At 71.4% G+C, this 54,802-nt stretch carries 52 protein-coding genes, 2 tRNA genes and 3 pseudogenes (2 of these 57 cut by a window edge); 18 read left to right on the forward strand and 39 right to left on the reverse strand.

All coding sequences use genetic code 11. The annotated features are described in order from the left end of the window. Nucleotides 1-743 carry the 5' end (the start) of a GH92 family glycosyl hydrolase gene (locus ACFPLC_RS01445; protein ID WP_378198279.1) on the reverse strand. The gene continues 1,588 nt to the left of window position 1, outside the view, so the window shows 743 of its 2,331 coding nt (coding positions 1-743); its start codon is at nucleotides 741-743; its stop codon lies off the left edge, out of view. Between the two features lie 232 nt (nucleotides 744-975). Continuing rightward, nucleotides 976-2,424, reverse strand: a complete 1,449-nt coding sequence (locus ACFPLC_RS01450; RefSeq protein WP_378198277.1) for an amidohydrolase — start codon at nucleotides 2,422-2,424, stop codon at nucleotides 976-978. Nucleotides 2,425-2,760: 336 nt separating this feature from the next. Between ACFPLC_RS01450 and ACFPLC_RS01455 the strand changes: the two genes are divergently transcribed. Continuing rightward, on the forward strand, nucleotides 2,761-3,165 hold the full coding sequence (locus ACFPLC_RS01455) for a hypothetical protein (RefSeq protein ID WP_378198275.1): 405 nt from the start codon (nucleotides 2,761-2,763) through the stop codon (nucleotides 3,163-3,165). A 93-nt stretch (nucleotides 3,166-3,258) separates the two neighbouring features. Here the strand turns inward: ACFPLC_RS01455 and ACFPLC_RS01460 are convergent, their stop codons facing one another. The 3 genes from ACFPLC_RS01460 to ACFPLC_RS01470 are packed head-to-tail and all read right to left on the reverse strand — an operon-like array spanning nucleotide 3,259 to nucleotide 6,337. Then, nucleotides 3,259-4,815, reverse strand: coding sequence for an ABC transporter permease (locus ACFPLC_RS01460; protein ID WP_378198273.1), 1,557 nt, complete (start codon nucleotides 4,813-4,815; stop codon nucleotides 3,259-3,261). Next, nucleotides 4,812-5,720, reverse strand: coding sequence for an ABC transporter ATP-binding protein (locus ACFPLC_RS01465; protein WP_378198271.1), 909 nt, complete (start codon nucleotides 5,718-5,720; stop codon nucleotides 4,812-4,814). The genes ACFPLC_RS01460 and ACFPLC_RS01465 overlap by 4 nt, the downstream gene beginning before the upstream one ends. Nucleotides 5,721-5,722: 2 nt before the next feature. After that, on the reverse strand, nucleotides 5,723-6,337 hold the full coding sequence (locus ACFPLC_RS01470; RefSeq protein ID WP_378198269.1) for a TetR family transcriptional regulator: 615 nt from the start codon (nucleotides 6,335-6,337) through the stop codon (nucleotides 5,723-5,725). A 229-nt stretch (nucleotides 6,338-6,566) separates the two neighbouring features. Here ACFPLC_RS01470 and ACFPLC_RS01475 point away from each other — a divergent pair, with 229 nt between their 5' ends. Further along, a complete protein-coding gene (locus ACFPLC_RS01475) occupies nucleotides 6,567-9,800 on the forward strand; it encodes a S8 family serine peptidase (RefSeq protein ID WP_378198267.1) in 3,234 nt (1,077 codons plus the stop codon). Nucleotides 9,801-9,856: 56 nt separating this feature from the next. Here ACFPLC_RS01475 and ACFPLC_RS01480 read toward each other — a convergent pair whose 3' ends face one another. Further along, a complete protein-coding gene (locus tag ACFPLC_RS01480) occupies nucleotides 9,857-11,014 on the reverse strand; it encodes an ROK family protein (protein ID WP_378198265.1) in 1,158 nt (385 codons plus the stop codon). Between the two features lie 98 nt (nucleotides 11,015-11,112). On the opposite strand from ACFPLC_RS01480, the gene xylA reads away from it, so the two are divergent. Then, on the forward strand, nucleotides 11,113-12,261 hold the full coding sequence (gene xylA / locus ACFPLC_RS01485; RefSeq protein WP_378198263.1) for a xylose isomerase: 1,149 nt from the start codon (nucleotides 11,113-11,115) through the stop codon (nucleotides 12,259-12,261). Between the two features lie 7 nt (nucleotides 12,262-12,268). Here xylA and ACFPLC_RS01490 read toward each other — a convergent pair whose 3' ends face one another. From ACFPLC_RS01490 to ACFPLC_RS01530, 9 genes are all read right to left on the reverse strand, one after another. Next, nucleotides 12,269-12,916 carry a ThuA domain-containing protein gene (locus tag ACFPLC_RS01490; protein ID WP_378198261.1) on the reverse strand — a complete coding sequence of 216 codons (648 nt, stop codon included), beginning with the start codon at nucleotides 12,914-12,916 and terminating at the stop codon, nucleotides 12,269-12,271. An 11-nt stretch (nucleotides 12,917-12,927) separates the two neighbouring features. After that, nucleotides 12,928-14,289, reverse strand: coding sequence for an alkaline phosphatase family protein (locus ACFPLC_RS01495; protein ID WP_378198259.1), 1,362 nt, complete (start codon nucleotides 14,287-14,289; stop codon nucleotides 12,928-12,930). Further along, nucleotides 14,286-15,413 (reverse strand): metabolite traffic protein EboE, encoded by a 1,128-nt coding sequence (eboE, locus tag ACFPLC_RS01500; protein WP_378198258.1) that lies wholly within the window; start codon nucleotides 15,411-15,413, stop codon nucleotides 14,286-14,288. Before eboE ends, ACFPLC_RS01495 begins: the two co-directional genes overlap by 4 nt. After that, entirely contained in the window at nucleotides 15,410-16,261 is an 852-nt protein-coding gene (locus tag ACFPLC_RS01505) for a TatD family hydrolase (RefSeq protein WP_378198256.1), read from the reverse strand. Before ACFPLC_RS01505 ends, eboE begins: the two co-directional genes overlap by 4 nt. Continuing rightward, nucleotides 16,261-16,782: an EboA domain-containing protein gene (locus ACFPLC_RS01510; RefSeq protein WP_378198254.1), complete on the reverse strand. Its 522-nt coding sequence runs from the start codon at nucleotides 16,780-16,782 to the stop codon at nucleotides 16,261-16,263. Before ACFPLC_RS01510 ends, ACFPLC_RS01505 begins: the two co-directional genes overlap by 1 nt. Next, nucleotides 16,779-17,600 (reverse strand): sugar phosphate isomerase/epimerase family protein, encoded by an 822-nt coding sequence (locus ACFPLC_RS01515; protein ID WP_378235659.1) that lies wholly within the window; start codon nucleotides 17,598-17,600, stop codon nucleotides 16,779-16,781. The genes ACFPLC_RS01510 and ACFPLC_RS01515 overlap by 4 nt, the downstream gene beginning before the upstream one ends. Further along, nucleotides 17,597-18,424, reverse strand: coding sequence for an SCO3242 family prenyltransferase (locus ACFPLC_RS01520; RefSeq protein WP_378198346.1), 828 nt, complete (start codon nucleotides 18,422-18,424; stop codon nucleotides 17,597-17,599). Before ACFPLC_RS01520 ends, ACFPLC_RS01515 begins: the two co-directional genes overlap by 4 nt. Beyond that, complete coding sequence (locus ACFPLC_RS01525; protein WP_378198248.1) at nucleotides 18,421-19,530, reverse strand: inositol-3-phosphate synthase; 1,110 nt, start codon at nucleotides 19,528-19,530, stop codon at nucleotides 18,421-18,423. The genes ACFPLC_RS01520 and ACFPLC_RS01525 overlap by 4 nt, the downstream gene beginning before the upstream one ends. A gap of 348 nt (nucleotides 19,531-19,878) precedes the next feature. After that, a complete protein-coding gene (locus tag ACFPLC_RS01530) occupies nucleotides 19,879-20,340 on the reverse strand; it encodes a MarR family winged helix-turn-helix transcriptional regulator (RefSeq protein WP_378198246.1) in 462 nt (153 codons plus the stop codon). Nucleotides 20,341-20,470: 130 nt separating this feature from the next. Here ACFPLC_RS01530 and ACFPLC_RS01535 point away from each other — a divergent pair, with 130 nt between their 5' ends. Both ACFPLC_RS01535 and ACFPLC_RS01540 read left to right on the forward strand, forming a co-directional pair. Next, nucleotides 20,471-21,655, forward strand: a complete 1,185-nt coding sequence (locus ACFPLC_RS01535) for an MFS transporter (protein WP_378198244.1) — start codon at nucleotides 20,471-20,473, stop codon at nucleotides 21,653-21,655. Between the two features lie 23 nt (nucleotides 21,656-21,678). Next, entirely contained in the window at nucleotides 21,679-22,512 is an 834-nt protein-coding gene (locus ACFPLC_RS01540; RefSeq protein ID WP_308443389.1) for an aldo/keto reductase, read from the forward strand. Nucleotides 22,513-22,676: 164 nt separating this feature from the next. Here ACFPLC_RS01540 and ACFPLC_RS01545 read toward each other — a convergent pair whose 3' ends face one another. The 4 genes from ACFPLC_RS01545 to ACFPLC_RS01560 form a co-directional block, all read right to left on the reverse strand. Then, on the reverse strand, nucleotides 22,677-23,516 hold the full coding sequence (locus ACFPLC_RS01545; RefSeq protein ID WP_378198242.1) for an SAM-dependent methyltransferase: 840 nt from the start codon (nucleotides 23,514-23,516) through the stop codon (nucleotides 22,677-22,679). A 282-nt stretch (nucleotides 23,517-23,798) separates the two neighbouring features. After that, the gene (locus tag ACFPLC_RS01550) at nucleotides 23,799-24,896 is read right to left on the reverse strand and encodes a WD40/YVTN/BNR-like repeat-containing protein (protein ID WP_378198240.1); all 1,098 of its coding nucleotides are present in this window, start codon (nucleotides 24,894-24,896) and stop codon (nucleotides 23,799-23,801) included. Between the two features lie 113 nt (nucleotides 24,897-25,009). After that, the gene (locus ACFPLC_RS01555) at nucleotides 25,010-25,870 is read right to left on the reverse strand and encodes an alpha/beta fold hydrolase (protein WP_378198238.1); all 861 of its coding nucleotides are present in this window, start codon (nucleotides 25,868-25,870) and stop codon (nucleotides 25,010-25,012) included. After that, entirely contained in the window at nucleotides 25,867-26,298 is a 432-nt protein-coding gene (locus tag ACFPLC_RS01560) for a helix-turn-helix domain-containing protein (protein ID WP_378198236.1), read from the reverse strand. Before ACFPLC_RS01560 ends, ACFPLC_RS01555 begins: the two co-directional genes overlap by 4 nt. A gap of 156 nt (nucleotides 26,299-26,454) precedes the next feature. Between ACFPLC_RS01560 and ACFPLC_RS01565 the strand changes: the two genes are divergently transcribed. Next, complete coding sequence (locus ACFPLC_RS01565; protein WP_191307721.1) at nucleotides 26,455-26,865, forward strand: hypothetical protein; 411 nt, start codon at nucleotides 26,455-26,457, stop codon at nucleotides 26,863-26,865. A gap of 52 nt (nucleotides 26,866-26,917) precedes the next feature. Here ACFPLC_RS01565 and ACFPLC_RS01570 read toward each other — a convergent pair whose 3' ends face one another. From ACFPLC_RS01570 to ACFPLC_RS01580, 3 genes are all read right to left on the reverse strand, one after another. Beyond that, nucleotides 26,918-27,082 carry a hypothetical protein gene (locus tag ACFPLC_RS01570; protein ID WP_191307723.1) on the reverse strand — a complete coding sequence of 55 codons (165 nt, stop codon included), beginning with the start codon at nucleotides 27,080-27,082 and terminating at the stop codon, nucleotides 26,918-26,920. A 131-nt stretch (nucleotides 27,083-27,213) separates the two neighbouring features. Further along, nucleotides 27,214-27,756, reverse strand: coding sequence for a type 1 glutamine amidotransferase domain-containing protein (locus ACFPLC_RS01575; protein ID WP_378198233.1), 543 nt, complete (start codon nucleotides 27,754-27,756; stop codon nucleotides 27,214-27,216). A gap of 87 nt (nucleotides 27,757-27,843) precedes the next feature. Next, nucleotides 27,844-29,460, reverse strand: coding sequence for a SpoIIE family protein phosphatase (locus ACFPLC_RS01580; RefSeq protein WP_378198231.1), 1,617 nt, complete (start codon nucleotides 29,458-29,460; stop codon nucleotides 27,844-27,846). 139 nt (nucleotides 29,461-29,599) lie between these two features. Here ACFPLC_RS01580 and ACFPLC_RS01585 point away from each other — a divergent pair, with 139 nt between their 5' ends. Further along, complete coding sequence (locus ACFPLC_RS01585) at nucleotides 29,600-34,273, forward strand: HAMP domain-containing protein (RefSeq protein ID WP_378198344.1); 4,674 nt, start codon at nucleotides 29,600-29,602, stop codon at nucleotides 34,271-34,273. Here the strand turns inward: ACFPLC_RS01585 and ACFPLC_RS01590 are convergent. After that, nucleotides 34,225-34,298, reverse strand: a tRNA-Gly gene (locus ACFPLC_RS01590). The genes ACFPLC_RS01585 and ACFPLC_RS01590 overlap by 49 nt on opposite strands. Before the next feature lie 78 nt (nucleotides 34,299-34,376). Between ACFPLC_RS01590 and ACFPLC_RS01595 the strand changes: the two genes are divergently transcribed. After that, nucleotides 34,377-34,450, forward strand: a tRNA-Pro gene (locus tag ACFPLC_RS01595). Nucleotides 34,451-34,544: 94 nt separating this feature from the next. Here the strand turns inward: ACFPLC_RS01595 and ACFPLC_RS01600 are convergent. Genes ACFPLC_RS01600 through ACFPLC_RS01610 form a run of 3 tightly spaced genes read right to left on the reverse strand, consistent with a single transcriptional unit; the run spans nucleotide 34,545 to nucleotide 36,126 of the window. Beyond that, entirely contained in the window at nucleotides 34,545-34,691 is a 147-nt protein-coding gene (locus ACFPLC_RS01600) for a hypothetical protein (protein ID WP_378235660.1), read from the reverse strand. Nucleotides 34,692-34,741: 50 nt separating this feature from the next. Then, complete coding sequence (locus tag ACFPLC_RS01605; RefSeq protein ID WP_378235661.1) at nucleotides 34,742-35,290, reverse strand: alpha/beta fold hydrolase; 549 nt, start codon at nucleotides 35,288-35,290, stop codon at nucleotides 34,742-34,744. 38 nt (nucleotides 35,291-35,328) lie between these two features. Further along, nucleotides 35,329-36,126, reverse strand: a complete 798-nt coding sequence (locus ACFPLC_RS01610; RefSeq protein ID WP_378198228.1) for an NAD(P)H-binding protein — start codon at nucleotides 36,124-36,126, stop codon at nucleotides 35,329-35,331. 67 nt (nucleotides 36,127-36,193) lie between these two features. Between ACFPLC_RS01610 and ACFPLC_RS01615 the strand changes: the two genes are divergently transcribed. Then, nucleotides 36,194-36,568, forward strand: coding sequence for a winged helix-turn-helix transcriptional regulator (locus tag ACFPLC_RS01615; protein WP_191307738.1), 375 nt, complete (start codon nucleotides 36,194-36,196; stop codon nucleotides 36,566-36,568). Here ACFPLC_RS01615 and ACFPLC_RS01620 read toward each other — a convergent pair. The 3 genes and pseudogenes from ACFPLC_RS01620 to ACFPLC_RS01630 form a co-directional block, all read right to left on the reverse strand. After that, entirely contained in the window at nucleotides 36,532-38,115 is a 1,584-nt protein-coding gene (locus ACFPLC_RS01620; RefSeq protein WP_378198225.1) for a carbohydrate-binding protein, read from the reverse strand. The two genes, ACFPLC_RS01615 and ACFPLC_RS01620, sit on opposite strands and share 37 nt — an antisense overlap. 118 nt (nucleotides 38,116-38,233) lie before the next feature. After that, nucleotides 38,234-38,680 (reverse strand): nuclear transport factor 2 family protein, encoded by a 447-nt coding sequence (locus ACFPLC_RS01625; protein ID WP_378198223.1) that lies wholly within the window; start codon nucleotides 38,678-38,680, stop codon nucleotides 38,234-38,236. 5 nt (nucleotides 38,681-38,685) lie between these two features. After that, nucleotides 38,686-39,559 (reverse strand): annotated as a pseudogene (locus tag ACFPLC_RS01630) (TIGR03619 family F420-dependent LLM class oxidoreductase). A gap of 145 nt (nucleotides 39,560-39,704) precedes the next feature. Here ACFPLC_RS01630 and ACFPLC_RS01635 point away from each other — a divergent pair. Further along, nucleotides 39,705-40,517, forward strand: a complete 813-nt coding sequence (locus tag ACFPLC_RS01635) for a hypothetical protein (protein ID WP_378198219.1) — start codon at nucleotides 39,705-39,707, stop codon at nucleotides 40,515-40,517. A gap of 69 nt (nucleotides 40,518-40,586) precedes the next feature. Here the strand turns inward: ACFPLC_RS01635 and ACFPLC_RS01640 are convergent, their stop codons facing one another. Both ACFPLC_RS01640 and ACFPLC_RS01645 read right to left on the reverse strand, forming a co-directional pair. Then, entirely contained in the window at nucleotides 40,587-41,393 is an 807-nt protein-coding gene (locus ACFPLC_RS01640) for an Fpg/Nei family DNA glycosylase (protein WP_378198217.1), read from the reverse strand. Beyond that, nucleotides 41,393-41,866 (reverse strand): ribose-5-phosphate isomerase, encoded by a 474-nt coding sequence (locus ACFPLC_RS01645; RefSeq protein WP_191307748.1) that lies wholly within the window; start codon nucleotides 41,864-41,866, stop codon nucleotides 41,393-41,395. The genes ACFPLC_RS01640 and ACFPLC_RS01645 overlap by 1 nt, the downstream gene beginning before the upstream one ends. Before the next feature lie 45 nt (nucleotides 41,867-41,911). On the opposite strand from ACFPLC_RS01645, the gene ACFPLC_RS01650 reads away from it, so the two are divergent. Beyond that, complete coding sequence (locus tag ACFPLC_RS01650) at nucleotides 41,912-42,634, forward strand: 2-phosphosulfolactate phosphatase (RefSeq protein WP_229902537.1); 723 nt, start codon at nucleotides 41,912-41,914, stop codon at nucleotides 42,632-42,634. Then, nucleotides 42,631-43,440 (forward strand): MBL fold metallo-hydrolase, encoded by an 810-nt coding sequence (locus ACFPLC_RS01655; RefSeq protein ID WP_378198215.1) that lies wholly within the window; start codon nucleotides 42,631-42,633, stop codon nucleotides 43,438-43,440. The genes ACFPLC_RS01650 and ACFPLC_RS01655 overlap by 4 nt, the downstream gene beginning before the upstream one ends. 29 nt (nucleotides 43,441-43,469) lie before the next feature. Here ACFPLC_RS01655 and ACFPLC_RS01660 read toward each other — a convergent pair. Continuing rightward, nucleotides 43,470-44,092 (reverse strand): annotated as a pseudogene (locus ACFPLC_RS01660) (mycothiol-dependent nitroreductase Rv2466c family protein). Nucleotides 44,093-44,246: 154 nt separating this feature from the next. On the opposite strand from ACFPLC_RS01660, the gene pepN reads away from it, so the two are divergent. Beyond that, complete coding sequence (gene pepN / locus ACFPLC_RS01665) at nucleotides 44,247-46,814, forward strand: aminopeptidase N (protein ID WP_378198342.1); 2,568 nt, start codon at nucleotides 44,247-44,249, stop codon at nucleotides 46,812-46,814. 26 nt (nucleotides 46,815-46,840) lie between these two features. On the opposite strand, the gene ACFPLC_RS01670 is transcribed toward pepN, so the two are convergent. After that, on the reverse strand, nucleotides 46,841-46,993 hold the full coding sequence (locus tag ACFPLC_RS01670) for a hypothetical protein (RefSeq protein ID WP_378235662.1): 153 nt from the start codon (nucleotides 46,991-46,993) through the stop codon (nucleotides 46,841-46,843). A 305-nt stretch (nucleotides 46,994-47,298) separates the two neighbouring features. On the opposite strand from ACFPLC_RS01670, the gene ACFPLC_RS01675 reads away from it, so the two are divergent. Then, the gene (locus ACFPLC_RS01675) at nucleotides 47,299-47,649 is read left to right on the forward strand and encodes a VOC family protein (RefSeq protein WP_378198212.1); all 351 of its coding nucleotides are present in this window, start codon (nucleotides 47,299-47,301) and stop codon (nucleotides 47,647-47,649) included. Between the two features lie 55 nt (nucleotides 47,650-47,704). On the opposite strand, the gene ACFPLC_RS01680 is transcribed toward ACFPLC_RS01675, so the two are convergent. Then, nucleotides 47,705-48,193: a DUF5130 family protein gene (locus ACFPLC_RS01680; protein ID WP_191307757.1), complete on the reverse strand. Its 489-nt coding sequence runs from the start codon at nucleotides 48,191-48,193 to the stop codon at nucleotides 47,705-47,707. Continuing rightward, nucleotides 48,180-48,428 (reverse strand): aa3-type cytochrome oxidase subunit CtaJ, encoded by a 249-nt coding sequence (gene ctaJ / locus ACFPLC_RS01685; protein ID WP_378198210.1) that lies wholly within the window; start codon nucleotides 48,426-48,428, stop codon nucleotides 48,180-48,182. Before ctaJ ends, ACFPLC_RS01680 begins: the two co-directional genes overlap by 14 nt. 278 nt (nucleotides 48,429-48,706) lie before the next feature. On the opposite strand from ctaJ, the gene ACFPLC_RS01690 reads away from it, so the two are divergent. Continuing rightward, complete coding sequence (locus tag ACFPLC_RS01690) at nucleotides 48,707-49,069, forward strand: hypothetical protein (protein WP_378198209.1); 363 nt, start codon at nucleotides 48,707-48,709, stop codon at nucleotides 49,067-49,069. Between the two features lie 119 nt (nucleotides 49,070-49,188). Here the strand turns inward: ACFPLC_RS01690 and ACFPLC_RS01695 are convergent, their stop codons facing one another. Next, entirely contained in the window at nucleotides 49,189-49,686 is a 498-nt protein-coding gene (locus tag ACFPLC_RS01695; RefSeq protein ID WP_176171908.1) for an HNH endonuclease, read from the reverse strand. A gap of 394 nt (nucleotides 49,687-50,080) precedes the next feature. Between ACFPLC_RS01695 and ACFPLC_RS01700 the strand changes: the two are divergent. From ACFPLC_RS01700 to ACFPLC_RS01710, 3 genes and pseudogenes are all read left to right on the forward strand, one after another. After that, nucleotides 50,081-51,013, forward strand: a pseudogene (locus tag ACFPLC_RS01700) (mechanosensitive ion channel family protein); the annotation flags it as partial. 108 nt (nucleotides 51,014-51,121) lie between these two features. Continuing rightward, on the forward strand, nucleotides 51,122-51,523 hold the full coding sequence (locus ACFPLC_RS01705) for a globin (protein ID WP_191307764.1): 402 nt from the start codon (nucleotides 51,122-51,124) through the stop codon (nucleotides 51,521-51,523). Continuing rightward, nucleotides 51,520-53,070 carry a glycoside hydrolase family 13 protein gene (locus ACFPLC_RS01710; protein WP_378198204.1) on the forward strand — a complete coding sequence of 517 codons (1,551 nt, stop codon included), beginning with the start codon at nucleotides 51,520-51,522 and terminating at the stop codon, nucleotides 53,068-53,070. Before ACFPLC_RS01705 ends, ACFPLC_RS01710 begins: the two co-directional genes overlap by 4 nt. A gap of 10 nt (nucleotides 53,071-53,080) precedes the next feature. On the opposite strand, the gene ACFPLC_RS01715 is transcribed toward ACFPLC_RS01710, so the two are convergent. From ACFPLC_RS01715 to ACFPLC_RS01725, 3 genes are all read right to left on the reverse strand, one after another. Then, entirely contained in the window at nucleotides 53,081-53,755 is a 675-nt protein-coding gene (locus tag ACFPLC_RS01715; RefSeq protein ID WP_378235663.1) for an AAA family ATPase, read from the reverse strand. Between the two features lie 196 nt (nucleotides 53,756-53,951). Beyond that, nucleotides 53,952-54,197, reverse strand: coding sequence for a hypothetical protein (locus ACFPLC_RS01720; RefSeq protein WP_378198200.1), 246 nt, complete (start codon nucleotides 54,195-54,197; stop codon nucleotides 53,952-53,954). A 53-nt stretch (nucleotides 54,198-54,250) separates the two neighbouring features. After that, nucleotides 54,251-54,802 carry the 3' portion of a DUF8010 domain-containing protein gene (locus ACFPLC_RS01725; RefSeq protein ID WP_191307769.1) on the reverse strand. The gene runs 84 nt beyond the window's last position, so only the last 552 of its 636 coding nucleotides appear in the window; the start codon falls outside the window, past its right edge — the gene reads right to left on this strand; its stop codon occupies nucleotides 54,251-54,253.

The following is a 54,802-nucleotide window of genomic DNA, read 5'->3' on the forward strand; positions in this document are numbered from 1 at the left end:
CCGGTGCGCCGGCTGCCGAGCTTCGCGTCACGCTGGTTCGGCGTGAGCTTGTCGTCGGTCCAGGTGCCGAAGCCGGTGAACTTGCGGTCGAACTTGGCGCTGAAGAAGACCTTGTAGCGCTCCTTCTGCGTCTCCCAGCAGAAGTTGCCGCCCTGCAGCCAGCCCTCGACGGTGTCGTCGCCGAAGACGTGGACGTCACCGGCGTAGGTGTAGCCGTTGCTCTCCCCGACCTCGATGAGCACGTTTTCGCTGGTGGCGTCGCCGGGGAAGGTGTAGCGGTGCTGCCCGGTGCGCTGGGTCGCGGTCAGCTCGGCGTCGATGCCGCTGGCGAGCTTGACGCCGTAATAGCCGGGCTGCCGGGTCTCGTCGGCGTGGCTGAACTTCGCCCCGTACTTCGCGGGATCGCTCGTGGTGACGGCGCCGGTGGTGGGCATGAACCGGAAGTTGCCCATCGTCTGGCAGCCGACGCCGGAGAGGTGGGTGTGGCTGAAGCCGAGGGTGGTGTCCTGCGCGTAGTCGTAGGACGCGTACTTCTTGAGCTGGGTGTCCGGGCTGAGCTGGACCATCCCGAAGGGCGTGGTGGCGCCGGGGAACGTCGTGCCGTCACCGTTGTTGCCGATCGAGGTGTCGACGAGCGTGGTGGGGTCTTCGGCGAATCTCGGTGCTGCTTGGGCGGGGGTCGCGAGGGCCACGGTGGTGGCGCCGGCGAGCAGGCTGGCCAGGACGCGCGTCCGCGTTCTCATCCGTGTCCTCCTGACAACGTTGTCACATCCACGGTGGGATCTTTTCCGTTGTCCGGTGGACAAATCAAGCCCCGATCGCCGTGATCGGAGAGGCATCACACGTGATTGGAGGGGCATCATGCGTGACTGGAGGGGCATCACACGTGATCAGGCGGGCATCGCGGTGATGCCCGCCTGATCACGCATGATGCCTGCTCAATCACGTGTGATGCCTGCTCAGTCAGGGGTTCGGTCAGATGTGGAAGGTGACGTGGCCGCCGACGATGGTTGCCGTCACCGGGAGGGTGCGGAGGTCCGCCGGGGACAGGGTTGACGGGTCCGCCGCCGTCACCGTCAGGTCCGCGATGTCGCCCACCGCCACGCCTCGGCGGCCGCCGGAGGAGGCGGCCAGGGCGTCCGGGAGCGAGATGGCCTGTTCCGGGTGCCATGGTGGGCGGTCGTCGTCCGTGCGGGACACCGCCGAGGCTATTCCGTCCCACGGGTCCAGCGGGGCCACCGGGGCGTCCGAACCGAACTCCAGGCGGGCTCCCGACTCCAGCAGCGAGCGGTACGGGAACGCCCGCTCGGTCCGGCCGTGCCAGTGGCGGTCGGCGACGTCGCGGTCGTCCGGCTGGTGCGACGGCTGGACCGCCGCGATCACCCCGAGCGCAGCGAACCTCGGCACGTCGGCCGGGGACAGCAGCTGCGCGTGCTCGATGCGGCCCGGGCAGCCGACCTCCTCGAACGCGTCCAGCGCGATCGTGTTCGCCCGGTCGCCGATCGCGTGGACCGCCGGGATCAGCCCGTGGTCGAACGCCCGCCGCATCAACGGGATCAGCTCCTCCGGCGGCAGTTCCAGCGATCCCGGCGAATCCACGCCCGGGTACGGGTCGTGGCAGTAGGCCGTGCGCGTGTTGAGGGAGCCGTCCACGAAGAGCTTGAACGGGCCGACCGTCAGCAGCCCGCCGGAGTCCGGCAGGACGTCGCCGGTGCGGTGGCCGCGCTCGATGGTCTGGTCCAGCAGGTGCTTGGCGACGACGCACGAGATCCGGGCCGCCGGTGCGCCCCGCCGCGCCCAGTCCGCCACCGTGTCCGCGTACTCGTAGTCGACGATCTGCGTCACGCCCCGCGCGGCCGCCGCGGCCACCGCCTCCGCGACCCACCGGTCCTGGACGTCGATCGCCGCCGTCGGGAGCTGGGCCGTCGCTGTCATGCAGTCGCCCTCCAGCAGGACGCCGGTCGGGTGGTCGCGGCCGATCAGCTTCAGCGCCGCCGGGCTCAGCCACAGCGTGTGGAGGTCCGCGCTGAACAACGCGACCGCGCGCCCGGGCAGCGCCCGCTGCAGCAGGTCCTTGTGCGGCTTGTCCGGCCACAGCGCGTCGCGGAACCCGGCGCCCACGACGAGTTCCGTCTGCGGCGCCGGCGTCGCCAGCAGGTGCGCGAGCAGCAGCTCGATCGCCTCGCCCGCCGAACGGGCCGCGTCCAACGGGATGCGACGCCGGAACGTCGCCCACTGCACCACGTGGACGTGCGCGTCGACCAGCCCGGGCAGCAGCGTCCCGCCGTGCCCGTCGACCACCCGCGCGGCGAACCCCGAGGAGCCCGGTTCGGTGATCGACGTGACCCGGCCGTCGTTCACCCGGACGTCGGTGAGGTCGCCACCGAGACCCGGCCGGACGCGGCGCAGCAGGAGATCATCCATGCGGACCACCTTGCCAGCCCGACCCGTCCGGGTGAAGCACGGCTTGAGATGGGAAATACCCGGGTACTAGCTACTGTTGTACTAAATGGCAGCCGTCGCCCGCCGAAGGGTCAGGGCCGGTTCAGGAGCGCCGCCTTCACAAGCCGCGCAGGGTTCGACTCCCTCGGTTGCCACCGCATCCGCCGAAGTCCGGACAAGCGGGCAGAGCTCGCGAGATCCGCATTCGGGTGAAACCGGTTCGCAGGCCACAACCTGGCCATCGAGGTGCGCGTGTTGCGCTGCGAGCCCGGAACTCCCGGGCGCCGAATCGACCACGGGGGGACCCTCTTGTTCACCATGCTGAAGTCCACGGCGGCCGGCGCAGCCGCAGCCGGGCTCATCCTCGCCACCGCGCCCGTCGCGACGGCCGCGCAGGTGTCTGTCGTCCGGAACTTCTACGTCCCTTACGGAGCCAGCTACGCCACCGGCACCGCCACCTTCACCAACCGGTGGGTGACCCTCGATGGCACGCTGCACGCCGTCGGATGTGGCCGGGTTGTCTACGGAGACTCCTACGCGGCGGGGAAGGGCATCGACGGTGGCAGCGCGAGTTCGACTCCGCGCTGCGACGGGAACTGGCCGATCCACATCCCGGTCCCGGCCGACGTGGTGGGCGGTGCCGACAGTGTTCTGATCACCCTGGCCGCCCCGGACGGCGCCGCCGCGAGGTGGGCTTACCGTGATATCAGCCTCTCGCGGTAGCACCGCCGAACAGCGAGGCCTGAGCGTGGAAAGCGCGCACAGGCCTCGCCTCGCGGTGTCTCTTCAGACCCCGGCCGTGGTTCCGTTGCGTTGTCAACCCACCGGCATGTCCCGGCGCCGCAGCGCGAACACTCCGCTCGCGCCCGCGACCAGGGCGATCAGCACCAACCACAATGCCGACACCGGCGAGAACGTTCCACCCGGCAGCCTCGGCAAGTGCTGGAACGGCGAAATCCCCAGCACCACGTCGTTCCACCGCAACGCCGTCCCCACCAGGGACAGCAGCAGGAACCCCGCCAGCAGCCCCCAAGCCGCCGCCGCGAAGCGAGGCAGGAAGCCGGTCAGCAACGCCGCCAGGCCCGTCAGGACCCACACCGCCGGCAGCTGGGCCAGCGCCGCCGGGACCAGCGGGGCGCCGGAGGCCAGGCCGGTCGCCCAACCCGTGAGCGTCAGCACGAACGCCGGTCCGAAGAACGCGAACGTCAGGTGGGCCAGCGCCCAGCCGACGCGCCCGACCGCCGTCGCCAGGACCGGTTCCGCGCGGCCCGCCGCCTCTTCCGCACGCAGCTTCAGCGTCGCCTGCACCGCGTAACCCGCCGCTGCCAGGCCGAACAACGTCATCGTCCCCGCCAGGTACGCGTCCAGCACCGCACCGCCGCCGCCCATGCGGGACACCACGTCCGCGACCGCGCGGTTGTCCCGCATCGTGTCCGCGACGTTCCGCGCGACCCCGCCCATCAGCAGTCCGACCAGCCCCAGGCACCCGGTCCAGAGCAGCAGCGTCCCCCGCTGCAGCCGCCAGGCCAGCGCCAGCGGCGAGCGCAGGGACGCCTTCGCCTCGGAACGCCCGAGCCGGGCCGGCAGCACCGCCGCGCCGAGGTCCCGGCGCGCCGCCAGCGCAACGGCCACGGCCACCGAAGCGCCGGTCGCGGCGACGCCCACCGCGAGCACCCACCACTGCTCCCCCGCGAACGGCCGCAGCCGGTGCGCCCAGCCGATCGGCGACAGCCACGCGAGCCAGCCCGCCGTGTCACTGCTGTCCCCGGCCGCCCGCAGCAGGAACGCGAGCACCAGCACGCCGATCCCGATGCCCCGGGCGCCGCTCGCGCCCCACGTCAACTGGGCCGCGACCGCGCCGACGCCGGCGAACACCCAGCCCGCCAAGGCGAATCCGGCTCCGAGCGCCAGCGCACCCGCCCACGGCTCGCCCTGCGCGGCCACGCCCAGCGCGGTCGCCAGCCCGAACACCAGGCACGCACCGCAGGCGGCGAGCACCGCGGCGGCCAGCCCCGCGTGCCGTCCGACGACCGTGGCGCCGGTGAGCTCGCGGCGGCCGGCTTCCTCCTCGGTCCGGGTGTGCCGGACCACGGTGAGCAGCGCGATCAGCCCCACGACGACCGGGACGAACCCGCACTGCCAGGCCAGGAGGTTGCCTGCCGAAGAGCCGTACAACGGGCCGTTGCGCACGACGAAGGTCGCGCTCGAAGCGTTGAGGTCGAAGAAGTGCTGCCGTGCCGCGGCATCCGGGTACGCGGCCTTGATCGACGACAGGTAGCCGACCGGCGCGAGCGCGAGACCGAGGACCCAGACCGGCAGGAGCAGGCGGTCGCGGCGCAGCGCCAGCCGCAGCAGCGCCGCCGTCCCCGTCATCGGGCCGCTCCGACCGGCTCGTCGTGGCGGTAGTGGCGCAGGAACAGCTCTTCGAGCGTCGGCGGGCGGCTCACCAGGCTCCGCAGCCCGGCCCCGGCGAGGTGCCGCATCACGTCGTCGAGCGCCGTCGGGTCGACGGACAGGTGGACGTGCGAGCCGTACGAGCTCACGTCGTGCACCCCGGGCAGCCCGGCCAGATTCTCGGGCACGCGCCCGAGCGAGGCGTCGATCGTGATCCGGCCCAGGTGCCGCAGCTCGTCCAGGGTGCCGGACTCGACCGTGCGGCCGGCCCGGATGATCGTGACGCGGTCGCACAGCGCCTCGACCTCGGAAAGGATGTGCGAGGACAGCAGCACCGTCCGGTCGCCGCGTTCGCGTTCCTCGGCGACGACCTCCCGGAACACCTCCTCCATGAGCGGGTCGAGCCCGGACGTCGGCTCGTCGAGCACCAGCAGCTCCACATCGGACGCCAGCGCGGCGACGAGCGCGACCTTCTGCCGGTTGCCCTTCGAGTACGTCCGGCCCTTCTTGCGCGGGTCGAGGTCGAAGCGCTCGATCAGCTCGGCCCGGCGCGCGCGGTCGAGGCCGCCGCGCAGGCGGCCGAGCAGGTCGATGACCTCGCCGCCGCTCAGGTTCGGCCAGAGCGTGACGTCGCCGGGGACGTACGCGAGCCGCCGGTGCAGTTCGGTGGCGTCGGCCCAGGGGTCGCCGCCGAGCAAGGTGGCTCGGCCGCCGTCGGCGCGCATCAGCCCCAGCAGGACGCGGATCGTGGTGGTCTTGCCGGCGCCGTTGGGCCCGAGGAAGCCGTGCACCTCGCCGGTGTGGACGGTCAGGTCGAGCCCGTCGAGGGCTTTGGTCCGGCCGAACGCCTTGGTGAGGCCGTCGGCGGTGATCGCGTCGGCCATCGTCATTCCTTCCGTTGGTACGCGGCCAGCGATTCACTGGCCTTCTTCAGGGTTTCGGGCGTGGCGAGCGGATGGGTGAACAGGAACCCGGCGGCGAGCGACATGCGCAGCATCGCTTCGTGGGTGCCGGGCTCCTCGCCGAGCGCGCGGGCGACGTGGTCCTGCAGGATCATCATTCCGCCGGTCATGGCGGCCAGTGCCGCGGCGCAGGCCCGCGGGTCCGGCATGCCGAGGTCCTGCTCGCGGAAGTAGCGCTCGGTGCCGTCGACGATCTCGGTGAACTGCGCGGCCGCGGCCGCGGAGCCGTCGATCATCGCGCGGCCCATGTACCGGCGGAACAGCAGCTGGCGCTTGTCGAACGTCGGGACGAACCCCGGGTCCGCCTCCCCCTTGGCGAGCGCCTCCTCCTTGAACTTCATCAGTTCGTCGAAGACGTAGGTGTCGCAGGCCTCGCGCAGGCCGTCTTTCGAGCCGAAGTGGTGCCGGATCAGGCCACCGGAGACACCGGCTTCCCTGGCGATGTCGAGGATCGACGTCTTCTCCATGCCGCGCTCGGTGAAGAGCTTGATGGCGGCGTCGCGGATCCGGGCCCGGGCGGTGAGGTCTTCGGTGTTCATCAGCGATCCTATACGTGCGTGCAGTCGACTACTCATGAACATAGCCCGCTATACGCGCATATAGCAAGGCGGCACTTTCACGGGAAAGTGCCGCTTCCCGTCACGGACCAACCAATTAGGCCATTTGGCTCGCAACCAATTGCGGACTTTGGGCTAACTGTCTGATTGCTGCCGAAGATCTCGCCCTGTGTACTGCTCGGTACGCATTTCTTCACGAAGGGTCGTTTCAGTGACACAGCACAGATCGCGCTGGAGACGGCGGGCCGGGATCACCGTCCTCGCCACCGCACTCGGCGCCTCCGTCCTCGGGGTGGCTGTCCCGGTGGCCTCCGCCCAGCAGGCCCCGCCGACCGCCGGCGCGGCCGACGGCAAGACCCTCGACGAGCACGACCGCGCGCTCGTCGCCGAAGCCGAGAAGGCCGGGAAGCCCGACGTCACGCTGCTGATCGCCGCGGAAAAGGGCCAGACCGGCACCGCCGTGAACGAGCTCAAGGCCCTCGGCGGCGTCGTCCAGTCCACCGACACGAAGCTCGACTACGTCAAGGTCAGCGTTCCGACCGACAAGGCCGAGAAGGCCGCGAAGCTCAAGTCGGTCAACGCCGTCGATGTCGACGGGCTCATCGTGCGCGACGACCCGAAGCCCGACGGCGCGATGACTCCGCTGCCCCAGCCGGCCCCGGGCAAGAACACCCCGCGCGTCAACCCGTACCTGCCGACCGGCGACACCTACGCCGCGCAGTTCGGCCAGGTCCTGCCCAACTGGGACGGCAAGGACACCACGGTCGCGGTGCTCGACTCCGGCGTCGACCTCGACTCCCCCGCGCTGGCCACCACCAGCCACGGCGAACGCAAGATCGTCGACTGGTACAACGCCAACGCCACGAACTCCGGCGACGGCACCTGGGTCAAGCAGTCGACCCAGACCTACACCGGCACCTTCACCGCGAACGGCAAGACGTGGACGGCCCCGGCGACCGGTGGCCCGTACACCTTCGGCGTGTTCGGCGAGACCGCGGGCGACCTGGGCGCCGCGGACAGCGAGACCGGCGGTGACATCAACCGCGACGGCGACCGCGCCGACTCCTGGGGCGTGCTGCTCGACCCCGCCACCAAGGAGGTCCGGGTCGACCTCAACGGCAACGGCGACTTCACCGACGAGAAGCCGATGACCGACTACAACAAGAAGTACGACGTCGGCTTCTTCGGCACCGACAACCCGGCGACCGACATCGCCGAGCGGATGGCCTTCGTGGTCCAGACCGACAAGCCGGGTTACGTCGGCATCGGCATCGCCGGTGCGGAGCACGGCTCGCACGTCGCCGGCATCGCCGCGGGCAACGACCTGTTCGGCGGCAAGATGGACGGCGCGGCCCCGGGCGCGAAGGTGCTGGCCGTCAAGGTCTGCCTCACCAGCTCCGGCTGCACCTCCTCCGGCCTCATCGACGGTGTCGTCTACGCGGCCAGCCACGGCGCCGACGTCATCAACATCTCGATCGGCGGCCTGCCGGCGCTCAACGACGGCAACAACGCCCGCGCGGAGCTCTACAACCGCACGATCGCCGAGTACAACGTCCAGATCTTCATCTCGGCCGGCAACAGCGGCGCCGGGGCGAACACCGTCGGCGACCCGTCGGTGGCCACGGACGCGATCTCGGTCGGCTCGTACATCACCAAGGAGACCTGGCTGTCGAACTACGGCTCGGTCACCCAGAACCCCGAGTCGATGCACCCGTTCTCCTCGCGCGGCCCGCGTGAGGACGGTGGTTTCAAGCCGGACATCATCGCGCCCGGCGCGGCCATCGCCACCGTCCCGCGGTGGGAGCAGCCGAGCCCGGTGGCGGGCACCTACACCCTGCCCGCCGGTTACGCGATGCTGCAGGGCACGTCGATGGCGGCGCCGCAGGCGACCGGCGCGGCGGCGCTGCTGGTGAGCGCGTACAAGGCCACCCACAACGGCCAGCGGCCGCCGGTGGCGCAGCTGCGTTCGGCGATCAAGTCGACCGCGCGGTTCGTGCCGGGCATCGGCGCGTACGCCCAGGGCGCGGGCCTGTTCAACGTCCCCGCCGCGTTCGTCGCGCTTTCGCTCAACCCGAAGCCGGACGCGGTTTCGACGTCGGTCGAGGTGCACACCGTGCAGTCGGGCCTGCTGGCCAAGCCGAACACGGGCGTGGGCATCCACGACCGCGAGGGCGTGACCACGGGCAAGGCCTACACCCGGACGTACACGATCACCCGGACCACGGGCTCGGCGCACCCGGTGCCGTACTTCGTGCGGTGGGTCGGCAACGACGGCACGTTCTCCTCCGCCGGCACGGTGGCCCTGCCGTTGAACACGCCGGTGACGTTCGACGTCAAGGTGAACCCGAAGAGCGCCGGGGTCCACTCGGCGCTGCTCTACCTGGACAACCCGCTGACCATCGGCATCGACGTGCAGACCCTGAACACGGTCTTCGCGCCGCAGGAGTTCGTCGCCGGCAAGGGTTTCCAGGTCGACAACTCGGGCAAGGCCGCCCGCAACCAGGCGACCAGCTACTTCGTGCGGGTGCCGCAGGGCGCCAGCGCGCTGAAGGTGGACCTGGACGCCGGCGGCGGCGCCCCGGGCAAGGGCCAGGTGCGGTTCCTGCGGTACGACCCGACCGGTGTCCCGGCCGAGGCCAGCACCGCGACGACCGCGTGCTACCTGCCCGACGCGGGTGCGGGCTGCGCCGGCGGCACGCCGACCAGCCGGACCATCGCCAACCCGATCCCGGGCGTGTGGGAGATCGTCGTCGAAGCGCGGCGGACGTCCGATGTGGACGAAGCGCCGTACAAGCTGTCGGCTTCGGTGCTGGGCACGGCGATCTCGCCGAACCCGGACACGATCGCCTCGGCCACGCTGAACACGCCGATCGCGCGGTCCTACACCGTGCAGAACACGCTCGGCGCGTTCACCGGCAAGCTGACCGGCGCCACGCTGGGCAGCGCGAAGACGCAGCGGCCGACGATCGCCGAAGGCGCGCAGCAGCAGTACCAGATCGCGGTGACGCCGGGTTCGACGTCGCTGACGGCCACGATCGGCAACCCCGCCGTGGTGGGCACGGACCTCGACCTGGTGCTGTACAACTGCACGACCGGTTCCTGCGTGCAGGCGGGCGTCAGCGCGGACGGTGACTCCGAGGAGTCGGTGACCGTGCCCAACCCGGCCCCGGGTGTGTGGGTCGCGCTCGTCGACGGGTACGCGGTGCCGGGTGGCACCACGGCCTACGACTACCTCGACGTGTTCACCAACCCGGCGTTCGGTTCGGTCGCGGTGACCGACGCGAACGCGCTGCGGGCGTCGGGCAGCTCGTGGACCGTGCCGGCGACGGTGACGGCCACCGCGGCTCCGGCCGCGGGCCGGACCCTGCGCGGTCAGCTGACCGTGCAGACCGACACCGGTGTCACGGTCGGTTCGTCGCTGGTGCAGATCACCGCGGTGAGCTAGCAGGTCTGCCGCGGCTTGTCGTGAGTGGTAAGGCGGGTTCTAACCCGCCTTACCACTCACGACGCCCGGGTGAGGAACGGTGCGGGATCCGCGAGGACGCGGTGGACGACCCGGCCGGCGGCGCCGAGCGTGGCCGCGTCCCCGCCGAGACGGGAGGCGCTCAGGAACGGGGGCGTGCCGCGCAGGCCGCCCAGGCGCTTCGCCAGCACCTCCGACACCGGCCCGGACAACCACGGGTACAGCTGGGTGAACACTCCGCCCAGCACGATGCGGTCGAGGTCCAGCAGGTTCACCGCCGACGTCAGGGCGACGCCGAGAGCCCGGCCGGCCGCCACGCAGGCCGCCAGCGCCGCCTCGTCACCGCGCTCGAGAGCCGCCAGCAACGCCGGCACCGAAACGGCGTTTCCCGCCGCCAGCAAGGCTTCCTGCCCGGCGTAGGTCTCCAGGCAGCCGGTACCACCGCAGCGGCAGGGCGCCCCTTCCGGCGCCACGACCACGTGCCCGAGCTCGCCGGCCAGACCTGTCGCGCCCGAATACAGCACGCCGTTCACGACCAGGCCGGCGCCGATGCCGATTTCGCCGGACACATAGAGGAAGTCGCGTTCGCCGCCGCCGTACCAGAGCTCGCCGAGCGCCGCGAGGTTCGCCTCGTTGTCCAGCTCGACCGGGACCGGCAGCCGCAGCAGGTCGGCCGGGCGGACGTCCTGCCAGCCGAGGTTGGGGGCGCTGAACAGCACGCCGTCGCCGACCGGGCCGGACACCGCCAGCACCGCGCCCGCCGCCTCGAGCCCCAGCCGGTGGGCCTCGGCGAGCGCGTCGGTGGCCAGCTCCTGCAGTTCCCCGAGCACTTTCTTCGGCCGTGAGCCGCGGTTGTCGCGTTCGCGGCGGGCGGCGAAGCGGACCTCGCCGGTGAGGTCGAGCACGCGCACCGCGAGGTAGTCGACGTTGACCTCCAGGCCCAGCGACGCCACGCGGGCCCCGCTCAGCACGACCTCCACCCCCGGCCGGCCGCGTTCGCCGACCCGCGCCGGGCCGGTTTCCGCCAGCAGCCCGGCCTCCACGAGGTCGCCGACGAGCTTGCTCACCGTCGACTTGGTCAGCCCGGTGACTTCGGCCAGCGCGGCCCGGGTGAGCGGGCCGCCGCGGCTGACCGCGCCCAGCACGACCTCGAGGTTGCGGGCGCGCATCTCTTCGTGCCGCACGGCCTGCGTCATCGTGTCCCTCCTCCGAAGCACTCTAACCGGGCACTTGACGCCGGGGACCCCCGCGGCGCATATTTAGTCTACAACGTGAACTAAATGAAGGGACAGTCATGAGCGACTACGCTCCCCAGCCGGCCGACAAGTTCACCTTCGGCCTCTGGACCGTGGGCTGGCCCGCCAACGACCCGTTCGGCGTCGCCACGCGGGCGGCGCTGGACCCGGTCGAGAGCGTGCACCGGCTCGCCGAGCTGGGCGCCTACGGCGTGACCTTCCACGACGACGATCTGCTGGCCACCGAGCCGGACCGCGACAAGGCGATCGAGCGCTTCCGCAAGGCGCTGGCCGAGACCGGCCTCAAGGTCCCGATGGCCACGACGAACCTGTTCACCCACCCGGTGTTCAAGGACGGCGGCCTGACCAGCAACGACCGCGACGTCCGCCGGTACGCGCTGCGGAAGGTACGCCGGAACATCGACCTGGCGGCCGAGCTCGGCGCGGAGACCTACGTCGTCTGGGGCGGCCGCGAAGGCGCCGAGTCCGACGCCGCGAAGGACGTCCGCGCGGCGCTGGACCGCTACAAGGAGGGCCTGGACCTGCTCGCCGACTACGTCGTCGAGAAGGGCTACAACCTGCGGTTCGCCCTGGAGCCCAAGCCGAACGAGCCGCGCGGCGACATCCTGCTGCCGACGATCGGGCACGCGCTGGGCTTCATCTCGCAGCTCGCGCGGCCGGAGCTGTTCGGGCTGAACCCCGAGGTCGGGCACGAGCAGATGGCCGGGCTGAACTTCGTGCACGGCATCTCGCAGGCGCTGTGGCAGGGCAAGCTGTTCCACATCGACCTCAACGGCCAGCACGGCCCGAAGTACGACCAGGACCTGATCTTCGGCCACGGCGACCTGAAGAGCGCGTTCTTCCTGGTCGACCTGCTGGAGAACGGCGGCTACGAGGGCCCGCGGCACTTCGACTACAAGCCGCTGCGCACCGAAGACGCTTCGGACGTTTGGGTGTCCGCGGCGGCGAACATGCGGACGTACCTGATCCTCAAGGAGAAGTCGGCCGCGTTCCGGGCCGACCCGGAGGTCGTCGAGGCGCTCGCGGCGTCGCGGGTCCCGGACCTGTCGACGCCGACCCTGGCCCCGGGCGAGACGTTCGACGACGTGCTGAACGACGAGTTCGACCTCGACGCCGCGGCCGCGCGCGGGTACCACTTCACCCGGCTCAACCAGCTGGCCCTGGAGCACCTGCTCGGCGTGCGCTGACCGGCCGCTACGCCGCGGGAAGCACTCCCGCGGCGTAGCGGATCGCGCCCAGCAGGAGCGCGCGGAACGCCGGATCGGCGTACGACTCGGCCGTGTGCCCGAGCCCGGTGTAGAACGCCCGGCCCCGGCCCTGCGGGTGGCACCACGTGATCGGGTGGTCCGCTCCCATCCGGCCACCGGTGTAGCTGGACTCGTCGAGCGTCTGCAGCACCCGCACGCGGCCACGCGGGTTGGTGCGGAAGTCGTACAGCTCGTCGGTCCGGGTCCACACCGGCGGCAGGTGGGCCGTCGCCGGGTGGGTGGCGTCCTCGGTGACGAACCGGGCCCGCTGGATTTCCGGGTGGCGGTCGAACCAGGCGCCCACCAGCTCGCCGTACCACGGCCAGCCGTACCCCGTGTCGGCCGCCGCGTGGACGCCGACGTAACCGCCCCCGTTCTCCACATAGGACTCGAACGCCGCCCGCTGCGCCGCGTCCAGCACCTCGCCGCTGGTCGACAGGAACACGACGACGTCGTACGAGGACGCCGTGAACGCCTCCTCGGTCGCCGTGACGGCGAACCCGTGCGCCGACCCCAGTTCCCGGATCGCCTCGATCCCCGCCGGGATCGAGGCGTGCCGGTACCCGGCCGTCTTGGAGAACACCAGCACCCGCACGGGAGTTCCTTTCACTCGGTGGCCGCCAGCAGGAGGTCCTTGACCTCGGTGGCGTGGATCTTCTCGCGCGCGAACGCCGGATCCGAGCACAGCAGCACGGGTCCGTCCTCGGGCGAGTCGGGCAGGCGGCCGTGGCTGCCGCGCACCGGGGCCGGGTCGAGCGGGACGACCTGCATCGAATACCGCAGGCCGAGCTTCTTGCGGGCCAGCGCCGACGCCGCCTTGAGCTTCACCATCGGGTCGTCCGGGTCGAAGAACAGCTCGGCCGGGTCGTAGCCCGGCTTGCGGTGGATCTCCACCGTCCTCGCGAAGTCTGGCGCGCGGTCGTCGCTCAGCCAGTAGTAGTAGGTGAACCAGGCGTCCGGCTCGGCGATCGCGACCAGCTCGCCCGCCCGCTCGTGGTCGACGCCGAGCCCGGCCTGTCCGGCGCGGTCGAGGACCACGTCCACACCGGACAGCTCGGCCACGATGTCCCGCACTCGCGGGAGGTCCGCCGGATCGGCGACGTAGACGTGCGCGACCTGGTGGTCGGCCACCGCGAACGCCCGGGACGTCCACGGGTCCAGGTACTCCATGCCCGCCTGGACGTACACGTTCAGCAGGCCTTCGCGGCGCAGCGCCCGGTTGACGTCGACCGGCCGGCTCGCGTTCGTGATGCCGTACTCCGACAGGGCGACGACGGTGTGCCCGGCCGCCGCCGCTTGGTCGAGCAGCGGCTGCAGAGCCGCGTCGAGCTCGCGGGCGGCCGCCGCGGCCTGCGGTGCGTCCGGGCCGAAGCGCTGCAGGTCGTAGTCCAGGTGCGGGAGGTAGGCCAGGGTCGTGTCCGGCCGGTCCAGTGCGAGCACCTGCTGCGCGGCGGCGATGATCCACTTCGTGGACGCGATCGACGCCCTCGGGCCCCAGTAGGTGAACAGCGGGAACTCGCCGAGGGCGCCGACCAGCCGGTCGTGCAGCTGCGGCGGGTCCGTGTAGCAGTCCGGGGACTTCTTGCCGTCGGCGTGGTAGATCGGCCGCGGGGTCACCGTGAGGTCGGTGTCCGCGCCCATCGCGTACCACCAGCAGACGTTGGCGACCCGGTGGCCGGGCTGCGCGCGGCGGGCCGCGTCCCAGAACTTGTCGCCCCGCACCAGCTTGTTGTGCTGGCGCCACAGGAACACCTCGCCGAGTTCGCGGAAGTACCAGCCGTTGCCGACGATCCCGTGCCCGGCGGGCTGCAGCCCGGTGAGGAACGTCGACTGGACCGGGCACGTGACCGCCGGGAACACCGTGTCGAGCTGCGCGGTGAAGCCCGGCTCGGCCATCCTGCGCAGGTTCGGCAGGTGCGGGAGGAGCCGCGGGGTGAGCCCGACGACGTCCAGGACGAGCAAACTCATGCGGACACCTCTTCCAGGCCGAGGGCGATCAGTTCCCGCCGGGTCCAGTCCAGCTCGGCCGCGATGCCCGCGACCAGCCCGGCGTCGTCGGCGGGTGCGTCCGGGAGCACCTGCCAGGTGTAGGTCTCGACTTCGACGTGGTCGGTCCGCGCGGCCGCCCCGCCGAACAGCCCGGCCAGTGCGGCCGCCAGCACCGGCCGGGTCGACGTCAGCGGCGACGCCGGGTCGGCGTGCAGCGGCACGTGGAAGTGCACCCGCCACGGTTCCCGCCCCGGGAGGCCACCAGCCAGCGCGAGGTCGAGGTCGTCGGCCCCCGGTGGACGTCCTTCGTTGCTCTGGTGCAAGAAGCGTGGCTCCACAAAGGACTCCAGAGCCGCCCGCGTGACCGGGTCCGCGGGATCGGTGGCTTCCAGTGCGGCCGACGCCTGGACCTTGACGACGGCCAGCCCGGCGGCCTCGAGCCGGTCCAGCGCGGCGGCCGGGTCTTCGAAGCCCACCGCGAGGTGGCAGGTGTCCAGGCAGACGCCCAGCCATTCTTTGTCCACTTCGGACAACAGCGACGCGGCCTGCGCTGTCGTCTCGATGACGCAGCCGGGTTCGGGCTCGAACGCCACCCGCACCGGACGGTCCTGCGTGGCCAGCCCCTCGGCGAGGACGGCCAGCTGCCCGTCGTCGCCCCGCCATTCCGTCCGCCAGCCCAGCGGCAGGGTCGAGACGCTGCCGCGCACGGCGTCGTCCGGCATCAGCTCGGCGAGCAGCCGCGCCAGGTCCAGGGTGTACCGCGTGCGCTCGGGCGCCGCCCAGTCCGGCCGGTACACCCGGTGCTTGACGACCGGGTCGTGGAACCCCTGGTACGGGAACCCGTTGAAGGTGACGACCTCCAGGCCGCGCACGGCCAGTTCACGGCGCAGCCGGGCCACCGCCGCCGGGTCGCCGGCCAGCTCGGAGGCCACCGGCCGGGCCAGCCACAGGCCGAGCCCGAGCCGGTCCACGCCGAGGCGGTCGCGGACCGGCTCGCCGAAGCGGGCCAGCTGGGCGAGCACGCCGTCGACGTCTTCGGCCTGGTGGACGTTGGTGCAGTAGGCGAGGTGGACGCACGTACCGTCGCGGTGCCGGAACCTCACTTGCGCGCCCCCCGCAGGATCGAGTTGCCCGCGAACTCGGCGGCCGGGGGCTCGCCGTCCAGGGCGAGCCGGCCGCTCTGCCCGTAGAACTCGACCGGATTGCGCCACAGCACCCGGTCGACGTCGTCCTCGGTGAACCCGGCGGCCAGCATGGCGTCGCCGGTGCGCCGGGTCTTGAGCGGGTCGCTCTTGCCCCAGTCGGCGGCCGAGTTCACCAGCACGCGCTCGGTGCCGTACTCGCGCAGGATCGCGACCATCCGGTCCTCGTCCATCTTCGTGTCCGGGTAGATGGAGAAGCCCAGCCAGCAGCCGGACTCCTTAGCCATCGCCACGGTCAGCTCGTTGAGGTGGTCGAGCACCACCCGGCCCGGCGCGATCCCCGACTCGCGGACGACGGCGATGCTCCGCTCGGTGCCGGCTGCCTTGTCGCGGTGCGGGGTGTGGACGAGCGCCGGCAGGTCGTGGGCGATCGCCAGTGCGAGCTGGGCGGCGAACGCCTTGTCCTCGTCGGCGGTCATCGAGTCGTAGCCGATTTCGCCGACGGCGACCACGCCGTCCTTCTCCAGGTACCGCGGCAGCAGCTCGAGCACCGGGACGCAGCGCGGGTCGTTGGCCTCCTTGGGGTTGAGCGCGATCGTGCAGTGGTGGGCGATGCCGAACTGGCTCGCGCGGAACGGCTCCCAGCCGACGAGGGCGTCGAAGTAGTCGGTGAAGCTGCCGACGTTCGTGCGCGGCTGACCCAGCCAGAACGCCGGTTCGACCAGCGCCCGGACGCCGGCCGCGTGCATGGCCGCGTAGTCGTCGGTGGTCCGGGAGCTCATGTGGATGTGAGGATCGAAGATGCGCATCAGCCGTCCTGTTCGTTCAGCAGGGTGCGGAGATCGGCGGGGACTTCGCGGCCCGCCGCGGTGCGTTCGGCGGCGAAGTCCCGCAGCATGCGGAGCAGTTCTTCGTCGGTCCGGCGGTCGAGGCCGGCCACGGCGGCCAGCGGGATGCCCATGAAGACGCACTTGAGGACGCCGTGGCGGTACGCGGGCGCGTCGAGGTGCGTGGCGGCGTACTCGCCCATCGCCGCGGCGACCAGGCGGGTGTCGTTGGTGCGGAGGGCGTCCGCGACCAGCTCGACCCCGGTGTCGCCGGTGTCCACAACGGACAGTGCGTGCAGGACCGCCCGCTTCTCGGCCGCGTCGCCGTAGCGGTAGAGGCCGGGCATCTCCGCCGCGGCGCCGGGGGCCGCCTTGAGCAGCTCCACGCGAGCCGTGTCGGCCACCGTCCGGCCGACCCGGCGGCCGACGGCGGGGAACACCGTGCGCAGGGCCGTCGCGTCGGCGGCCACGTCGGACAGGGCCTTTTCCAGCCAGGCGTTCACGCGGCCACCGCCTTCCGCAGGAACTCCAGGGACTCGCGAGCGATGCGCGGGGCGGCGTGACTGTCCCGCGGGAGCTCGACGGCGACCAGCCCGGGGTACGGCTCGAGTGCGGCCAGCACCGGCGGGAAGTCGATCTCGCCCTTCCCGAACTCCAGGTGTTCGTGCGTGCCGCGGCGCATGTCGTCGATCTGCACGTTCACCAGCCGCGGCAGGGCGCGGCGGACGCAGTCGGGAACGGACGCGGGCTCGTTGCAGCGGCAGTGCCCGATGTCCAGCGTGAGCCCGAACCGGGCCGGGTCGCCGAGCCTCCTCGACAGTTCGAAGTACCCGTCGAGGTCCTCGACGAGCATCCCGGGCTCCGGCTCGAAGCCGAGCCGGACGTCGTGCTCGTCGGCGGCCTCGAGCGCCTGGGCACACCCGTCGACCAGGTGTGCCCAGGCGCTCTCGGGTTCGATGTCCGCGGGTTTGTTGCCGCTCCAGAAGGACACCGCTTCGGCGTTGAGGTCGGCAGCGATCACCACCGCCCGGACCAGGAACTCCACGCGCCGCGCGCGATCGGGGTCAAGGAACGTCGGGGAGTGCTTGCGCCACGGGTCGAGCAGGAACCGGGCGCCGGTCTCGACCACGACGGCCAGGCCGAGCCGATCCAGGTCGGCGGCCAGTGCAGCGACGCGCCGGGCGAGGTCCGGCCCGAACGGGTCGAGGTGCTGGTGGTCGAGGGTGAGCGCGACGCCGTCGTACCCGAGGTCGGCGAGCACGCGCAGGGCGTCGCCGAGCCGGTGGTTGGCGAAGCCGTTGGTGCCGTACCCGAACCTCATGTCGGCGACACCTTCCGGCCCAGTGCCCGCGCGAGCGGGAACGCGGCGGCCACGGCGAGCGCCGCGCGCCACGCGCCGGTCCGCGCGATCAGCCCGGCCTGCAGCGGGATCATGCCGTGGATGCCGGCCCCGACCGCCCGCCGGATCTTCGGCGCGGCGGGGTCGCGGACGGCGTCGTACTGCGCCCCGCCGGTGGTCACGGCGTAGGCCCCGAGCAGCGCCGACGACAGCAGGCCACCCCGTCCGGCGAAGACCCCCACACCCGCCGTCGCGGCCAACGTGGCCGCGGGCAGCGCGGGCTTCGCACCGTCCACTTCGGACCTTGACAGCGTTGTCACCGCGTAGGTGTGCGCTCCGACGGTCAGCGCCGCGGGCAGCGCGGCTCTCCGCCCGCCCGCGCCGAGCAGGACGTCGAGGGTGCGGGCCGCGGCCATCGCGGCCGGGCCGAGGACGGTCTTCTTGAGCGCGAAGTCGTAGGCCCACACGGTCGCGGCCAGCGGCACGGCGATGCGCAGCGCCCGCCGTCCCCCGGCGGCCGCGGCGATGCCCAGCCCGCCGGCCGTCAGCCCGGTGGCGACGCCGAGCGCCGTCCCCGGCCGGACCCGGCCCGACGGGATCGGCCGTTCGGGGCGTTCGACGGCGTCGAGGTCGCGGTCCGCGAAGTCGTTGAGCGCCATGCCCGCCCAGTAGAGGCAGACCGAGGCGCCGGTCAGGGCGAGGGTGCGCCGGCCGAACGGCCAGCCCGCGGCGGCGGCCCCGGCGACGGCGTCCCCGGGCACGGTCAGCGCGGCGGGCGCGCGGACGAGCTCGGCCAGTGCCTTCACCGGTGCGCCCACTCGCGCAGGGCCGCGTACTGGGAGGCGAGGTCGTGCGGGCCGTCGCCGACGGGGTCTTTGAAGAAGAACCCGAACTCGGCGACCGGCCCGGCCACGCCGTCGCGGCACGCCTTGCCGGTCAGCCGGGCGAGGTCGAGCACGAGTGGCGCGGCGAGCGCGGAGTCGCAGCCCTGCCAGGTGAGCTGCAGCGTCATCGGCGTACCGAGGAACCCTTCGAACAGCACGTGGTCCCAGGCGGTCTTCCAGTCGCCGAGCGCCGGCACGTAGTCGATGTGCACCTCGCCGTCGACCGGACGGCCGAGGTTCCGGTCCAGCACCTGCTGCTTGGACGCGTTCTTGCTCGACGCGGCCGCGGGGTCGGCCAGCGTGGCGCCGTCACCGCCGCCGAGCAGGTTCGTGCCCGACCAGGCCAGGACGTTCAGCCCGCGCTGGGCGAACATCGGCGCGAGCACCGAGCGCAGCAACGTCTCGCCGGTCTTGCCGTCCCGGCCCGCGTACGGCTGCCCGGTGGCACGGGCGAGTTCGTCGAGCGCGGGCAGGCGCGCGCCGGTGGACGGGGTGAAGTCGACAAAGCCACAACCCGCGCGGAAGGCGGCGTAGGCGTAAAGCGCACTCGGCGGCAGCACATCGAGGTGGTCTTCGAGGGCGGACAGGGAAGCGTGCGCCGGGTGCGGTGGGCACGGCGGCTCGGTGGAAGCGACGTTGAGGACGACGACGTGGTCCAGTCCCTGCCGGAACTCGGTCAGGTCGGCGATCACCTGCTCGACCGCCGCGCGGCCGCCTGCGGTCGGCGCCGGCCGCAGCCGGGCCTCGGCGGCGTCCAGCTCGGCCGCGACCGCCCCGGGCAGCGAGGGCGGCAGCACCCCGGCGGCGCTCAGCTGCTCGGCCCGCTTGACCAGCGGTGTGCCGGCGACGTCGTGGCCGCCGAAGACGAGCTCCCCCAAGCCGGGCAGCGCGGCCCCGGCGAAGTCCGGCAGGTCGGTCACGCAACCGGTGCGCGCGGCGAGCCCCGCCCGCAAGGCGGCCGCCCCGGCGACGGCGGTGGTGGCCACCGAGCCGCGCGCCCCGATCAGCCAGACCCCGATTTTCCCCATGGCTCCTCCAGTTCCCCGGTCCAGCCCGCACCGGTCCTGGCGCGGGTCCACAGCGAGATCACGCGCCGGCCATGGTTCCGCCGGCGCGGCGGTACTGGGTTTCCTTGAGCGACAAGAACTTCACGGCCGACGCCGTCAGCCCCCATTCGCACGATACCGGGAGAAACGCCCATACCGTCCCGGTCGCGCGGACAACATGGCGGACAGAGCGCCGCCGTCCGGGGGAATCGGTGTGCGGCGATCCCTCATCCGCGATCCGCCGGGCCCGGAATTGTCGGGGGTGCCCGGTAACGTGAAAACCGGGGGACCCCCAGGCCGGGGACCTCTTCGCGGCGCGCCCGGGCGCCGTTAGGCGGAGGCGGTCCCGCGGAAGCTGAGCGCACCGAGCGCTCCGACCAGCGGCGCCAGCTCCGGCCGCGTCTCGGCCTCCGTCAGCGCGTCCGCCAGTGCCGCGTCGTGCGTCGGCCGGGCCGCCGTCAGCAGCGCCTGGCCCGCCGGCGTCACCTCCGTGTAGATCCCGCGGCGGTCGTCCGCGCACAGGTACCGCGCCAGCAGCCCCCGGCCTTCCAGCCGGGCCACCAGACGGGTCGTCGCGGACTGGCTGAGCACCACCGCGTTCGCGAGCTGGTTCATCCGCAGGTGGAAGCCGTCCTGACGGGCCAGCACGTCCAGCACCGTGTACTCGCTCACCGACAGCTCGTGGTCGCGCTCGAGGGCGCGCTGCAGCCTGTCCTCGATCCGCGCGTGGAGGGCCGCCAGCGTGCGCCAGCCCTGCGCGCGGGCTTCGACGGCGTCGTCGTCCAGTGACACGGTTCACCCCTTCCCGGCTTGCGCACGCAGCCCGAAGAACTGCAAGCTTGTGCAATATCCCGCGTGTGCAACTATCTCGGACGCTTGTAGTTGCCCACGCACGCAGTCTACCCCGGAAGAAGGAAGTTCCATGCCCGCCGCTCTGCTCGCACTGGCGATCAGCGCTTTCGGGATCGGCACCACCGAGTTCGTGATCATGGGTCTGCTGCCCGAGGTCGCGGCCGATTTCGGTGTCTCGATCCCGTCCGCAGGCCTGCTCATCTCGGGCTACGCGCTCGGCGTCGTCGTCGGTGCTCCCCTGCTCACCGCGCTGGCCTCGCGGGTGCCGCGCAAGACCGTGCTCGTCGCCCTGATGGGCCTGTTCATCGCGGGCAACGTGCTGTCGGCCCTCGCGCCGGGCTACGGCCTGCTGATGACCGGCCGGGTCGTCGCCGCCCTGGCCCACGGCGCGTTCTTCGGCGTCGGCTCGGTCGTCGCCGCGTCGCTGGTCGCCCCGGCCAAGCAGGCCGGCGCCATCGCGCTGATGTTCACCGGGCTGACCGTGGCGAACGTGCTCGGCGTGCCCGCCGGCACCGCGCTCGGCCAGGCCTTCGGCTGGCGCTCGACGTTCTGGGTGGTCAGCGCGCTCGGCGTCGTCGGCGCGATCGGCATCCTCACGCTGGTGCCGCACCAGGAACCGGCGTCCGGCGCCGGCCTGCGCGGCGAGCTCGCCGTGTTCCGCCGCCCGCAGGTGTGGCTTGCGCTGGTGATGACCGCGCTCGGCTTCGCCGGGGTGTTCGCGTCGTTCACCTACATCGCGCCGATGATGACCGAGGTCGCGGGCTTCTCCAGTGGCGCCGTCACCTGGCTGCTCGTGCTCTTCGGCGCCGGCCTGTTCGCCGGGAACCTGCTCGGCGGCAAGGCGGCGGACCGCAAGCTGATGCCCAGCCTGTACGTCATCCTCGCCGCCTTGGCGCTGGTGCTGGTGGCCTTCGTGTTCACCGCGCACGCGAAGGTGCCGGCGGCGATCACGATCGCGTTGTTCGGCGCGGCCGGCTTCGCCACCGTGCCGCCGCTGCAGGCCCGCGTGCTGGCCAAGGCCGCGGGCGCCCCGGCGCTGGCGTCGGCGGCGAACATCGCCGCGTTCAACCTCGGCAACGCCGGCGGCGCGTGGCTCGGCGGCCAGGCCATCGACGCCGGCCTCGGCTACACCGCCCCCAACTGGATCGGCGCCGCGCTGGCCGCGGCCGGCCTCGCCGTGGCGCTCGTCTCCGGACTGCTCGACCGGCGTTCCGCGGCTAGTTTCTCCGCCGGGGAACGGGTACTCGTCCCATGAACCAGCCACCGAAAGGACCCCTCGTGACCAGCGTGCCCGACATCGAACTCAACAACGGCGTGCGGATGCCGCAACTCGGCTACGGCGTGTTCCAGGTCCCGGACGACGAGACCGCGACCGCCGTGAAGGCCGCCCTCGACGCGGGCTACCGCAGCATCGACACCGCCGCCGTCTACGGCAACGAAAAGGGTGTCGGCCAGGCGCTCGCCGAATCCGGCATCGCCCGCGACGAGCTGTTCGTCACCACCAAGCTGTGGAACTCGGCCCAAGGCTACGACTCGACGCTCAAGGCGTTCGACGAAAGCATGACCAAGCTCGGCCTCGAACAGCTCGACCTCTACCTGATCCACTGGCCGACCCCGGCCCGCGACAAGTTCCTCGACACCTGGAAGGCGTTCGAGAAGCTTTATAACGACGGCCGGGTCCGCGCGATCGGCGTCTCCAACTTCCAGCCCGCACACCTCGAGCGCCTGCTCGACGCGGCCGAGGTCGCCCCCGCGGTCAACCAGGTCGAGCTGCACCCGTACCTGCAGCAGCGCGAACTGCGCGAGTTCGACGCCAAGAACGGCATCGCGACCGAGGCGTGGAGCCCGCTCGCCAAGGGCGGCAGCCTGCTCGGCGACCCGGTGATCGCGGAACTCGCGGTGAAGCACAGCCGCACGCCCGCGCAGATCGTGCTGCGCTGGCACCTGCAGCTGGACAACGTCGTGATCCCGAAGTCGGTGACGCCGTCCCGGATCGAGGAGAACTTCGACCTGTTCGGGTTCACCCTCACGGAGGAGGAGATGGAGTCGCTGACCCCGCTGGACCGCGGCGAGCGCACCGGCCCGGACCCCGACACCTTCAACGCCGCCTGAGGAAGACGGCGCTGCGGCGTCTTGAATGACTCATTCCTGGCCTCGGACGCCAGGAATGAGTCATTCACTGCGTTCGCAGCCGGGGCGGGGCGCCGCCTGACCCCTCGTGAGTGGTAAAGCGGGTTCTAACCCGCTTTACCACTCACGACGGGCCGCGGCAGAGGTCACGGCTTGCGGGCGACCCCGCCCAGCGTCAGGAAGTTGAGCTCGCCCAGCGGGTGCAGGCGCGGGCCGTCCGGCCACCATTCGTGCAGGTAGACGAGCCCCGGGCGGAGCAGCTCGGTGCCCTCGAAGAAGCCCGAGATCTGCTCGCGGGTGCGGTAGACGCTGCCCAGGCCGGTGCCCTGGAAACTGGTCTCCAGCAGCCGCGCGAGCTCCTGGCGTGGGGAGTCCTCTTCCGGGTCGAAGTGGTGCGTGAGCAGCAGGAATGACCCGGGCGCAAGCGCGTCGACGTACGCGGAGACGATCGCCTTCGCGCGGTCGTAGTCGTCGATGTGGTGCACGATCGAGGTCAGGATCAGCGCCACCGGCCGGGTGAAGTCGAGGTATTCCTTGACGACCTCGTCGGCGAGGGTTTCGGCTGGCCGCGTCAGGTCGGCGCCGGTGACGTGGGTCAGGTAGTTCTCCTCGAGCAGCGCCCGCCCGTGCACCTGCACCACCGGGTCGTTGTCGACGTACACGACCTGCGCGTCCGGGTTGTACCGCTGCGCGACCTCGTGGGTGTTTTCCGCGGTGGGCATGCCCGAGCCGAGGTCGAGGAACTGGTCGATGCCGCGCTTGCCGGCGAGGAACCGGACCGCGCGCACCAGCCAGTCGCGGTGCTCCTTGGCCATCGCGCGGGCGCCGGGCGCGATGGCCAAGAGCCGCCGCATCGCTTCACGGTCCACTTCGTAGTGGTCGTGCCCGCCGAGGAGCGCGTCGGACAACCGGGCCAGGCTCGCCTTGCTGAAATCGAGGGCGGCTGCCCCGCCCTCGGTTCCGGACCGCAGGTCGCCAGGCGTCATCGGCTGCTCTCCCACTCTGCGCGTGGTGGCGAACCCCTGCCCGGCTTCGCTCACCGTGTCCGGCGACGGACAGTGCTCAGATTACGACATGGGGTGCACCAAGTGAACCGGGCACAAGGGCCTTGCCTGCCAGGGAGAACTACCCGAAACGGAGTTCAAGCCAGGACTTTCCCCCATCCGTGGACCGGTACACCGCGGACCCACCATCCGCACCCGGCTGACCGTCCACGACCACCCGGCGCCGCGGCCGGGGAAGCCGAGATTCGTCCGCGAACCCGCGCATCACCCGAAACGGAGTTCGCGCCACGACTTTCCCCCATCCGTGGACCGGTACACCGCGGACCCACCATCCGCACCCGGCTGACCGTCCACGACCACCCCCGTCCCCCGGCCCGGGAAGTCGAGATCGGTCAGCGCGAAGCCGCGCTCCGGCAGCTCGGTCGTCGTCCAGGTGTGGCCGGCGTCGGCCGTGTGGTGCAGGAAGCCGACTCCGCCGCCCACCGCCGCGACCGTCGCCGACGTCGGCGAGGCCGCCGCGAAGCCCTGGTTGATCCCAGCGAACGGTGCCGTGCCGTCCTCGCTGAACCGGGCGCCGAGCTGGGGTGCGTGCCGGAGCCGGCGCTCGGTCGAACCCGGCTGCGGCGAGCCGGGGCTGCCGCTGCACAACGCCACGACCTGGCGTTCGCGGACCGCGGCGAGCGAGGCGACCTCCCCCTCCGGGCACGGCGGCTCGGCCGGCGTGAACCGGGCGCCGTCGCGGGAGGTCCAGTACTGCTCGGTGCCGTAGTTCGCGCCGAGCGCGACCTGCAGGCCGCCGCCGACGGCCAGGTCGCCGTAGGTGAGGCCGCCGGTGACCGCGAACCCGGGCACGGCCGCCAGCACCGGCGAGCCGGCCGTCGCCGAGTACAGCCGGGTCGTGCCGCGGCCCTCGCCGTACGTGGTCAGCACGGCGTAGACGCGCCCGCCGGTTTCGGCGATCTTCGACAGGTAGTACGGCTCCTGCGCCCCGGCCAGGACGACCGGCTGCCAGGTGGCACCGCCGTCGCGGGTCGTGCGCACGCGGACGCCGTCGCTGACGTAGGCGACGCGGTCGCCGAAGAACCTCAGCGCCACGTGGTTGTGGTTGTCCGGCAGCGCGACCGGCGGCGCGCCCAGCCGCCGCCAGTGCCGTCCGGCGTCGGTGGTGCCCAGCAGCGTGGGGCACCACGCCTTCGCGCACGGCGAATACCCCAGGACGTACCCGGTGTCCGGGCCGGTCCAGCTCGTCGACGCGGGCTGGAACCCCGGTGGGATCACGGGTTCCGCTGTCGCGGGTGCGGCGAACGCGGCCAGGAGGGCGAGGACGGAGAACAGCAGCGCACAGCGCCGGGAGATTCTCATGATCACCTGACGCCCCGCGCGGCGCGGCGGTTGCCCACCCGCGCGCGAGTTGCGCCGCCCGGCTCAGCGCCGTGCGGCCGGCCGGGCGTCGAGCCCGGCGCGGCCGCCACCGATCAGGACGCTCTCGCCCTGATCGTCAGGAATTCCGCCGCCGCGGCGGCCCAGCCGGGCAGGAAGTGCCCGGCGTCCTCGGCCAGCCGGACGTCGGCGGCCGGCAGGGCTTCCGCCAGCTTCGCCGCCGCGTCCCGCTGGTCGAGGAGCACGTCACGGGCGCCGAACTGCGCCTGTACCGGCATCACCAGGGCACGCAGGCGCTCGACCGGGAACACCGGGATCGGCTCCAGTCGTGGCTTGAAGTGCTCGAACGTCGCGAGGGTGAACTCGCCGACCGCGCGCCGGGCGGGGTCGGCGGGACTGCCCTGAGCGACCATGGCCAGCGACCGGCGCCGTCCCCAGTCGCCGAGGAGGCCGTAGACGGCGAATTTCAGCAGCGGCGCGGTCCGGCGCCTGCCGATCCCGGACGGGTTGACCAGTGCCAGCGCCGTGACCCGCTCGGGACGGCGCAGCGCGTGGTCCAGCGCCCACCAGCCACCCAGCGAGGTGCCCAGGAACGCCGCGCGCGGCAGCTCGAGCCCGTCCAGGACGTCGTCGAGCCACTCGGCGTAGGCCGGTGACGCGAGCGGGGGCCGCGCCTCGGCGGTGCGGCCCGGTTCGCCGGGCGCGTCGACCGCGTGCACCCGCAGCCGCCCGGCCAGGGTGGCGATGTCCGGCAGCCAGTGCGCGGCGGTACCGCCGGAGCCCTGCAGCGCGACCACGGGCGGCGCGTCCACCGGGCCGGACACCACGGCGAACGTGTCACCCAGGCGGGTGGCGAGCGTGCGGTGCCCGGACGGCACGGGCCAGCGGTTCAGCAGCGCGTCGTAGCGTTCGCGGACCGCGGCCGCCCCGGCCGCCGTCCGGTAGATCGCGGTCACGTCAGGTTCTCCGCGACCGAGGCGACCCACCGCAGCAGGTCGGCCCCCGCGGCCAGGTCGCCGAGCACGATGATCTTCATGGTGGCGCGCTCCCCGTCGTGGATGGTTTCGACGCGCAGGGGCCGCTCGCCCGCCTCGCGCGGGCCGTTCACCGAGGCCATGACCATGGTCGCGATCCGGTCGGCCGCTGCCCGGTCGACGCCGGCGATCTCGACGACCCCGGACAGCTCCGCCACCGGGGCCGGGGCCGGGGCCCGCTCGGCCACCGGCAGTCCGGTGAAGGCCGCCAGGTCCTCGGCCGTGATCCGGTACTGCTTGCCGATCCGGACCGCCTTCAGCCGCCCGTCCCGCACGTAGTTCCGGACTGTCCGCACGTGCAGGCCGAGCCTGGCGGCGACCTGCTCGACGGAGAAAACGTCCTGCGCCATGATTCTCCTTGTGTTCCTCAAATTACCCTATCACGCCACCAATAGGGAAGTTTGCGGAACATGCGGTTCGCTCACCCGGGTGACGGGTACTCCCCGGTGTTGTTCCTGTTCGCCCAGATACGTCCACATCGGACAGTCGAAAGGACGGCGCCGACGATGCCGTATCCCCCGCCCTCGGAGCCGTACGGAACGCCGTACGAGCCCGCACCCACCGAAGAGATCGTGGAGCGCACCCACCCGCGCATCCGGGTCGTGCGCACGGTCAACGCGCTCATCCACCTCGTCTGCGCGGTGTTCGCGCTGGTCCTGGCCGTGCACATCGTGCTGGTGCTGGGCGGGGCGAACTCGGCGAACGGGTTCGCCCACCTGATCTCCGAGTGGTCGGCGGGCGTCTCGCTAGGCCTGCGAAACCTCTTCACGCCGGACTCGGAGGGGCTGCGGACGTTCCTCAACGACGGCCTCGCCGCCGTCCTCTGGCTGATCATCGGCGCCATCCTGACCGACGTCATCGCCCGGATCGGCATCCCCGGCCCGCGGCGCGTCTGGTACCGGCGCAGCTACCGCTGACCCGGACACGAAGAAGGCCTCCCCGAACCAGGGGAGGCCTTCTTCGTGGTCATCAGCGTTGCGGCTGGTCGGCCACCGGTTGAACCGGCTCCGGCTCGGGTTGCGGCAGCGCCTGGTCGGCGGGCTCGCCGCCTCGGGGTGCGGGAACGCCCTCGGCGGCGATCGCGTCGAAGTGTTCACGGCACCAGCGGCCGTAGCGCCTTGCGTGCACAGTCATCGCGTCCACCTCCTCTCCACGGGCGATCCTCGTCACACCCTCAGCGTCCTCCGCCACCGCGCCGAACGCCAACAGATTTAAGCGGGACTTAACACACACGATCGAGTGAATGTCCACAGTGGAAAACGGAGTCAGGCCGCGAACTCCTGCACGACCGTCCGGCAGAAGGCCGGCAGGTCGTCCGGGTTCCGGCTGGAGACCAGTCCGTTGTCCACGACAACCTCTTCGTCGACCACGGTGGCACCGGCGTTACGCAGGTCCGTCCGGATGCTCGGGTACGACGTCAGCGTGCGGCCACGCACGACATCCGCTTCGACCAGCGTCCACGGACCGTGGCAGATCACCCCGACCGGCTTGCCGGCGCGCACGAAGTCGCCGACGAACTTGACCGCGGCGGGGTCCGTGCGCAGGTTGTCGGGGTTCATCGTGCCGCCGGGCAGCAGCAGGGCGTCGAAATCGCCGATTTCGACGTCCGCGACCTTCCGGTCCACCGGGAACCGGTCGCCCTTGTCGATGTCACCGTTCATCGCCTGGATTTCGCCGGTGTCCAGCGAAACCAGCTCGACCGTCGCGCCCTCGTCGAGGACGGCCTGGCGCGGCTTTTCCAGCTCGACCTGTTCGACGCCGTCCGCGGCCAGGATCGCGACCCGGCGTCCTTGCAATGCGTTCGCCATGGGGCTCCTCCGTCGGAAAAACTGAGTGCACCGGGGTAATTACCCCCTCGTCCATGCGTCAAACCAAGTCCATAGTGGACAGTGGAATCAGTCCGCACATTCGATGGCGAGCACGGCGATGTCGTCGTGTGCCGAGTTGCCCAGCCAGTCCCGGACGGACTGACGCAGCCGTCGCACGACCTCGCGCGCCGGCTCCCCGGCCGCGGCGGTGAGCACGGCGCGCAACCGGTCGTCTCCGAAGAGTTCCGTCTGGTCGTGCCGGTTGCGGGCCTCGGTGATGCCGTCGGTGTACAGCAGACAGACGTCGCCGCGCTCCAGCCGCGCTTCCGCCTCGGCGAACCGGGCCTGCGGCGAGATGCCGACCAGCGTGCCCGGCACCGTGACCTCCTCGACGACGCCCGAGCGCCGGACGATGAGCGGCGCCGGGTGGCCGCCGGAGGCCAGCGTGAGGCCGACCCCGCCGTCGGACGGCCGGGCCGTGCCCAGCACGAGCGTGGCGAACCGGCTGCTGCCGCCGGCGATGAGCAGCTCGTTGAGCAGCCGCAGCAGCGTGCGGCCGTCGCGTTCGACCATGGCGAGCGCGGTCAGGGCGTGCCGGACCCGGCCGGTCAGGGCCGCGGCCTCGGGCCCCTTGCCGCAGACGTCGCCGAGCACCAGGAACGCGCTGCCGTCGTCGTGCGGCTGGACCTCGAAGAAGTCGCCGCCGACGGTGAGGACCCCGCCCGCCGGTTCGTACCAGGTCTCGAACCGGGCGCCGTCGAGCTCCGGCGGGTCGGCCGGGCGCAGCGTCGTCTCCAGGCCGCGGGTCGCCTCTTCCTGCCGGGCGAAGCGCTGCGCGTTGGCCAATGCCGTTCCCGCCGCCACCGCGAACTCGGCCACCGCACGGGACTGCTCGGCGCCGAACCCGGCGTCGCCGCGGCGGCCCAGCAGCAGGGCCCCGGTCACGCCGGCGTTCGCGCTCGGCCCGAGCGAGACGACCGAAACCTCGGCGTGCCCTTCGAACCGGTCGGCGACCACCGACGGCAGGGTGGCGACCTCGGGTGCGGGCACGGGGGCCTGCCGGGGCGGCCCGGTGGCCCCGAACGTCGCCGCCAGCACCGGCGCGGCCTGGGCCGGCACCCGCCGGATCCGGCCGTGGCCCTGCGCGGCGGGCCGCTCGCAGCTCCACCACTCCCACCGGCCGCGGGTGGTCGGCAGCAGCACGAAGACGGTTTCGGCCAGCGCGGACGCGGCCAGCTCGGCGATCACCCGCGCGGTGCCGTGCCGCCCGCGCGCGGCGGCCAGCCGGGGGCCGGCCTCGGCCAGGAAGTCGCCGACGTGCCGCTGCGGGACGTCGGCCGCGGAGACGGTCCAGGCGTGCCAGCCGCCCGGCAGCGCCCGGATGCGGGCGGGACGGCGGTGCCCGGCCACTTCGACGTAGCCGACCCCCGTTTCGGCGGGGGTCCGGGTGGCGGAGCCCCCGGCCTGGGGCGAAGCCCCGGAGGTCACAGTCTCCGTGGCGGCGTACAGCTGCGGTTCGGCGTCCCCGGCCAGGGTGCGCGCCGCGGGGTTCGCCCAGCGGACCACACCCGTGGTGTCCTGCAGGAACACCGCGTCCCGGACGTCTTCGAGGGCCGCCCGCGTGAAGGCGTCGATGCCCGGCGGCCCGGTGTCACCGGTCACCGGCGGCGGGGCCGCCGAGGCCGGGGCCGGACGTGACACCATGCACGGACCTCCTGCCTCCGGACTGCTGTCGTGCGGCTACCGCGTGAGCGGGCGGGCTGGCTCGAAGTGTAGGGCGAAGCATGGCACGCTGGGTCGACGACCATGGCTGGCGCATGCGTGGTGGAGAGGGTCGGCACACATGACAACGGAATCCCAGAGCGAAGCGGCCGCGCTCGAGCGGGTGCTCGCGGCGGTGCGGGATCTCGGGGACGGCAACTTCCGCCGGCGGCTCGTCCCGCACGGCGACGGCATCTCGGCGCAGCTCGCCGTCGCGTTCAACGACATCGCCGAGCGCAACCAGCGGCTGGTCAGCGAGCTGCTGCGGGTCCGCGCGGCCGTCGGGCAGGAAGGCAGGCTCAGCGAGCGGCTCGAAGGCGAGGTCGGGCCCGGGGGCTGGACCACCGCCGTCGACGCCGTCAACGGCCTGGTCGAGGACCTCACCCGGCCGGCGATCGAGCTGGAGCGTGTGCTCGGCGGGGTCGCCGACGGCGACCTGTCCCAGCCGATGACGCTCACCCTCGACGGCCGCCCGCTGCAGGGCGCGTACGCCACGCTCGCGAAGACGGTCAACGGCCTCATCGCGCAGCTGTCGCGCTTCGCCGCCGAAGTGACGAGGCTCTCGCGCGAGATCGCGGGTGAGGGACGTCTCGGTGGCCAGGCGGTCGTCCCGGGCGTGTCGGGCACCTGGCGCGACCTGACCGACTCGGTCAACTTCATGGCCGACAACCTCACCGAGCAGGTCCGCAACATCGCCCAGGTCACCACCGCCGTCGCGCGCGGAGACCTGACCCAGAAGATCAACGTCGACGCCCGCGGCGAGATCCTCGAGCTCAAGAACACCATCAACACGATGGTCGACCAGCTCTCCGCGTTCGCCGACGAGGTCACCCGCGTCTCCCGAGAGGTCGGATCGGACGGCAAGCTCGGCGGACAGGCCCAGGTGCCGGGCGTCGCCGGGACGTGGCGCGACCTGACCGACTCGGTCAACCTGATGGCCGACAACCTCACCGACCAGGTCCGCGGGATTTCGCAGGTGGCGACCGCGGTGGCGAACGGCGACCTGACGAAGAAGATCGAGGTCGACGCCCGCGGCGAGATTCTGCAGCTGAAGAACACGCTGAACACGATGGTCGACCAGCTCTCGGCGTTCGCCGGCGAAGTCACCCGGGTGGCGCGCGAGGTCGGCAGCGAGGGCAAGCTCGGCGGGCAGGCCGAGGTGCCGGGCGCGGCCGGGACGTGGCGCAGCCTGACCGACTCGGTCAACCAGATGGCCGACAACCTCACCGACCAGGTCCGCAACATCTCGCACGTGACCACGGCGGTGGCGAAGGGCGACCTGACGCAGAAGATCACCGTCGACGCGCGCGGCGAGTTCTTCGAGCTCAAGACCACGATGAACACGATGGTGGACCAGCTGTCCGCCTTCGCCGACGAAGTCACCCGGGTGGCGCGTGAGGTCGGCACCGAGGGTCAGCTGGGCGGGCAGGCGCAGGTCCCCGGCGTCGCGGGCACCTGGCGCGACCTGACCGGGTCCGTGAACTTCATGGCCAACAACCTGACCACTCAGGTGCGCAACATCGCCCAGGTCGCGACGGCCGTCGCGCGCGGCGACCTGACCCAGAAGATCGCGGTCGACGCCCGCGGCGAGATCCTCGAACTCAAAACCACGCTCAACACGATGGTGGACCAGCTGTCCGCCTTCGCCGACGAAGTCACTCGCGTGGCCCGCGAAGTCGGCACCGAGGGCAAGCTCGGCGGCCAGGCCACCGTACCCGGCGTCGCGGGGACGTGGAAGGACCTCACCGACAACGTCAACTCGATGGCGAACAACCTGACCGACCAGGTCCGGAACATCGCCACGGTGACGGCGGCGGTCGCGAAGGGCGACCTGACGCAGAAGATCACCGTCGACGCCCGCGGCGAGATCCTCGAACTCAAAACCACGCTCAACACGATGGTCGACCAGCTGTCCGCCTTCGCCGACGAAGTCACCCGCGTGGCCCGCGAAGTCGGCACCGAAGGCATCCTCGGCGGCCAGGCGCGCGTCCGCGGCGTCGCGGGCACGTGGAAGGACCTCACCGACAACGTCAACGTCATGGCCGACAACCTGACCGACCAGGTGCGCAACATCGCCACGGTGGCGAGCGCGGTGGCCAACGGCGACCTGTCGAAGAAGATCCGGATCGAGGCCCAGGGCGAGGTCGCGGCGCTGGCCGAGACGCTGAACGGGATGGTCGAGACGCTGCGCGCGTTCGCCGACGAGGTCACCCGCGTCGCCCGCGAGGTCGGCACCGAGGGCATCCTCGGCGGCCAGGCGCGGGTGCCCGGCGTCGCCGGGACGTGGAAGGACCTGACCGAGAACGTCAACTTCATGGCGCACAACCTGACCAGCCAGGTGCGCAACATTTCGCAGGTCACCACCGCGGTCGCGAAGGGCGATCTGACCAAGAAGATCGACGTCGACGCCCGCGGCGAGATCCTCGAGCTCAAGACCACGATGAACACGATGGTCGACCAGCTCTCGGCGTTCGCCTCCGAGGTCACGCGCGTGGCGCGCGAAGTCGGCACCGAGGGCAAGCTGGGCGGCCAGGCCGAGGTCGACGGCGTGTCGGGCACCTGGCAGCGGCTCACTGAAAGCGTGAACCGGCTGGCCGGGAACCTGACCACCCAGGTGCGCGCGATCGGCCAGGTCGCGACGGCGGTGACCGCGGGCGACCTGACCCGGCACATCACCGTCGAGGCGAACGGCGAGCTGGCCGACCTCAAGGACAACATCAACCAGATGATCGCGAACCTCAAGGAGACGACGAGGACCAACCGCGAGCAGGACTGGCTGAAGACGAACCTCGCGCAGCTGTCCGGCCGGATGCAGGGCCACCGCGACCTGGCCTCGGTCGCGGCGCTCATCCTGTCCGAGCTGGCCCCGCTGGTCCGTGCCCAGCAGGGCGCGTTCTTCCTGGCCCGCGACGACGACCGCGACGGCACGGTGCTCGAGTGCATCGCCGCGTACGGGCTGGCGCAGTCCCGCGCCGGCCTGCGGTTCACGATGGGCGAGTCGCTGATCGGCCAGGCCGCCGTCGACCAGCGCACGATCCTGGTGCACAACGCGCCGCCGGAGTACGCGCAGATTTCGTCCGGGCTCGGCTCGGCCGCGCCGGTGAACCTGATCGTGCTGCCGGTGCTGTTCCAGGGCGAGGTGCTCGGGGTGCTGGAGCTGGCCTCGGTGAACGAGTTCAGCACGGTCCACCAGGACCTGCTGGAGCAGCTGCGGCACACGATCGGCGTCAACGTGAACACGATCCTGTCGAACTCGCGGACCGAGGCGCTGCTGACGGAGTCCCAGCGGCTCGCGCAGGAGCTGCGCGCGCGGTCCGAGCAGCTGCAGGCCCAGCAGGGCGAGCTGCGGCGGTCCAACACCGAGCTGGCCGAGAAGGCCGCGCTGCTGGCCCAGCAGAACCGCGACATCGAGGTCAAGAACAGCGAGATCGAGCAGGCGCGGCAGGAGCTCGAGGAGCGGGCCGGCCAGCTGACGGTGGCGTCGCAGTACAAGACCGAGTTCATGGCGAACATGTCCCACGAGCTGCGGACGCCGCTGAACAGCGCGTTGATCCTGGCGAAGCTGCTGTCGGAGAACCCGGAAGGGAACCTGACGGAGAAGCAGATCCAGTTCGCGAAGACGATCTACGCGGCCGGCTCGGACCTCCAGCAGCTGATCAACGACATCCTGGACCTGGCGAAGGTCGAAGCGGGCCGGCTGGACATGCAGATGTCCGACATCACGCTCCCGGAGCTGGTGGACTACGTCGAGTCGCTGTGCCGGCCGCTGACCGCGGACAAGGGCCTCGAGTTCGCCGTCCACATCGACCCGCCGGTGCCCGGCAGCGTCCACACCGACGAGCACCGCCTCCAGCAGATCCTGCGCAACCTGCTGTCGAACGCGGCCAAGTTCACCGACGAAGGCAGCGTCCGGCTCCACATCCGCGCGGCCGACCCGGCGGAGGTCGAGCAGGAGTCGTTGCGCAACGCGCCGGGAATCATCGCCTTCGCGGTCGAGGACACCGGGATCGGCATCCCGGAGGAGAAACTGGCGGTCATCTTCGAGGCGTTCCGCCAAGCGGACGGCACGACCAGCCGCAAGTACGGCGGAACCGGCCTCGGGCTGAACATCAGCCAGCAGCTCACCGAGCTGCTCGGGGGCGAGCTTCGGGTGGTCAGCGAACCGGGCGTGGGCTCGACGTTCACCCTGTACCTCCCGGTCGCGGCGGCCAACCTGGTCGACCCGGCCCTGACGGCCCTGTCGTCACCGCGCCTGCCCGCCGTGCCCAGCACGGTCCTGGTGGCGGCCCCGGACGTGACCCCCAAGCGCTTCCACGGCGAAAAAGTCCTCATCGTCGACGACGACCTCCGCAACGTGTTCGCCCTGGCCGCGGTCCTGGAACAAGCCGGCCTGGAAGTGATCTACGCGGAGACGGGTGTCGACGGCATCCGCGCCCTGGAACGCAACGAGGACACCGCGCTGGTCCTGATGGACGTGATGATGCCGGAACTCGACGGCAACGCCACCATCGCGGCAATCCGAGCCGAGGCGGCCAACGCGGACCTGCCGGTGATCGCCGTCACAGCCAAGGCGACGGCCGAGGACCGCGCCCGCACCCTGGCCAGCGGCGCAGATGACTACATCACCAAACCGGTGGACACCGACAAGCTGCTGGACGTGATAGCGGCGTCCCTCGAAGCGGACGCCGCGTCCACGCGTGACATTGCTGGAGCGGGTGACGGGAATCGAACCCGCGTAGCTAGTTTGGAAGACTAGGGCTCTACCATTGAGCTACACCCGCGTGCCCCCGAGGTACCCGGGTGCGAGGCCAGCTTAGCGTGACCCGCTAGGCTGATCACACACCCCCCTGGGGGTGTGCCGGGATGTGGCGCAGCTTGGTAGCGCATCCGCTTTGGGAGCGGAGGGTCGCAGGTTCAAATCCTGTCATCCCGACTGGGCGAGTCGTGTTCGCGGAACGCGCGAACCGTTGTCGGGATGTTGTTGTACCCGGGGGGCCGAGCCCCCCGGACCCCCACGGTGCCTCATCTCACGTTGGCAGCGTGGTTGGTTTGGCGAGGGTGGGGAGCCAGGTCGTCAACGTGTCTGCCAGGGCTTGGGGTTGGTCTTCCGGGGTGTGGTGGCCTGCCTTCTCGGGGCGGCGCACCACCTGCAGGGATGCGTAGTTCGCTGCCATCCAGTTCACCATTGGTGGGGTCAGCATCGTGTCGGCGCCTGGCTCGAATGTCACCAGGAGCTTGGGGACCTCCGGCGAAGACGCCAGCCAGCCGTTGAATGCCTCGAATCGGGCCACCACCTCGGGGGCTCGCCGCCCAATGGCAACGAGCGGGCCCACTGCAGCAGCGGACGGTGGAACGAGGTCGCGTACTCCGGCGGTAGCCCGGACAGGAAGTTGCCGATCAGGGACTCCCCGACGCCCGGGGTTTTGATCGCGCGGAACACCTCCGCTCCCGCCGGCGGGAACTCCTCCCAGGACATCGGCTTCAAGACCGCTTCGGTGAACGCCAACGCCCGGACTCGTGAGGGGTGGCGGGACGCCCAGTCCGCCGCCAGCGCGCCGCCCCAGTCGTGGCCGATCAAGACCACGTCGTCCAGCGACAGATCGTCGAACCACTCGTCCAGGTAGCGGGCGTGGTCCTCGAACGTGTATGCGATGTCCGGTCTCGGGGACTCGCCCATGCCGATCAGGTCCGGGGCCAAGCACCGGCCCGGCACGGACGGCATCACGTTGCGCCACAGGTGCGACGACGTCGGATTGCCGTGCAGGAACACCACGGGCGCTCCCGACCCCGACGCACGGTAAGCCAGCTTTGTCACTTGAACGCCCCCGCGGAACGTGCCGCCCACTCCGCGAACGAGCGCGGCCGGCGGCCCAGGACGCGCGAGACGTCCGGGCTCACCCGCTGTTCCTCAGGCGTCGGCGAGCCGAGGATGTCCAGCGTCGAGTCCGCCACTCCCTGCGGCATGAATTCCAGCAATACCGCGCGCGCCTCTTCGCGCGTCTGTGAGACGAACCGCACCGGTTCCCCCACCGCCTCGCCGATCGCCGCCGCCTGGTCGCGCGGGGACACCGGCGACGGACCCGTCAGGACATACGTCCGTCCCTCGTGCGATGCGGAAAGCAGCGCCGCCGCCGCCACCGCGGCGATGTCCTCCGGGTCGATCACCGGCAGCGCCACATTCCCGAACGGCGCGGCCACCTCGCGTGCGGCCCGTACGCTTTCCGCCCACTGGAACGCGTTCGACGCGAACCCGGCCGGGCGCAGCACTGTCCACTTCAGACCCGACGCCTGCACCGCCTCCTCGAACGCGGCCGGGTGCCTGCCCGTTCCCACCCCCTGCGAGGACAGCAGCACCACCCGCTCGACGCCGGCCTCGCGCGCTCGCTCCAGCACCGGCTCCAACGGCCCCTGAAATCCCGGCGGCGCCAGCAAGAACAGCGCCGACACCCCCGCGAAGTCCAGCGAGGCCAGCTCACCTCGGCGCAGCACGACTCCCGCGGGTGCCTCCGTGATCCGGCGGGACACCGCCGTCACCTCTTCGCCCGCCTCGGCCAGCATCCGTACCAGCGGTGCTCCGACGTTTCCCGTCGCTCCCACAACCATGATCATGGGAAGGACGCTACAACCCTCGGTATAGTAGGTACCTAGAGGAAAGTATTGGCTGGAGGCCCGCAAAGTGACCGAGACCACTCCCGAGCAGGCCTGCCCGATCGCCCCGGTGGTCGACATCGTCTTCAGCCGGTGGACCACACCGATCCTGTGGGCGCTCCACGAGTACGGCCGGCAGCGGTTCGTCGAACTCCAGCGCCGGATCACCACGATCACCCCGAAGGTGCTCACCCAGCGGCTGCGGCAGCTGGAACGGGACGGCCTGATCACCCGGACCTACCACGCCGAGGTGCCGCCACGCGTCGAGTACGAGATCAGCGAACTCGGCCGCAGCCTCGGCCCGCTGTTCGCGTCGCTCTCCGAGTGGTCGGGCAACCTCGGCAAGGTCGAAGCGGCCCGGGAGACCTACGACGCCCGCACCTCCGGGGAGAGGTCCAGGTAGTCGAGGTTCGCCGGGCCGTCGGCCGTCGTCGCCGTCACGCGGACCGTGTGCGAGCCCGACGGCAACGACACGGACCGGGCCACCGTGCTCCACGTCGTCCAGGCGCCGGTCGCCGGGAACGGCACCGCGGCGGCGACCACCGTGCCGTCGACCGAGATGTCCACCGGGCGCGCCGCCGTCGTGCCGTTCGCGTAGCCGAACGTCAGCGCCGAAGCCGGTCCCGTCACCTGCCATTCGACGTAGCTGCCGACGGCGTTGGCGCCGTTCGCGAAGCCCGTCCCGGAGTACCCGGCGTGGTTGGCGTCGATCGTGCCGCCCGCCGAGACGACCGCCGACTCGGCTTCGTAGCGCGTCGGGCCGCCGCCACGGGACACGCGGTAGAGCACCGTCGCGTGCGAGGGCACCGACGCGCTGATCGTGCCGGTCGTCGTCCGGGTGGCCTTGCTCCACAAGTCCTTCAGCGTGTACGAAGACGCGCTGCCGATCCCCGTGGCGGACGCGGTCGTGCTGATCGTCGCCGTCGCGGCCGTTTCGTTGGACAGCGCCACCGCGCGGTCGCCGTTCGCCAGCACCTTGCTGTAGACGACCAGGCCGCCGTCGGCGCGGAGCACGGTCGCCTGCTTGCCCAGCGGATCCTGGTCTAGCGCGATGACGTCGGTGTTCTTGAGGATCGCGAAGTTGTCGTCGGACACCTTGCGCAGGTCGCTGCCGATCAGCAGCGGCGCCGCCATCATCGCCCACAGGCTGAAGTGCGTGCGGTACTCCGCCGCGGTCATTCCGCCGTTGCCGACCTCCAGCATGTCCGGGTCGTTCCAGTGGCCGGGACCGGCGTACTGCGCGAGACCGCGGTTGGCCTGCGCCTTGCCGATCATGCTCGACCACTTGTCGGAGATGTCACCGGTGGTGCGCCACAGGTTCCCGACCGGCGCGGCCCACGTCCACGGCTGGTTCTGGCCCCACTCGCAGATGGAGTACGCGATGGCGCGGCCGGACTTCGCGAGCGCGTCCCGCATCGCCTTGTAGCGCTGCTGCGCGTCGACGCCCTGGTTGTTGCAGTTGTCGTACTTCAGGTAGTCGACACCCCAGGAGGCGAACAGGTTCGCGTCCTGCTGCTCGTGGTTCAGCGCGCCGGGGAAACCGGCCTTGTTGCAGGTCTTCGTGCCGGCGCTGGTGTAGATGCCGAACTTCAGGCCCTTGGCGTGCACGTAGTCAACCAACGCCTTGATACCGCTGGGGAACCGCGCGGGGTCGGGCACCAGATCGCCCGCCGAGTTGCGGGACGGCAGCGCCCAGCAGTCGTCGATGTTGACGTAGGTGTAGCCGGCGTCCTTCAGGCCTCTGCTGACGAAGATGTCCGCGATGCCCTTGATCATCGTCTCGGTGAACTCGGCGCGGCACTGCGTCGAGTTCCAGTTGTTGAAGCCCATCGGTGGCGTGCGCAGCAACCCGTTTTCGAGGGCGAGCGCTTCGGGCGGGCTCACCACGAGACCGCTTGCCGCGATCGCGAACGCGGAGACCGCGGTCGCGACACGTCGGAATGAGGACATGCGTACTCCCGGAGGTGGAGACATCAGAGGTCTGCACCAATTAGTTAAGAGTCCTGCCTAACCGGGAGTCAAGAGATCATGTATCAGATATGAAATCCGGTTTCCGCTGGCCGGGACGTCATTCGGTCACCTGCCGGGCCGTCGCCATCGCGCGCTCGGTCTCCCAGAACGCCCGCACGGACCGGATCAGGCCGTCGTCGCCGACGCGGTAGACGAACACCCCGTCGGTGTCGACGCGGTAGCCGCCCGGGAGGAACGTCGTGATCGTGCCGACGTTGGCCACTTCGTCGCCGCCCGCGTGGGAGTCGCGGATGGTGAACTCGAAGCGCTCGACGTTGGCGATCGTCTTGTCCCAGAACGCGCCGATCCCCTCGCGGCCGTGGTGGCCCTTGCCGTCGGAGTCGAAGAACGACGGGCCGACCGGGTCCTCGACCACCGCGTCCGGGGCGAACAGGGCCAGCCAGCCCTCCTTGTCGCCCGCCGCCACCGCGGTCATCGACGCGAACGCCGCGCGCCGCGCGGGCGGCTGCTCCTGGCCGGTGTCCCAGCTGACCTGCACGCCCATGGGAGTCACTCCTCGAACTTCGCGATGATCTCGGCGCCGAACTTGCGGATCGCTTCGAGCTTCGGCTCGACGGGGGCGTCGAAGCCGACACCGTCGAACACCCACGGCATGGTGATGATGTCCGTGACACCGGCTTCGGCCTGCGCGCGGTAGCCGTCCAGGCCGAACGCGTCGATGCAGACCGCCTGGTACTCGAACGGGTCGTCCGCGCGGCCCCGCTCGGCCAGCAGCTCCTTCAGCCGGGCGATGGTGGAGCGCAGGTCCTCGAGCTTCATCATCGCCGACGACCAGCCGTCGGAGACCCGCGCGGCGCGCTTCAGCGCGACTTCGGTGTGGCCGCCGATGTAGAACGGCACCCGGCTCGGCGGCGCCGGGCTCATCTGGATCTTGTCGAAGTCGTAGAACTCGCCGTGGTACTCGACCATGCCGCCGTCGAGGATCAGCCGCAGCACGTCGATGGCTTCGTCGACGCGCTTGCCGCGCCGCTCGAACGGGACGCCGCAGTACTCGAACTCCTGCGGCAGCCAGCCGACGCCGAGCCCGAGGCCGAACCGGCCGCCGGTGAGCACCGCGGCCGAGCCGACCTGGCGGGCCAGCAGCCGGGTTGCGGGAGCCGAGCTTGAGCACCGACGTGTAGAAGCGGATCCGGCTGGTCACCGCGCCCATCGACGCGGTGGCCACGAGCGGGTCCACCCAGGGCGTCTCCCCGGTCCAGAACCGGCTGCCGTCGGGGGTGTACGGGTAGTCCGTGTCCACCGTCTCGGCGTAGAAGAGCGAGTCGGGCAGGGCGATGGAGGCGAAGCCGGCCTCTTCGGCGGCCCGGGCGAGCTCGCCCAGCTGATCGAGGGGGTTCATCGCGATCGACAGGGTGAACTTCATAGGTGAACTATAACGTGTTCTAGTTTCTTGAGCCAGGCCTCGCGGTGGGCCGGATCACTCGGCGGGAACCCTCCGCGTAGCGTCCGCGTTGTCCGTTTCAAAGGTGACCAGCAGTCACCGAGCCCCGAACTTCTGGGAGTGGTCCATGGGCACCGCGATCTTCCTGATCGTGCTCGTCGTCGTGATCGTCGGTGGCGGCCTCTATTTCTCGCGGCAGCGCGCCGCGGCCCGGCAGCGGGAGCTGGACGACGCCAAGGCCGACGCCCGCCGCCTGGTCGAGCGGCTCGGCGGCCAGGTCCTCAACCTCAACGGCAACGACACCGCCTCCATGCAGGCGATGGCCGACGCGAGCGAGCGCTACAACGCGGCCGGCTCGCAGCTGGAGCAGGCTCGCACGATCGAGCAGGCCCGGCTGGTCAAGGACACCGCCGTCGAGGGTCTCTACTACGTCCGCGCCGCGCGCGTCGCAATGGGCATGGACCCCGGCCCGCAGCTGCCGGAGGAGGCCGAGCGCGAGCGCGCCGGCAAGGTCACCGAGCGTCGCGAGGTCGACGTCGAGGGCCAGCACTACGCCGCCTCCCCCGAGGCCGGCCACGACACGCCGTACTACTACCCCGGCGGCCGCGTCGCGGGCCGTCCGGTGCCGCAAGGCTGGTACAGCGAGCCGTGGTGGAAGCCGGCGCTGGTCGCCGGCGCCTGGGGTCTCGGGTCGATGTTCCTGTTCAGCGCGATGTTCTCCGGCATGAGCGGCATCGCGAGCGCCTCGGCCTGGGAGTCCGGCTACGACGCGGGCCAGCAGGACGCCCTCGAGTCCGGCGACATGGGCGGCGACGGCGCCGGTGACTTCGACGGCGGCGGAGACTGGGGTGGCGACGGCGGCGGCGACTGGGGCGGCGGCGGCTTCGACGGAGGCGGTTTCGACGGAGGCGGCTTTGACAGCGGCGGCTTCGACTTCTGAGGCCCGGCCTCGCTTGCAGTGAATGACTCATTCCTGGCGTCCGACGCCAGGAATGAGTCATTCACTGCGTCAGTTCTGGCAGCGGGGGCACCAGTAGAGGTTGCGGCCCACCAGCTCCGAGTTCGCCACCGGCGTGCCGCAGATCAGGCACGGCTCGCCCGCGCGGCGGTAGACGTACACCTCGCCGCCGTGGCGGTCGACCCGGGCCGCGCGGCCCATCGCCTCCGGCAGGTGCTCCGGCCGGACCGTGTCGATGCGGCCGACGCGGACGCCGTCGCGCATCAACGTCACCAGGTCGGCCCACATGGCGTCCCACAGCGCCCGATCGAGGGAACGTCCCGGCGTCAGGGGCGCGACGCCGTGGCGGAACAGCACCTCGGCGCGGTAGACGTTCCCGACCCCCGCGAGCACCGCCTGGTCCATCAGCAGGGCCGCGATCGACGTCCTGGACCGCGAGATCTTCGCCCAGGCCAGCTCGGGTTTCGCGTCCCGGCGCAGCGGGTCCGGGCCGAGCCGGGCCTTGATCGCGTCGGCCTGCTCCGGGGCCAGCAGCTCGCACTTCGTCGGCCCGCGCAGGTCCGTCCAATGTGTCCGGCCGGCCAGCCGCAGCCGGACCTGGCCGACCGGCTCGGGCGCGGGCAGCGGCGACTCGCCGAACGTGCCGTAGAGGCCCAGGTGGATGTGCACGATCCCGTGCGGGCCGTAGTCGTGGAAGAGGTGCTTGCCGTGCGCCTCGGCGCCGGCGAACACCTGACCGTCCAAACGGGACGCTTCGGCGGCGAACCGGCCCTGCGGGCTGCTCACCGCGACCGGAGCGCCGGCGAACCGGCGCTTGTGCAGCCGCGCGAGCCGGTGGAGCGTGTGCCCTTCGGGCATCAGGCCTCCGGCAACGCCGGCGGGGTCCCGGTGCGCTCGTAGTCGAGCAGCTGCTGGACGCGGCGGGCGTGCCGCTCCTCCGGCGAGACCTCGGTCGCCAGGAACGCCTCGACGATCTCGACGGCTTCCTCGGCGGTGTGCATCCGGGCGCCGACGCCGATCAGCTGGGCGTGGTTGTGCTCCCGGCACAGCTTCGCGGTCTCGACGCTCCAGGCCAGGCCGGCGCGGGCGCCGGGGACCTTGTTGGCGGCGATCTGCTCGCCGTTGCCCGAGCCGCCGACGACGATGCCGCGGCTGCCCTCGTCGGCCACCACCCGCAACGCCGTCTCGACGCAGAACGCCGGGTAGTCGTCGTCCGCGTCGTAGACGTGCGGACCGATGTCGGTGACCTCGTGGCCCTGCTTCTCCAGGTGAGCCACCAGGTGGTTCTTCAGCTCGAAACCGGCATGGTCGGATCCCAAGTAGACACGCACGCCTGCGAGTCTGCCACCAGGGCCGATCTCGGGCATGCTCCGGGGGTGGGGATCTGGGAGCAGACCGGCAGCGACGTGCGGCTCGACTGGGGTGCCGAAGGGGTCGCCGCCCTCGGCCGCGAATGCGCGGTGCTGGTGGTCGTCGACGTGCTCTCCTTCAGCACCACCACGGATCTCGTGGTCGCCCGCGGCGGCCGGGTGCTGCCGGTCCGGTGGCGCGACGAGCGCGGGGTGGCCCAGGCCCGCGCGGCCGGGGCGGTCATCGCCGGCGAGGGCCGCTTCACCCTGCGGCCGTCGTCTGTGACGGACATCCCTCCCGGGACCCTGCTCGCGCTCCCGTCACCCAACGGCGCGACGCTGTGCGACGCGGCCGCGGCGACCGGCGCGCACGTGCTGGCGGGCTGCCTGCGCAACGCCTCCGCCGTCGCCGCGAAGGCCGTCTCGCTGGGTGGCCCGGTCGGGCTGATCGCGGCCGGGGAACGCTGGGGGGTGAACATTTTCGGCCACGGCGAAACGTTCGGACCGCTGCGGCCCTGCGTGGAGGATCAAGTGGGCGCCGGAGCGATCGCGGCCGCGCTGGCCGGACACGGGCTCTCGCTGTCCGCCGAAGCCGCGCTCGCCGCGCGGTCCGCCGACGTCACAGCCCTGGCAAGCTGCGTTTCGGGGCGCGAGCTGAGCGAAGCCGGCCACGGCGGCGACGTCGCGCTGGCCGCCCGACTCGACGTGAGCGACACCGCTCCCGTCTTGACCGAAGGAGTACTGGCATGACCGGCCGCTGGATCGAGGTCGCCGAGGGCGTCCACGCCCGCCGCTACGAGGAGCTGGACCTGACCGTCGGGCTGGTGGTGGGCGCCGAGCGCTGCCTGGTGGTCGACACCCGCGGCGACGTCGAGCAGGGCGCCGAGCTGGCCGCCGCCGTCCGCGAGATCACGCCGCTGCCGTGGGCCGTCGTCTACACGCACGCGCACTTCGACCACGCCTGGGGCACCGAGGCGTTCCTGCCCTGCGAGGTCTGGGCGCACGAGCGATGCGCGGCCGAGCTGAGCGGGGACCTCGAGGCCACCCGCGCGAAGTGGGTGTCGTACTACCGCGAACAGGGCAAACCGGAGATCGCCGAGGCGATTTCCCGCACCGGCATCGCGGCGCCCGACCACACGTTCACCGGCCGCGTCGAGCTGGACCTCGGCGGCCGCACGGCGGTCCTGCTGCACCCCGGACCGGCGCACACCGGCCACGACGTCGTCGTGCACGTCCCGGACGCGGCGGTCGTCTTCGCCGGGGACGTCGTCGAGAACGCCGAGGCCGGGTTCAGCGAGTTCTCGTTCAGCGACGAGACCGACCTGACCGCCTGGCCGGACGCGTTCGACGCGATCCTCGCGCTGGAACCCCGCGTCGTCGTGCCCGGCCACGGCGACCCGGTCGACGCGGAGTTCGTCCGCTACCACCGCGACGGCCTCCACGAGCTGATCTCGCTGAAGGCGGGGGTGGGCCGCGGCGAGACGACCGAGGTGGCCGCCGTCGCCGCGTCCCGCTACCCCAGCGACGTCACCCTGGCCGCCCTCGCCACCCCCTGAAGCGGCACTTTCGTAGGGAAAGTGACGCGTCAGTCGAAGTTCAGGTCGCCGGTCCGGGTGCGCTTGAGCTCGAAGAAGTCCGGGTAGCTCGCCAGCGCCACCGCGCCGTCGAACACCTTCAGGGCGTCTTCGCCACGCGGGATCGAGGTCAGGACCGGCCCGAAGAACGCCACGCCGTCGATGTGGATGGTCGGGGTGCCGACGTCCTGGCCGACCGGGTCCATGCCCTCGTGGTGGCTCTTCTTCAGCGCCTCGTCGTACTCGGTCGAGTGGGCGGCGTCGGCCAGCTCGGCCGGCGCGCCGATCGCGGCCAGGGCCTCCTTGATGACCGTGTCGTAGTCCTTGTTGCCCTGGTTGTGGAAGCGGGTGCCGAACTCGGTGTAGTACTCGCGCAGCATTTCCTCGCCCTTGGCCTGCGACAGCGCCACGGCCACGCGCGCACCGGGCCCCAGCCCTTCGCCAAGAGCTCCTTGTACTGCTCGGGCAGCTCGTCCCGGCCCTCGTTCAGCACCGACAGGCTCATGATCCGGAAGCGCAGGTCCAGGGTGCGGTGCTTCTCCACCTCCAGGATCCAGCGGGAGGTGATCCACGCGAACGGGCAGATCGGGTCGAAGTAGAAATCGACCTTCGTGGGCTGCTCGGCAGCGGTCATGCGGGCACTCCTGAGTCATGTCTCGATGTGGGCGGACCCCCACACGAGGAGCCCAACACCGGGAAACGCGGGGTTGTTCCCTTATCGCCCGCCACCCCGTCCCCATGATTGGATGCGGGGAGTTGAAAACCGATACCAACGACCAGAGGTGCCTGTGCCCGCCCCCAACCTGACCCGTGATCAAGCCAAGCTGCGCGCGGATCTGCTCGACGTCACCGGTTACGACATCGAGCTCGATCTGACCGACGGCCACGGCGGACCCGGGGAGAAGACCTTCGCGTCGACGACGACCGTCCGGTTCTCCAGCGCCCGGGCCGGCGAATCGACGTGGGTCGACATCGTCGCCGACCGCGTGCACTCGGCCACCTTGAACGGCGCGGACGTCGACGTCAGCGCGTACGTCGAGGACAAGGGCATCACGCTGACCGGGCTGGCCGAGGCCAACGAGCTCACGGTGTCCGCCGACTGCCGGTACATGAACACCGGCGAGGGCCTGCACCGGTTCGTCGACCCGGTCGACGACGGCGTCTACCTGTACACGCAGTTCGAGACGGCGGACGCCAAGCGCATGTTCGCCTGCTTCGACCAGCCCGACCTGAAGTCGGTCTACCGGCTCACGGTGGTCGCGCCGAAGGACTGGAAGGTCGTCTCCAACGCGATCGTGGAGTCTGCCGAAGAGACGCCGGAAGGCGCCGTCCGGACGGTGTTCAAGGAGTCCGAGCGGATCTCGACGTACCTGGTCGCGCTGGTCGCCGGCCCGTACGCCGAATGGCGTGACGAGTACACCGACGACCACAAGACCATCCCGCTCGGCATCTACTGCCGCGCGTCGCTGGCCGAGCACATGGACGCCGATCGCCTCTTCACCGAGACGAAGCAGGGCTTCGGCTTCTACCACGAGAAGTTCGGCACGCCGTACCCGTTCTCCAAGTACGACCAGCTGTTCGTGCCGGAGTTCAACGCGGGCGCGATGGAGAACGCCGGCGCGGTGACGTTCCTGGAGGACTACGTCTTCCGCAGCCGCGTCACCCACTACGCCTACGAGCGGCGCGCCGAGACGCTGCTGCACGAGATGGCGCACATGTGGTTCGGCGACCTGGTCACCATGCGCTGGTGGGACGACCTGTGGCTGAACGAGTCGTTCGCGACCTTCGCGAGCGTCCTGGCCCAGGCCGAGGCGACCGAGTACAAGAACGCGTGGACCAGCTTCGCGAACATCGAGAAGTCGTGGGCCTACCGCCAGGACCAGCTGCCTTCGACGCACCCGATCGCGGCCGACATCGTCGACCTGCACGCGGTCGAGGTCAACTTCGACGGCATCACCTACGCCAAGGGCGCGAGCGTGCTCAAGCAGCTCGTCGCCTATGTCGGGCTCGACCACTTCCTCGACGGCCTGAAGGTGTACTTCGGCAAGCACGCCTGGGGCAACGCCACCCTGGCGGACCTGCTGGGCGCGCTGGAGGAGGCGTCCGACCGCGACCTGTCGTGGTGGAGCGCGCAGTGGCTGGAGACCACCGGCCTGAACTCGCTCAGCCCGCGCTACGAGGTCGGCGCGGACGGCAAGTTCACGTCGTTCGCCGTCGTCCAGTCCGGCGCGAAGCCGGGCGCCGGTGAGCTGCGCACGCACCGCGTCGCCGTCGGGGTCTACGACGAGGACGGCTCGGGCAAGATCGTCCGGACCCAGCGCGTCGAGCTGGACGTCGACGGCGAGCGCACCGAGGTGCCGGACCTGGTCGGCCTGCCCGCGGGCAAGCTCGTGCTGGTCAACGACGACGACCTGACGTACTGCACTATGCGCCTAGACCCGGCGTCGCTCACGACGTTGATCGACCGCATCGCCGACATCACCGAGCCGCTCCCGCGCACGCTCTGCTGGTCGGCGGCGTGGGAGATGACCCGCGAAGCCGAGCTGAAGGCGCGAGACTTCGTCACGCTGGTGCAGCGCGGCATCCACACGGAGACCGAGGTCGGCGTGGTCCAGCGCCTGCTGCTGCAGGCCCAGACGGCGCTGAACTCGTACGCGGAGCAGGACTGGGCGGCCTCGACGGGCTGGCCGGCGTTCACCGCGCGGCTGCTGGAGCTGGTCCGGGAGGCGGAGCCGGGTTCGGACCACCAGCTGGCGTTCGTGAACTCCCTGGCGGGCTCGGTGCTCGACGACGCCACCTTGTCGGTGCTGTCCGGCTGGCTGGACGAGTCGGCGCCGCTCCCGGGGCTCACGGTCGACACGGACCTCCGCTGGCGCCTGTTGCACGCCCTGGTGGCCCACGGCAAGGCGGCCGCAACGGAGATCGACGCGGAGCTGGCCCGCGACAACACGGCCACGGGCCGCCGCCAGGCAGAGCGCGCGCGAGCGTTGCGCCCGACGGCGGAGGCCAAGGCGGACGCGTGGCAGCGTGCGGTGTACGACGACGAGCTGCCGAACGCGGTCAGCGACTCGCTGATCTCGGGCTTCTCGCACCCCGGCCAGAAGGCCCTGCTGGGGTCGTACGTGGCTCGCTACTTCGAGGTCATCGACGAGGTCTGGCAGCGCCGCTCGAGCGAGCGGGCCCAGCCGATCGCCATCGGCCTGTACCCGTCCTGGGCGGTGGGCTCGGAGACGGTGACGGCCTCGGACGAGTGGCTGAAGGGCGACCACCCCCAGGCGCTCCGCCGGCTGGTGTCGGAGGGCCGGGCAGGAATCGTGCGCGCGCTGGCGGCGCGGGACTTCGACGCACAGGCTTGACCCGCTCGTGAGTGGTAAGGCGGGTTCTAACCCGCCTTACCACTCACGACCGGCCAGGCGAACGCAGGCCGGGTTCGCGACACCGGCTTCCCCGGCCCGGTCCGCCACCGCAGGGTCCCGCCTTCGCCGACCGGGTCCGCGACACCGGCCTCCCGGCCCGGCACGGCACGGCACGGCACCGCCCTCGGCCACACCCCCCTGCCGAACCGATACGCAGCCGCATCAGCGGCCGTCAGGCCGTGTCAAGGCACGCTTTCCCGCCTTGACACGGCCTGACGGCCGTTGAACAATCCGGCGTTCGGGTCGGCGGGAACACCCCGGCAGAGCAAACCCCGGCAGGGCAAAATCCGGCAGCGCAAAATCCGGCAGGGCCACCCAACCCCTTGTTAACCTGATCGAGCGGGTGCAGCGTCGGAACGCCCGCCGGCTAACGGTCCATGGCGCACTCCACGAGAAGAGAGCCGCCGTGATCACCTTTGCCGGAATGAGCCTCCCGGTCACCAGTCTCGACCGATCCATCCCCTTCTACACCGCACTAGGCTTCACCCTCGAGGTCCACACAGACCGCTTCGCACTCCTGCGCCTGAACCGAGGCACCCTCGGGCTGCTGGAACTGGGTACGGTCGTCGAGCAGGAGGACGACCAAGTCCAGCGGTTGCGGAAGTTCGTCCAGGTCGAGCTGCTGGCCGACGACCTCGACGACCTCTACGCAGATCTCATCGCGCGAGGTGTCCGCGTGCCGGGCCCGCCGCGCGATCGCGGCTTCGAGCGGCAGCTGCAGCTGCGGGATCCGGACGGGTTCACCGTCGAGTTCGCCGACCGAAGCCCGCGCTGACGCCGAACGCGAAACGGCCCCGCACCCAAGGGTGCGGGGCCGCAATGCCAACGCGTCAGCGAGGCGCCGGACCAGCCTGGTCCGACAGCATCCGCAGCGCGTTCACCAAACCGTTGACCAGCCCGCGAACCAGGTCGCCCTCCTTGAAGGACGCCACCATGCTCGCCACCGCCAGCTTTGCTCCCCGGTCCGGCAGGCGCAGGTGCGCCACCTTGCCCGTGACGATCTCGATCTTCCGCTCACCCGGCGAGACCGCGATCAGCACCGAGTTCGCCGGGTCCGCCGTCGTCGCGTGCAGGTTCTCCGCCGTCTCCCGGCTCTCCGCCCCGAGCTCGCCGAGGTACAGGCTGAAGTCCAAGCCGGTCTCCCGCGAAGCGAACGTCAGCGCTTCGTCGAGGCGGGCCAGCTGGCGGGTATTGAACGGCCCGGCGGGCGCCGCCGGCTCGTACATCTTGGCCGCGGACACGCGTCCGGTTGCCGTCAGCGCCTCGCCGTAGCCCAGTTCGGACTCGTCGACGCGCTTGGTCAGCTCACCAGTTGCCACGAGCGCCTCCCGCCGCGGTCGGGGCGCCCTCGGGCGCCGCATTCTCAATGCCGGCGTGCCGGTGTCCCGCACCCTCGGGGTTGGCGCTCCACCACATGGCCGGGTACTCCCAGGCCTGGCCGGACCGGTGCCGCGGGGCACCGCCGGACCTGCGCCGGAGCGTCAGCAGCCCGGCGAGGCCGTAGATGGCCAGCGGGATCACGGCGAAGACCACGATCGTCTCGACAACGTTCACGGCGCTGAGCGTATCGGATGACCTCCGCGCCCACCGCGCGCGGCGCATTCGACCGTTCGTCGTAAGCCGAGTGCCGTCGGCCGCTTGGCTCGCGGCGACTGGAACGTTGGGGCGAAGACCGTCGGGCCGAAAGGTTGCAACTCAACGTACAGGCGGCCGCACCCGCCGCTGTCGTCTTGTCGGGGCCTTGAAATCCTCGTAGCTTTTTCACCTGTACGGGCCTTGCGCCCCGCTCGTCAGCCCCAGCAGGTAACGCACCGGTCCCAGGAGGCCTTGCCATGAACAGCGTCCAGACGTCCGCACAGGCGATCACCGAGACCTCTTCGTCACTGAGCGAGATCGAATTCGTGCCCGGAACGCGTGTGACGGCGGGCACAAGGGTTACCCGGGGTACACGCGTCACTCGCGGTACACGGGTCACCGCGCAAACGCCCGGCACCCGGGTGACGGCGGGCACGCGAGTCACCCGAGGGACCCGGGTCACCCGCGGCACTCGGGTCACGATGGGCACGCGTGTGACGGCCGGCACGCGAGTCACCTGCGGCACCCGCGTCACGCGAGGCACCCGGGTCACCCGCGGCACGCGCGTCACCATGGGCACCCGCGTCACCTGCCAGAGCGACTTCGCGCTCGCTGCCTGACCCGTACTCCAGGGCCGCGCGTACTACCTGAGCACATCGCGCAAGCACCCGGCTCGCCCCGGCCGCCGCACAGGCAGCCGGGGCGCCGGCTTGTCAGGGGGCTCCGCCCCCGGTGAAATCTAGGCGGCGGAGCCGAGATACGGCCGCCAGAGCGGATCGGCCTCCTTGGAGTGCGCGAGCAGCCGCCAGTGCGGGCCGTGGGGCGCCCGTGGGACGATCCGCAGCCGCCAGCCGATCTCCGAGAGCAGCCGGTCCGCCTTGCGGTGGTTGCACTTGGCGCAGCACGCGACGCAGTTGGTCCAGCTGTGGGGCCCGCCCCGGCTGCGCGGGACGACGTGGTCGATCGTCTCGGCCCGCCCTCCGCAGTAGGCGCAGCGGTACCGGTCGCGGTGCATCAACCCCGCGCGGGTCAGCGGCACCTGCGCGCGATACGGTACGCGCACGTACGTGCTGAGGCGGATCACCGAGGGCACCGGCAGCGAAACCTTCGCCGAATGCAGCTCGATCCCGCCGGGGTCACCGTGGACCACTTCGGCCTTGCCGCACATCACGAGCACGACAGCGCGCCGCAGCGGCAACGCCGTCAGCGGCTCGAACGTGGCGTTGAGCAGGAGCACCCGGCGCCGGCCCCAGGCCGGGGCGGCCGGATCCCGGCCTCTACTACGCTGTCCGGGCGGGCGGGTCACTCCCCCTGGGCGGGTCCCCGGCCCGGCCGGGAAGGCTCCGCCGGATGCGGAACCCCCCGGATAGGCACGCAGAACCACCTCTGGCGCCTCGTCGGCCGTGGCTTGGCCGGAGACGCCGCGGGGGCTGGGTTGTCGGTCTGGCACTCGACCACCTCCAGGGGCGTAGGCATAGTCGACCACAGAACAGGCCCCCAGCGCACGTGTGTTACAAGACGTGTCACATCCGCGCGACCCAACATCCACTTGCCGTTGGGGCGGCCGACCCGATCGGAAGGATGAACAAAACCCCGTGCTCCCCGTGCTCACCTCCGCCAAGACGCCGTGCATCGACGACTTGAGCACCTTCTGCCACCAGGTGTTCCAGGTCACGGGCAATGAGTGGCTGGCGGGTTCGGCGAACTGGCTGATCACCAAGCCGATCAAGATCCTCATGATCATCGTGATCGCGTTCCTGGTCCGCCTGCTGGTCAGAAGGCTGATCAACCGCGTCACGACCCTGCCGAAATCGGGCGGCAAGCTCCCGTCGATGCTGCGCCCGCTGCGCGAGCGCGCCCCGGAGGTGCTCGGCTCCGCCATCATCGAACGGCGCCGCCAGCGCGCGATGACCATCGGCTCGGTGCTGAAGTCGATGGCGACGTTCCTGATCTACGGTCTGGCCTTCATCCTCGTGCTGGGCGAACTCGGCCTCGACCTGGGCCCGATCATCGCGTCGGCCGGCATCATCGGCGTCGCGATCGGGTTCGGCGCGCAGAACCTGGTCAAGGACTTCCTGTCCGGGATCTTCATGATGGTCGAGGACCAGTACGGCGTCGGTGACGTCGTGGACGTCGGCGAAGCGTCCGGCACGGTGGAGTCGGTCGGCTTGCGGATCACGACCCTGCGTGACGTCAAGGGCACGGTCTGGTACGTCCGCAACGGCGAGGTGCTGCGCGTCGGCAACTCCAGCCAGGGCTTCGCGGTGGCGGTCGTCGACGTACCCCTCGGCTACACCGCCGACGTCGAACGCGCGACGACGGTGCTCGCGGCCGCGGCGTCCGCGGCCACCGAAGGCGACGCGCTGAAGGACAACGTCCTCGAGCCGCCGGAGATGCTGGGTGTGGAAGCCGTCACACCGGAGGGGCTCTCCCTGCGCCTGACCGTCAAGGTGCGGCCGGGCAAGCAGTGGGCGGTGCAGCGGGCGCTGCGTGCCCAGCTGCTGGCGGCCCTGGAGGAGGCCGGCTTCGAGCCGCCGCTCGGCCGGCTGTTCCCGCCCGCGGCCCGGCGGCCGGGAAGTAGCGGACGCGGACGCCATTACGCTGGGGAGCGGGTTCACGACGAACCGGTACCGAGCGGACCGGGCGTCGGGAACCCGCACCCCAAGGGCAAAATGGAAGGCGTGTCTGCAGTGAGCGAACCGGCGAACCTCTACGAAGCGATCGGCGGCGAACCGACGTTCCGCCGGATCGTCGGGCGGTTCTACGAGGAGGTCGCGCGCGACGAGATCCTCCGCCCCTTGTACCCCGAAGAGGACCTCGGGCCCGCCGAAGAGCGGTTCCGGCTGTTCCTCATCCAGTACTGGGGCGGCCCGCACACCTACTCCGACCAGCGCGGGCACCCGCGGTTGCGGATGCGGCACGCGCCGTTCAAGATCGGGCCGCTCGAGCGGGACGCGTGGCTGCGGTGCATCCGGATCGCCGTCGACGAAGAGAACCTGGAAGAGCCGTACCGCGGGCAGCTCTGGGCCTACCTGGAGATGGCTGCGCACAGCATGATGAACAGCTTCGTATGAGAGAGCCAGCCTGGTGGCGCGATGCCGTCTTCTACCAGGTCTACCTGCGCTCGTTCGCCGATTCGGACGGTGACGGCGTCGGAGACCTGGAAGGCATCCACTCCCGGCTCGGTTACCTGGAGCTGCTGGGCGTCGACGCGCTGTGGCTGACGCCGTTCTACCGCTCCCCCATGGCCGACCACGGCTACGACATCGCCGACCCGCGCGACGTCGACCCGATGTTCGGCACCCTCGGCGACTTCGACGTGCTGCTGACCGAGGCGCACAAGCGGAACATCAAGGTCACCGTCGACGTGGTCCCCAACCACACCAGCAACCAGCACGCCTGGTTCAAGTCGGCGATGGCGGCGGCGCCGGGCAGCCCGGAACGCGACCGCTACATCTTCCGCGACGGCGTCGGACCCAAGGGCGAAGACCCGCCGAACAACTGGATCAGCGCCTTCGGCGGCCCGGCGTGGACGCGGGTGCCGGACGGCCAGTGGTACCTGCACCTGTTCGCGCCGCAGCAGCCGGACCTGAACTGGGCCAACCCGGAGGTCGCCGCCGACCTCGAGCGCACCCTGCGGTTCTGGCTCGAACGCGGTGTCGACGGCTTCCGCATCGACGTCGCGCACGGCATGGCCAAGCCGCCGAACCTGCCGGACATGGACCCGCGCGCGGACCCGCTGGGGCCGAGCCACTACTACGACCCGCGGTGGGACCACGACAGCGTCCACGAGATCCACCAGATGATCCGCAAGGTGCTCGACGAGTTCCCGGACGCGATGGCGGTCGGCGAGGTCTGGGTGACCGACGAGGAGCGCCTGTCCCGCTACCTGCGGCCTGACGAGCTGCACCTGGCGTTCAACTTCCGGCTGGTGCTGACCCACTTCGACGCCGACGCCATGCGCACGGCCATCGAGCGTTCCCTGGCCGTCCCGGCCCGCACGGGCGCGCCGGCGACCTGGACGCTGGGCAACCACGACGTCTGGCGGCAGGTCAGCCGCTACGGGGGCGGCGCTTCCGGGGTACGCCGGGCGCGGGCGATGGCCCTGGTCGAGCTGGCGCTGCCGGGCGCGGTTTACCTGTACAACGGCGAGGAACTGGGGCTGGCGAACGTTTCGCTGTCGCCTTCGGACATGGCCGATCCGCGGGCCAAGACCAGCGGGGCGGAGTTCGGGCGGGACGTGGCGCGGGTACCGCTGCCGTGGGAGGGCGACCTGCCGCCGTTCGGGTTTTCGCGGAACCCGCGTACCTGGCTGCCGATGCCGGCTTCGTGGGCTGGGTTGACGGTGGAGAAGCAGATCGAGGACGCGGACTCGACGCTGTCGCTGTACCGCGCCGCGATCGAGCTCCGGAAGACGCATCCGGCGTTCAGCGGCGACGAGCTGGAGTGGTACGGGGCTCCGGCCGGGTGCTTCGCCTTCCGGCGGCGTGGGGGTGGGCTGGTGTGCGCGTTGAACACGTCGGCGTCGCCGATTGCGCTGCCGCCGGGTGAGGTGCTGTTGTCGAGCAGTCCGCTGGTGGAGGGGAAGCTGCCCGCGGACTCCGCCGCCTGGCTGGTCTGAGGCGGGCTGCTCACTCCACCGAGAACCACGCCGCGGCCTCGGCGGGTGTGGTCCCCTGGGCGCGGCCGGGAACGTCGTGGACGGCAGCCACCCCCTCGGAGCGCAGCTGCTCGGCGGTGGCGTGCCGGGCCATGACCGCGGCGTAGGCGTGCACATCCGCCGAGGTGGTGTCGGGGCGGCCCCGCTCCGCGTTCTGCCGGAGGAGGCCGGCGACGTCCGGGTCGAAGCGCAGCGCCGTCACCGGGGCGTCGAAGCGCCGGGCGATCGCCATGAGCCGGGCGCGCGCCTCGGGAGTGACGTTCGTCGACTCGGCAATCGCGCACCGCCCGGCAGCAAGCCGGGCGACGATCCGACGGTCGCGTTCTTCGAAGACCCGGGCGTCCGCCGCGTCGGAGACGGGTGCGGTGCCGAAGAGCCCGGCCCGGATCCGGTCGCTGGAGATTACGGCTCCCTCGTCGACCTGACCACGCGCGATCAGCGCCCGGACGAAGCTCGTCTTACCCGAGGCCGGTGCGCCGACCAGCACCACGAGTCCCCTGGGCACCCGGATCAGCCAGGTGCGGCTCGGCGAAGTTTCCGTCACCCGGGCCATCCTGCCGGAACCACCGGCGCCCACCGACCTGGTCCCTGCACCCGAGCCGTCGTCGTGGGCGCCACCTGGCGGCTCGCGCGCGAGGTTGTACACACCGCAGTGAAGATGTGGACAAGCGGACTGTCGGGCGCGGCTGGCTGGCGAGTTTCGTCGTACCCCGCCGATACGCTGGAAGCGGGGGCAGCCCCCAGGGAGGGCGGGCCGTGCCTGGGGCTGCGATCGGCGGCCGGCCAGCACCGGCGGCCGCCGTGAGGACTTCGTCGGAACAGCAGCGCATGCCGCCGCCCTTCTAGCTCTGGTCGCCTGAGCCGTCGTCGAAGGCGCCGCTCGCCAGCCACGCCACCAGCGCCGCGGCCTGGAGGTAGGGCGCCGCCTGGGCGGCCGCCCGGCCCGCCGCACGCGTGCGGCCCCACCTCTCAGGTCTTTCGGCGCGCTCCGGCGCCGGCTCACCCGCCGGACGATCCGTGCGCCACGGTGTCTCCTCGGCGCGCACACCGTCGAGGAAGTCCGCGGTCGGGTCTTCGTCCCGGGTCATGCCTCCAGCGTGCCACCGCCCGGTGAGGGACGGTGGCCGCCGTAAGGACTTCGTCAGAACAGCAGCGGCAGCAGCGCGTGGCGGCGCCGCACGATCGCGCCGTAGCGCGCGTCCAGCCGCAGCCACGAGTCCGTGGCCGTCACGCGGACGACGTCACCTTCCACGTCCGAGTCCACGAACCCCATGCCGGACATCGCGAACAGGCAGCGCATCTGCACCTTGACCTCGACGGACTCCCCCGTCACCGTCAGTACCGCCTGGTCCATCAGGGACGCCGGCGGCGTGCCGTGCGGGCCCACGTTGTCCCTGGCCAGGGTCACGCCGCGGTCCGCCAGCTCCGACACCACCCGGGCCGGGAGCTCGTCGACCAGCGGCCAGCGCCCGGACGGCGGCAGCTCGCCGTGCCACAGCAGGTCGCGGGCCGGGCCCGGGTCCATCCGGGGGCCGCCCGCCACCGTCAGCGCCGCGAGCAGCTCGTTGCCGGACACCGTGACGTCGCCGGGCGTCACGTCTCCGGCCACCGCGCGGGTGGCCAGGCACTCGAACGGCGTCGCCGTCCAGGCCTCGACCACGCCGTCGCCGCGCTGCCGCAGCCGGACGGCCGT

Origin of the sequence: Amycolatopsis plumensis (assembly GCF_042652605.1) — a bacterium.
In the GTDB taxonomy this organism is placed as follows: Bacteria; Actinomycetota; Actinomycetes; order Mycobacteriales; family Pseudonocardiaceae; genus Amycolatopsis; species Amycolatopsis plumensis.

Excerpts from the sequence above, each read along its gene's own strand:
- ACFPLC_RS01635 (WP_378198219.1), top strand. The coding sequence starts at position 39,705 with ATGGGCACCGCGATCTTCCTGATCGTGCTCGTCGTCGTGATCGTCGGT.
- ACFPLC_RS01690 (WP_378198209.1), top strand. The coding sequence starts at position 48,707 with ATGAACAGCGTCCAGACGTCCGCACAGGCGATCACCGAGACCTCTTCG.
- ACFPLC_RS01535 (WP_378198244.1), top strand. The coding sequence starts at position 20,471 with ATGCCCGCCGCTCTGCTCGCACTGGCGATCAGCGCTTTCGGGATCGGC.
- ACFPLC_RS01710 (WP_378198204.1), top strand. The coding sequence starts at position 51,520 with ATGAGAGAGCCAGCCTGGTGGCGCGATGCCGTCTTCTACCAGGTCTAC.
- ACFPLC_RS01565 (WP_191307721.1), top strand. The coding sequence starts at position 26,455 with ATGCCGTATCCCCCGCCCTCGGAGCCGTACGGAACGCCGTACGAGCCC.
- ACFPLC_RS01550 (WP_378198240.1), bottom strand. The coding sequence starts at position 24,896 with ATGAGAATCTCCCGGCGCTGTGCGCTGCTGTTCTCCGTCCTCGCCCTC.
- ACFPLC_RS01720 (WP_378198200.1), bottom strand. The coding sequence starts at position 54,197 with ATGACCCGGGACGAAGACCCGACCGCGGACTTCCTCGACGGTGTGCGC.
- ACFPLC_RS01675 (WP_378198212.1), top strand. The coding sequence starts at position 47,299 with ATGAGCCTCCCGGTCACCAGTCTCGACCGATCCATCCCCTTCTACACC.
- ACFPLC_RS01640 (WP_378198217.1), bottom strand. The coding sequence starts at position 41,393 with ATGCCCGAAGGGCACACGCTCCACCGGCTCGCGCGGCTGCACAAGCGC.
- xylA (WP_378198263.1), top strand. The coding sequence starts at position 11,113 with ATGAGCGACTACGCTCCCCAGCCGGCCGACAAGTTCACCTTCGGCCTC.
- ACFPLC_RS01600 (WP_378235660.1), bottom strand. The coding sequence starts at position 34,691 with ATGGCAGCGAACTACGCATCCCTGCAGGTGGTGCGCCGCCCCGAGAAG.
- ACFPLC_RS01495 (WP_378198259.1), bottom strand. The coding sequence starts at position 14,289 with ATGAGTTTGCTCGTCCTGGACGTCGTCGGGCTCACCCCGCGGCTCCTC.
- ACFPLC_RS01450 (WP_378198277.1), bottom strand. The coding sequence starts at position 2,424 with ATGGATGATCTCCTGCTGCGCCGCGTCCGGCCGGGTCTCGGTGGCGAC.
- ACFPLC_RS01480 (WP_378198265.1), bottom strand. The coding sequence starts at position 11,014 with ATGACGCAGGCCGTGCGGCACGAAGAGATGCGCGCCCGCAACCTCGAG.
- ACFPLC_RS01465 (WP_378198271.1), bottom strand. The coding sequence starts at position 5,720 with ATGGCCGACGCGATCACCGCCGACGGCCTCACCAAGGCGTTCGGCCGG.
- ACFPLC_RS01705 (WP_191307764.1), top strand. The coding sequence starts at position 51,122 with ATGGAAGGCGTGTCTGCAGTGAGCGAACCGGCGAACCTCTACGAAGCG.
- ACFPLC_RS01655 (WP_378198215.1), top strand. The coding sequence starts at position 42,631 with ATGACCGGCCGCTGGATCGAGGTCGCCGAGGGCGTCCACGCCCGCCGC.
- ACFPLC_RS01585 (WP_378198344.1), top strand. The coding sequence starts at position 29,600 with ATGACAACGGAATCCCAGAGCGAAGCGGCCGCGCTCGAGCGGGTGCTC.
- ACFPLC_RS01575 (WP_378198233.1), bottom strand. The coding sequence starts at position 27,756 with ATGGCGAACGCATTGCAAGGACGCCGGGTCGCGATCCTGGCCGCGGAC.
- ACFPLC_RS01560 (WP_378198236.1), bottom strand. The coding sequence starts at position 26,298 with ATGGCGCAGGACGTTTTCTCCGTCGAGCAGGTCGCCGCCAGGCTCGGC.
- ACFPLC_RS01460 (WP_378198273.1), bottom strand. The coding sequence starts at position 4,815 with ATGACGGGGACGGCGGCGCTGCTGCGGCTGGCGCTGCGCCGCGACCGC.
- ACFPLC_RS01505 (WP_378198256.1), bottom strand. The coding sequence starts at position 16,261 with ATGCGCATCTTCGATCCTCACATCCACATGAGCTCCCGGACCACCGAC.
- ACFPLC_RS01580 (WP_378198231.1), bottom strand. The coding sequence starts at position 29,460 with ATGGTGTCACGTCCGGCCCCGGCCTCGGCGGCCCCGCCGCCGGTGACC.
- ACFPLC_RS01515 (WP_378235659.1), bottom strand. The coding sequence starts at position 17,600 with ATGAGGTTCGGGTACGGCACCAACGGCTTCGCCAACCACCGGCTCGGC.
- ACFPLC_RS01525 (WP_378198248.1), bottom strand. The coding sequence starts at position 19,530 with ATGGGGAAAATCGGGGTCTGGCTGATCGGGGCGCGCGGCTCGGTGGCC.
- ACFPLC_RS01570 (WP_191307723.1), bottom strand. The coding sequence starts at position 27,082 with ATGACTGTGCACGCAAGGCGCTACGGCCGCTGGTGCCGTGAACACTTC.
- ACFPLC_RS01470 (WP_378198269.1), bottom strand. The coding sequence starts at position 6,337 with ATGAACACCGAAGACCTCACCGCCCGGGCCCGGATCCGCGACGCCGCC.
- ACFPLC_RS01625 (WP_378198223.1), bottom strand. The coding sequence starts at position 38,680 with ATGGGCGTGCAGGTCAGCTGGGACACCGGCCAGGAGCAGCCGCCCGCG.
- ACFPLC_RS01610 (WP_378198228.1), bottom strand. The coding sequence starts at position 36,126 with ATGATCATGGTTGTGGGAGCGACGGGAAACGTCGGAGCACCGCTGGTA.
- ACFPLC_RS01620 (WP_378198225.1), bottom strand. The coding sequence starts at position 38,115 with ATGTCCTCATTCCGACGTGTCGCGACCGCGGTCTCCGCGTTCGCGATC.
- ACFPLC_RS01545 (WP_378198242.1), bottom strand. The coding sequence starts at position 23,516 with ATGACGCCTGGCGACCTGCGGTCCGGAACCGAGGGCGGGGCAGCCGCC.
- ACFPLC_RS01455 (WP_378198275.1), top strand. The coding sequence starts at position 2,761 with ATGCTGAAGTCCACGGCGGCCGGCGCAGCCGCAGCCGGGCTCATCCTC.